Source organism: Variovorax sp. GW821-FHT09D07, from assembly GCF_059416345.1.
Genome location: NZ_JBWKOY010000010.1, coordinates 1 through 56,931, shown reverse-complemented (window position 1 = coordinate 56,931; position 56,931 = coordinate 1). Strand labels below are relative to the sequence as shown.

Annotated in this window: 51 protein-coding genes (1 of these 51 only partly in view); 27 read left to right on the top strand and 24 right to left on the bottom strand. The window is 68.6% G+C overall.

Annotation, left to right across the window (positions count from 1 at the left end; all coding sequences use genetic code 11):
• Both AC07OX_RS27125 and AC07OX_RS27120 read right to left on the bottom strand, forming a co-directional pair.
• Window positions 1-736, bottom strand: partial view of an ABC transporter permease gene (locus AC07OX_RS27125; protein ID WP_495262653.1) — the 5' portion only. Its footprint begins 1,538 nt before the window's first position; only the first 736 of its 2,274 coding nucleotides appear in the window; its start codon is at window positions 734-736; its stop codon lies beyond the left edge, outside the window.
• Window positions 737-1,747, bottom strand: a complete 1,011-nt coding sequence (locus AC07OX_RS27120; protein WP_062472650.1) for an ABC transporter substrate-binding protein — start codon at window positions 1,745-1,747, stop codon at window positions 737-739.
• Window positions 1,748-1,890: 143 nt separating this feature from the next.
• Between AC07OX_RS27120 and zwf the strand changes: the two genes are divergently transcribed.
• Window positions 1,891-3,363, top strand: a complete 1,473-nt coding sequence (gene zwf, locus AC07OX_RS27115) for a glucose-6-phosphate dehydrogenase (protein ID WP_062472648.1) — start codon at window positions 1,891-1,893, stop codon at window positions 3,361-3,363.
• A 25-nt stretch (window positions 3,364-3,388) separates the two neighbouring features.
• Here the strand turns inward: zwf and ygiD are convergent, their stop codons facing one another.
• The 9 genes from ygiD to AC07OX_RS27070 all read right to left on the bottom strand — a co-directional run bounded on the left by ygiD (window position 3,389) and on the right by AC07OX_RS27070 (window position 14,795).
• On the bottom strand, window positions 3,389-4,294 hold the full coding sequence (gene ygiD / locus AC07OX_RS27110) for a 4,5-DOPA-extradiol-dioxygenase (RefSeq protein ID WP_495262654.1): 906 nt from the start codon (window positions 4,292-4,294) through the stop codon (window positions 3,389-3,391).
• A 101-nt stretch (window positions 4,295-4,395) separates the two neighbouring features.
• Window positions 4,396-6,357, bottom strand: coding sequence for a glycosyltransferase family 2 protein (locus AC07OX_RS27105; protein ID WP_495262655.1), 1,962 nt, complete (start codon window positions 6,355-6,357; stop codon window positions 4,396-4,398).
• Window positions 6,354-7,394 (bottom strand): ABC transporter ATP-binding protein, encoded by a 1,041-nt coding sequence (locus AC07OX_RS27100; protein ID WP_492734037.1) that lies wholly within the window; start codon window positions 7,392-7,394, stop codon window positions 6,354-6,356. Before AC07OX_RS27100 ends, AC07OX_RS27105 begins: the two co-directional genes overlap by 4 nt.
• Window positions 7,391-8,461, bottom strand: a complete 1,071-nt coding sequence (locus AC07OX_RS27095; protein ID WP_495262656.1) for an ABC transporter ATP-binding protein — start codon at window positions 8,459-8,461, stop codon at window positions 7,391-7,393. The genes AC07OX_RS27100 and AC07OX_RS27095 overlap by 4 nt, the downstream gene beginning before the upstream one ends.
• A gap of 20 nt (window positions 8,462-8,481) precedes the next feature.
• On the bottom strand, window positions 8,482-9,393 hold the full coding sequence (locus tag AC07OX_RS27090) for an ABC transporter permease (RefSeq protein WP_447741303.1): 912 nt from the start codon (window positions 9,391-9,393) through the stop codon (window positions 8,482-8,484).
• A 104-nt stretch (window positions 9,394-9,497) separates the two neighbouring features.
• Complete coding sequence (locus AC07OX_RS27085) at window positions 9,498-11,078, bottom strand: ABC transporter substrate-binding protein (RefSeq protein WP_495262657.1); 1,581 nt, start codon at window positions 11,076-11,078, stop codon at window positions 9,498-9,500.
• A gap of 31 nt (window positions 11,079-11,109) precedes the next feature.
• Entirely contained in the window at window positions 11,110-12,384 is a 1,275-nt protein-coding gene (locus tag AC07OX_RS27080; protein WP_070060001.1) for a M20 aminoacylase family protein, read from the bottom strand.
• A 1-nt stretch (window position 12,385) separates the two neighbouring features.
• The gene (locus AC07OX_RS27075) at window positions 12,386-13,366 is read right to left on the bottom strand and encodes an ABC transporter permease (RefSeq protein WP_056573001.1); all 981 of its coding nucleotides are present in this window, start codon (window positions 13,364-13,366) and stop codon (window positions 12,386-12,388) included.
• 184 nt (window positions 13,367-13,550) lie between these two features.
• A complete protein-coding gene (locus AC07OX_RS27070) occupies window positions 13,551-14,795 on the bottom strand; it encodes a porin (protein WP_495262658.1) in 1,245 nt (414 codons plus the stop codon).
• Between the two features lie 282 nt (window positions 14,796-15,077).
• On the opposite strand from AC07OX_RS27070, the gene coq7 reads away from it, so the two are divergent.
• Complete coding sequence (coq7, locus tag AC07OX_RS27065) at window positions 15,078-15,707, top strand: 2-polyprenyl-3-methyl-6-methoxy-1,4-benzoquinone monooxygenase (RefSeq protein ID WP_495262659.1); 630 nt, start codon at window positions 15,078-15,080, stop codon at window positions 15,705-15,707.
• A 27-nt stretch (window positions 15,708-15,734) separates the two neighbouring features.
• Here the strand turns inward: coq7 and AC07OX_RS27060 are convergent, their stop codons facing one another.
• On the bottom strand, window positions 15,735-16,184 hold the full coding sequence (locus tag AC07OX_RS27060) for an OsmC family protein (RefSeq protein WP_062472691.1): 450 nt from the start codon (window positions 16,182-16,184) through the stop codon (window positions 15,735-15,737).
• 272 nt (window positions 16,185-16,456) lie between these two features.
• Between AC07OX_RS27060 and AC07OX_RS27055 the strand changes: the two genes are divergently transcribed.
• Complete coding sequence (locus AC07OX_RS27055; RefSeq protein ID WP_495262683.1) at window positions 16,457-17,737, top strand: porin; 1,281 nt, start codon at window positions 16,457-16,459, stop codon at window positions 17,735-17,737.
• A gap of 94 nt (window positions 17,738-17,831) precedes the next feature.
• Here AC07OX_RS27055 and AC07OX_RS27050 read toward each other — a convergent pair whose 3' ends face one another.
• Window positions 17,832-18,962 (bottom strand): site-specific integrase, encoded by a 1,131-nt coding sequence (locus AC07OX_RS27050; protein ID WP_495262660.1) that lies wholly within the window; start codon window positions 18,960-18,962, stop codon window positions 17,832-17,834.
• A gap of 73 nt (window positions 18,963-19,035) precedes the next feature.
• On the opposite strand from AC07OX_RS27050, the gene ilvA reads away from it, so the two are divergent.
• Window positions 19,036-20,601: a threonine ammonia-lyase, biosynthetic gene (gene ilvA, locus AC07OX_RS27045; RefSeq protein WP_495262661.1), complete on the top strand. Its 1,566-nt coding sequence runs from the start codon at window positions 19,036-19,038 to the stop codon at window positions 20,599-20,601.
• Window positions 20,602-20,641: 40 nt separating this feature from the next.
• On the opposite strand, the gene AC07OX_RS27040 is transcribed toward ilvA, so the two are convergent.
• A complete protein-coding gene (locus AC07OX_RS27040) occupies window positions 20,642-21,274 on the bottom strand; it encodes a type II secretion system protein N (protein ID WP_495262662.1) in 633 nt (210 codons plus the stop codon).
• Between the two features lie 50 nt (window positions 21,275-21,324).
• On the opposite strand from AC07OX_RS27040, the gene gspG reads away from it, so the two are divergent.
• From gspG to AC07OX_RS26945, 19 genes are all read left to right on the top strand, one after another.
• Window positions 21,325-21,765: a type II secretion system major pseudopilin GspG gene (gene gspG, locus AC07OX_RS27035; protein ID WP_056573020.1), complete on the top strand. Its 441-nt coding sequence runs from the start codon at window positions 21,325-21,327 to the stop codon at window positions 21,763-21,765.
• On the top strand, window positions 21,740-22,246 hold the full coding sequence (locus AC07OX_RS27030) for a prepilin-type N-terminal cleavage/methylation domain-containing protein (RefSeq protein ID WP_070060010.1): 507 nt from the start codon (window positions 21,740-21,742) through the stop codon (window positions 22,244-22,246). The genes gspG and AC07OX_RS27030 overlap by 26 nt, the downstream gene beginning before the upstream one ends.
• A complete protein-coding gene (gspI, locus tag AC07OX_RS27025) occupies window positions 22,243-22,623 on the top strand; it encodes a type II secretion system minor pseudopilin GspI (RefSeq protein ID WP_307638382.1) in 381 nt (126 codons plus the stop codon). Before AC07OX_RS27030 ends, gspI begins: the two co-directional genes overlap by 4 nt.
• A complete protein-coding gene (locus AC07OX_RS27020) occupies window positions 22,623-23,312 on the top strand; it encodes a PulJ/GspJ family protein (RefSeq protein WP_495262663.1) in 690 nt (229 codons plus the stop codon). Before gspI ends, AC07OX_RS27020 begins: the two co-directional genes overlap by 1 nt.
• A complete protein-coding gene (gene gspK / locus AC07OX_RS27015) occupies window positions 23,309-24,355 on the top strand; it encodes a type II secretion system minor pseudopilin GspK (RefSeq protein WP_495262664.1) in 1,047 nt (348 codons plus the stop codon). Before AC07OX_RS27020 ends, gspK begins: the two co-directional genes overlap by 4 nt.
• A 131-nt stretch (window positions 24,356-24,486) precedes the next feature.
• Window positions 24,487-25,698 carry a type II secretion system protein GspL gene (gspL, locus tag AC07OX_RS27010; RefSeq protein ID WP_489059095.1) on the top strand — a complete coding sequence of 404 codons (1,212 nt, stop codon included), beginning with the start codon at window positions 24,487-24,489 and terminating at the stop codon, window positions 25,696-25,698.
• Window positions 25,695-26,246, top strand: a complete 552-nt coding sequence (locus AC07OX_RS27005) for a type II secretion system protein M (protein ID WP_095948277.1) — start codon at window positions 25,695-25,697, stop codon at window positions 26,244-26,246. Before gspL ends, AC07OX_RS27005 begins: the two co-directional genes overlap by 4 nt.
• Window positions 26,247-26,269: 23 nt before the next feature.
• On the top strand, window positions 26,270-27,073 hold the full coding sequence (gene gspN, locus AC07OX_RS27000) for a type II secretion system protein N (protein ID WP_159278470.1): 804 nt from the start codon (window positions 26,270-26,272) through the stop codon (window positions 27,071-27,073).
• A gap of 7 nt (window positions 27,074-27,080) precedes the next feature.
• Window positions 27,081-29,414 carry a type II secretion system secretin GspD gene (gene gspD / locus AC07OX_RS26995; RefSeq protein ID WP_495262665.1) on the top strand — a complete coding sequence of 778 codons (2,334 nt, stop codon included), beginning with the start codon at window positions 27,081-27,083 and terminating at the stop codon, window positions 29,412-29,414.
• Window positions 29,415-29,441: 27 nt separating this feature from the next.
• Window positions 29,442-30,833: a GspE/PulE family protein gene (locus AC07OX_RS26990; protein WP_062472610.1), complete on the top strand. Its 1,392-nt coding sequence runs from the start codon at window positions 29,442-29,444 to the stop codon at window positions 30,831-30,833.
• Window positions 30,834-30,842: 9 nt separating this feature from the next.
• Window positions 30,843-32,087: a type II secretion system inner membrane protein GspF gene (gspF, locus tag AC07OX_RS26985; protein WP_095948273.1), complete on the top strand. Its 1,245-nt coding sequence runs from the start codon at window positions 30,843-30,845 to the stop codon at window positions 32,085-32,087.
• A gap of 22 nt (window positions 32,088-32,109) precedes the next feature.
• The gene (locus AC07OX_RS26980) at window positions 32,110-33,009 is read left to right on the top strand and encodes a 5'-nucleotidase (RefSeq protein ID WP_070060017.1); all 900 of its coding nucleotides are present in this window, start codon (window positions 32,110-32,112) and stop codon (window positions 33,007-33,009) included.
• 467 nt (window positions 33,010-33,476) lie between these two features.
• On the top strand, window positions 33,477-35,534 hold the full coding sequence (locus AC07OX_RS26975) for a LamG-like jellyroll fold domain-containing protein (protein WP_495262666.1): 2,058 nt from the start codon (window positions 33,477-33,479) through the stop codon (window positions 35,532-35,534).
• A gap of 51 nt (window positions 35,535-35,585) precedes the next feature.
• Entirely contained in the window at window positions 35,586-35,762 is a 177-nt protein-coding gene (locus AC07OX_RS26970) for a hypothetical protein (RefSeq protein WP_185993741.1), read from the top strand.
• 32 nt (window positions 35,763-35,794) lie between these two features.
• Entirely contained in the window at window positions 35,795-38,014 is a 2,220-nt protein-coding gene (locus AC07OX_RS26965; RefSeq protein ID WP_495262684.1) for a phosphocholine-specific phospholipase C, read from the top strand.
• A gap of 15 nt (window positions 38,015-38,029) precedes the next feature.
• Window positions 38,030-40,276: a phosphocholine-specific phospholipase C gene (locus tag AC07OX_RS26960; RefSeq protein ID WP_495262667.1), complete on the top strand. Its 2,247-nt coding sequence runs from the start codon at window positions 38,030-38,032 to the stop codon at window positions 40,274-40,276.
• 48 nt (window positions 40,277-40,324) lie between these two features.
• Window positions 40,325-41,227, top strand: coding sequence for a LysR substrate-binding domain-containing protein (locus AC07OX_RS26955; protein WP_095948271.1), 903 nt, complete (start codon window positions 40,325-40,327; stop codon window positions 41,225-41,227).
• 118 nt (window positions 41,228-41,345) lie between these two features.
• Complete coding sequence (locus AC07OX_RS26950; protein WP_492742353.1) at window positions 41,346-42,761, top strand: nucleobase:cation symporter-2 family protein; 1,416 nt, start codon at window positions 41,346-41,348, stop codon at window positions 42,759-42,761.
• Window positions 42,758-44,194 carry an 8-oxoguanine deaminase gene (locus tag AC07OX_RS26945; protein WP_495262668.1) on the top strand — a complete coding sequence of 479 codons (1,437 nt, stop codon included), beginning with the start codon at window positions 42,758-42,760 and terminating at the stop codon, window positions 44,192-44,194. Before AC07OX_RS26950 ends, AC07OX_RS26945 begins: the two co-directional genes overlap by 4 nt.
• A 21-nt stretch (window positions 44,195-44,215) precedes the next feature.
• Here AC07OX_RS26945 and AC07OX_RS26940 read toward each other — a convergent pair whose 3' ends face one another.
• From AC07OX_RS26940 to AC07OX_RS26930, 3 genes are read right to left on the bottom strand one after another with little or no spacing between them, the layout of a single operon-like run.
• Window positions 44,216-45,514: a c-type cytochrome gene (locus AC07OX_RS26940; RefSeq protein WP_495262669.1), complete on the bottom strand. Its 1,299-nt coding sequence runs from the start codon at window positions 45,512-45,514 to the stop codon at window positions 44,216-44,218.
• Window positions 45,515-45,521: 7 nt separating this feature from the next.
• Entirely contained in the window at window positions 45,522-46,247 is a 726-nt protein-coding gene (locus AC07OX_RS26935) for a c-type cytochrome (protein ID WP_495262670.1), read from the bottom strand.
• On the bottom strand, window positions 46,247-46,435 hold the full coding sequence (locus AC07OX_RS26930) for a DUF2970 domain-containing protein (protein WP_056573062.1): 189 nt from the start codon (window positions 46,433-46,435) through the stop codon (window positions 46,247-46,249). The genes AC07OX_RS26935 and AC07OX_RS26930 overlap by 1 nt, the downstream gene beginning before the upstream one ends.
• A 110-nt stretch (window positions 46,436-46,545) precedes the next feature.
• Here AC07OX_RS26930 and AC07OX_RS26925 point away from each other — a divergent pair, with 110 nt between their 5' ends.
• Window positions 46,546-47,964, top strand: coding sequence for an aminotransferase-like domain-containing protein (locus tag AC07OX_RS26925; RefSeq protein WP_495262671.1), 1,419 nt, complete (start codon window positions 46,546-46,548; stop codon window positions 47,962-47,964).
• Window positions 47,965-48,011: 47 nt separating this feature from the next.
• Here AC07OX_RS26925 and AC07OX_RS26920 read toward each other — a convergent pair whose 3' ends face one another.
• Window positions 48,012-49,535 carry a tripartite tricarboxylate transporter permease gene (locus tag AC07OX_RS26920; RefSeq protein ID WP_495262672.1) on the bottom strand — a complete coding sequence of 508 codons (1,524 nt, stop codon included), beginning with the start codon at window positions 49,533-49,535 and terminating at the stop codon, window positions 48,012-48,014.
• A gap of 10 nt (window positions 49,536-49,545) precedes the next feature.
• The gene (locus AC07OX_RS26915; protein ID WP_354345540.1) at window positions 49,546-49,968 is read right to left on the bottom strand and encodes a tripartite tricarboxylate transporter TctB family protein; all 423 of its coding nucleotides are present in this window, start codon (window positions 49,966-49,968) and stop codon (window positions 49,546-49,548) included.
• A gap of 224 nt (window positions 49,969-50,192) precedes the next feature.
• Between AC07OX_RS26915 and AC07OX_RS26910 the strand changes: the two genes are divergently transcribed.
• Entirely contained in the window at window positions 50,193-50,579 is a 387-nt protein-coding gene (locus tag AC07OX_RS26910; protein ID WP_495262673.1) for an energy transducer TonB, read from the top strand.
• 46 nt (window positions 50,580-50,625) lie between these two features.
• Window positions 50,626-50,991, top strand: a complete 366-nt coding sequence (locus AC07OX_RS26905) for an Imm1 family immunity protein (RefSeq protein ID WP_495262674.1) — start codon at window positions 50,626-50,628, stop codon at window positions 50,989-50,991.
• Window positions 50,992-51,012: 21 nt separating this feature from the next.
• Here AC07OX_RS26905 and AC07OX_RS26900 read toward each other — a convergent pair whose 3' ends face one another.
• On the bottom strand, window positions 51,013-52,284 hold the full coding sequence (locus AC07OX_RS26900) for an MFS transporter (protein ID WP_495262675.1): 1,272 nt from the start codon (window positions 52,282-52,284) through the stop codon (window positions 51,013-51,015).
• A 98-nt stretch (window positions 52,285-52,382) separates the two neighbouring features.
• On the opposite strand from AC07OX_RS26900, the gene AC07OX_RS26895 reads away from it, so the two are divergent.
• Complete coding sequence (locus tag AC07OX_RS26895) at window positions 52,383-52,835, top strand: GNAT family N-acetyltransferase (protein WP_495262676.1); 453 nt, start codon at window positions 52,383-52,385, stop codon at window positions 52,833-52,835.
• Between the two features lie 40 nt (window positions 52,836-52,875).
• Here AC07OX_RS26895 and AC07OX_RS26890 read toward each other — a convergent pair whose 3' ends face one another.
• The 4 genes from AC07OX_RS26890 to AC07OX_RS26875 form a co-directional block, all read right to left on the bottom strand.
• On the bottom strand, window positions 52,876-53,025 hold the full coding sequence (locus AC07OX_RS26890) for a hypothetical protein (protein WP_489059126.1): 150 nt from the start codon (window positions 53,023-53,025) through the stop codon (window positions 52,876-52,878).
• Between the two features lie 81 nt (window positions 53,026-53,106).
• Entirely contained in the window at window positions 53,107-53,940 is an 834-nt protein-coding gene (gene phnX / locus AC07OX_RS26885; protein ID WP_495262677.1) for a phosphonoacetaldehyde hydrolase, read from the bottom strand.
• 40 nt (window positions 53,941-53,980) lie between these two features.
• Entirely contained in the window at window positions 53,981-55,114 is a 1,134-nt protein-coding gene (locus tag AC07OX_RS26880; protein ID WP_495262678.1) for a TIGR03364 family FAD-dependent oxidoreductase, read from the bottom strand.
• Complete coding sequence (locus AC07OX_RS26875) at window positions 55,114-56,823, bottom strand: putative 2-aminoethylphosphonate ABC transporter permease subunit (RefSeq protein WP_495262679.1); 1,710 nt, start codon at window positions 56,821-56,823, stop codon at window positions 55,114-55,116. The genes AC07OX_RS26880 and AC07OX_RS26875 overlap by 1 nt, the downstream gene beginning before the upstream one ends.
• Between the last annotated feature and the right edge of the window lie 108 nt (window positions 56,824-56,931).

The window sequence follows — 56,931 nt, the reverse complement described above, 5'->3', positions numbered from 1 at the left end:
GCACCAGCGTGTTCCACGCCACGCCGCAGCGCACGCCGCCCGCCAGGCAACCCAGGCCCCAGATGCGCTCGGTGAACACGCGCGCCGCGAAGGCCGTGATCGACCACTGCCCGTCTTCGTTGAAGAAGGCGCCCGACAGCGCCCGGCTCACCGGGTAGGCGATGAACAGCGCCATCAGCACGCCGCAGCCGACCACCGAGGCAGAGACGAACAGGTCGCCCTTGAACAGGCCGAGCCGCGCCATGCCGAAGGCCGCCAGCAGCACCAGCGCCGTGAGCGCCACGAAGCCGCCCGCGCCGATGCCGAACTGGTTGACGGCCAACTCGCCGAACTGGGTGTTGAGCGCCGCGACGCTCCAACCCCGCGCGCCGATGGTGAAGCCCGCCACGGCCAGGCCGATGGCGCCGATCGCACCACCCGCCAGCAGCCAGCGCCCCTGCGCCTTGCCGGCCGGCAAGGCCGCGCCGACAGCGCACAGCAGCAGCCCGGCCAGCCCGATGAAGAGCCAGCTGCGCCCCTGCGTGGCCGCCTGCATCAGGCCGTTGGCGCCTTCGGCCTGCCCGAAGACCTGCGGAACGGCTTCGTACCAGGTCGCATCCTGGATCGCATACCAGGGCAGCACGAGATAGGCCGCCAGGCCCAGCGCGACCCAGGCCCAGATCCATCGCCGCGCGCGCCGGGCGGCGGCCAGGGACGCCGGGTTGGCCGGCGCGCCTTCGTTGGAACGCGCCTGCACTTAGCGCGGCAGCGAGTTGACGTCTTTTTCCCAGCGCGCGATCAGGCGGCGACGCTCGGCGCTGGCGCCGTACTTGGCGTAGTCGTAGTTGATGAACTTGATCTTCTTGAAATCAGGAATGCGCGGGTCGAGCTTGGCGCTCGCGTTGCTGGGCAGCTGGAACTGCTTGTTGGCGGCGCCCAGCTCCTGCGCGGCGGGCGTGAGCGCCCATTCGTAGAACTTCTTGGCCGCATCGAGGTTGCGCGCGCCCTTGATGACGCTCATGGAGCCGATCTCGGCGCCGGTGCCGTCGCTGGGCGTGATGGTTTCGACCGGGAAGCCCTGCATCTTCTCGCCCGGGCCGTCGTGCACGAAGCTGATGGAGATCGCGGTTTCGCCGCGCGCCACCGCCTTGATCGGGCCGGTGCCCGAGCGGGTGTACTGGCCGACGTTCTTGTGCAGCGCCTTGAGGTAGTCGAAGGCCTTGTCCTCGCCCATGAGCTGCACCAGCGTGGCGATCATGGTGTAGGCCGTGCCGCTCGATGCGGGGTTGGCCACCTGGATGTCGCCCTTGTACTCGGGCTTGAGCAGGTCGGCCCAGGTCTTGGGCACGGGCAGCTTCTTCTTGGCGAGCAGCTCGGGGTTGTAGCCGAAGCCCAGCGGGCCCGAGTAGATGCCCACGGTCTTGTAGCCCGACTGCTTGGCCTGCTGCTGGGCCCAGGGATGCAGCTGCGTGAGCGTGGGCGACTTGTACTCGAGCGTGAGCCCCTGCTCGGCCGCCTGCAGGTGCGGGTCGCCCGTGCCGCCGAACCAGACGTCGGTCTTGGGGTTGTCCTTCTCGGCGATGAGCTGGGCCAGCGCCTCGCCCGAGCCCTTGAGCGCCATGTTGATGCGCACGCCCGTGGTGCGGGCGTAGACGGTGGAGATCACGTTGCACCACTCGGCCTGCACCGAGCAGATGACGTTGACGGTCTGCGCCGACGCGGCGGCCGACAGACCCAGCAGCGCAGCTGCCGTGAAAAGCTTCTTCATTGGTATTCCCCTGCCTCGGCAATAAAAAAAGGCCTCGCGGCCATGGGACAGCGTAGCTTTAGTACAGGTGTGCCGAATCGGTACAAGTACCATCGCGACTGGCACGTTGCCTGCTCGGCATTCAGACAAAGGAAAGTTTTCTCATGAGCTTCGATCTCGTTCTGTTCGGCGGTACTGGCGACCTTGCGTGGCGCAAGCTGATGCCCGCGCTGTTCCAGGCCTTCAGGCACGGCAGCCTGCCGCAGGACGGGCGCATCGTCGGCGTGGCGCGCGACGACCTGTCGGACGACCAGTACCGCGAGCTGATCCAGTCGCGCTTCAGCGCCGTCGAAGGCGCCAAGCGCCCCTCCCCCGAGGAGTTCAAGAAGTTCGCGTCCATGCTGCACTACCTGCGCATGGACCTGTCCAAGCCCGCCGACTACGCCAGCCTGGCCGACCTGCTCAAGCAGCGCGACGCCAAGACGGTCGTGATGTACGTGGCCACGGCGCCCGCGCTCTTCACGCAGGTGGTCGAGCAGATCGCCGCCGCCGGGCTCAACGGCCCGCGCACCCGCGTCGTGCTCGAAAAGCCGCTGGGTCACGACCTGGCCTCCAACCGCGCCATCAACGCCGCGGTGGGCAAGGTGCTCGAGGAGAAGCAGGTCTTTCGCATCGACCACTACCTGGGCAAGCCTTCGGTGCAGAACCTGTTCGCGATGCGCTTCGGCAATGCCCTGTTCGAGCCCATCTGGCGCCGCGAGCACATCGCCAACATCCAGATCACCATGGCCGAGGACCTGGGCGTGGAAAAGCGCGGCGCCTTCTACGACCAGACCGGCGCGCTGCGCGACATGGTGCAGAACCACGCGCTGCAGCTGCTGTGCGCCGTGGCCATGGAGCCGCCCATCAACGCGCACGCCGACGCCATCCGCGACGAAAAGCTCAAGGTGCTGCGCGCCCTCAAGCCCTGGACGCCCGAGAGCCTGGGCCTGCACGCGGTGCGCGGCCAGTACACGGCCGGCACGGCCTACGGCGAGCGGGTGCAGGGCTACCGCGACGAGCCGGGCGTGAACCCCGACAGCCGCACCGAGACCTTCGTGGCGCTGCGCACCGAAATCGCCAACTGGCGCTGGGCCGGCGTGCCCTTCTACATCCGCACCGGCAAGCGCCTGGCCTCGCGCGACGCGCGCATCGAGGTCAACTTCCGACCCACGCCGCACGCCATCTACCGCGCGCCGGCGGGCAACGTGAACAAGCTGGTGATCAACCTGCAGCCCAAGGACGGCCTGGAGCTGCACATGCTCGCGCAGGCGCAGGACAACCGCCAGCGCGGCGGCAACGGCCACGCCAGCGCCGCCCAACTGGCGCCGGTGCAACTCGACCTGGACTTCGACAAGCGCTTCGGCGCCGAGCGCGTGGGCGCCTACGAACGCCTGCTGCTCGACGTGATCGACGGCCGCCTCAACCTCTTCGTGCGCAGCGACGAGCAGGAAGAAGCCTGGCGCTGGGTCGAGCCGCTCATCGACTCCTGGGAGTCCGACGGCGGTCCGCGCCCTTATGCGGCCGGCACCTGGGGCCCCAGCGCCTCGAGCGCCATGATCGCGCGCGACGGCTTCGCCTGGGGCGAGGAGCAGTAAGGCCGCCGCCGCATGCGCCGCGCCTTCAGCCGAACTGGAGGCAGCGCATGCTGAGCGTGCCCGACTGGAAGCCTTCGTAGACCGTCTTCGCACGCTCGCCCGGCGCCGCAGCGCCCAGGGCATACAGGAAGGGAAAGTAGTGGTCCGGCGTGGCCACGGCGGTCGACGCCCCTTCGAGCTTCTCGTAGCCAATGAGCGCGCGGTCGTCCCGGCCGGCCAGCGCGGCCTTCACCGCCTCGTCGAACGACTGCGCCCACGGGCGGCTGGCCTTGAGCCCATCGGGCGTGCCGCGGTCGGTGGCGCGCAGGTTGTGCACCACGTTGCCGCTGCCCATCACGAGCACGCCCTGGTCGCGCAAGGCCGCCAGGTCGCGCCCCACCGCATGGTGGAACGCCGCCGGCTTGTCGTAGTCGATGCTGAGCTGGAAGACCGGCACGTCGGCCTTCGGGTACAGGTGCTTCAGCACGGTCCAGGTGCCGTGGTCCAGCCCCCACTGCTCGGTGGCGATCACGGGCGCCTGCTTGACGGCGCCGATCGTTTCGCGCGCCAGTGCGGGATGGCCGGCCGCGGGGTACTCGATGTCGAACAGCGCCTGCGGAAAGCCGCCGAAGTCGTGGATCGTCTTGGGCCGCGTCTGCACCGTGACCCCGGTCGCGCCCTGGCTGAGCCAGTGCGCCGACACGCTGAGGATCGCCGTGGGGCGCGGCAATTCGCGGCCCCAGGCGGCGAGGCGGCGGGTGAAGGCGTTGTCCGCCAGCGCGTTCATCGGCGACCCGTGGCCGATGAAGATGACGGGCATGCGGCGCGCAGGTTGAGCGCCGGCCGCGTGTGCGATCTCGGTCATCGACGCGAGCGCGGCGGTCGCGCCCAGCGCCGAGCCCATGAGAAAGCCGCGGCGGCCGAGCAGGCGGGTCATCGGGGTGGAGGTCATCGTGTCGGGGGGTGTGGATTCGGGGCCAACCTAAGACTGTGCAACAGAGTGAGGGCTTGGAAAGTGCGTTTACGCACACCGCCCGTCGCAAGCACCATGGTTCACGGCACGAATGCACGCAGGCGCTCGCCCAGCGGCGCCAGGAAATCGCGCAGCAAGGGCTCGCGCATCAGCGTGTCGAGGTAGCCCGGCGCCAGTCGCCCGTTCTCCGCATACACCGCCAGCACGCGCAGGCTTTCACCACGCAGCACGGTGGTCGCGTGGACGTCACCCTTCCGCTCGCTAGCGCTCGCCATGTCGCGCAGCAGTGCCGTGGCATCGTCGGCATCGGGTGCCCATTGCTGGCCGTAGAGCCGGGCCAGCCGTTGCGTCTCGGCGGACGGCACGTCGGGGAAGACCAGGGGCAGCAGACGCTCTCGCACACGGGTAAGCGCCGTCACATCGGTTTCCGCGAGTCCCTTGGCGTGGCGGGTCATCAGATGGCTCAGGCTCATGCCGAGGTTGGCCAGCTGCGCACCGCCGCGCACCAGTTCCAGCAACAGGCCCAGCCATGCGAACCGGCCGAGCGTGGCATCGAAGCCCAGCCCGCGTTGCTGGATGCGCGGCAGCGACAGCATCAGGCCGCCCATCAACAGGGGTTGTTCGTGCGGCAGATGCGCCAACAGCGCGGCCAGGATCTGGTCGTGCATCTCCGGCAGGCGCTGCGTCGGCGGTTCCGCGTCGCCATCGCGGGTGTACCAGGCACCGACCGCGCCGATCTCCGGCGACGCGCGCAGGAACGCGGACTGCACCTGCAGGCGCTCGGGCGCACAGCGCACGGTCGGTGCCCACAGCGCCAGCGTGTCGCCGCGCGCCTGCATCAACCCCCACTGCGCAGCCGCTGCCCAGCCCATCGGGACGGGCGCCTGCAACAGCTGCAACCCCGCCAGCCGCGGGTCGGCGGCCATGCGCGCGCGAACCACGTCGACGGTGGCATCGGTGGAGCCGTCGTCCACCAGGATGATCTGGTGCGGTGCGAGGCTTTGCTCGGCGATCGATGCGAGGGCCTCCGCGACATCGGCTTCGTCGTCTCGCGTCACCATCAGGACGGCCACCTGCGAGGCAGGCTCAGCCGTATTCCGTGCCTGCTGCCCCACCCATCGCTGCCGGGCCGCCGCAAGGTAGCGCTGCATCGCCCCCGCCAGCACCTCATGCTGGGGCGGCAAGGATTGCAACGCCCGCGGCCCGGCGATTTCCAGCGCGCGCCGCCGCGGCGCATCGGCCACCAGCGCGCGCACGCGGTCGACCAGCTCGTCCTTCGTGCACCCTTCGACCGTGTCGCGCAGCACGGGCGGAATCTCGGAATGCGGATACAGCTCCGACACCACGGCCTTGCGGTGCCGCAGCAGGATCGACAGGCGCGGCAGCTCCACGGTGCTGGAGTGGTCGGCCTTGCGCATGTTCAGCCCGACCTTGGCGCGCGGCAGCAAGGCGTCGCGCTGCGACGGCGTCCAGGCGGTGCCGAAGGGGTAGGCCACGCGCAGTCCGGCGGCCGTCAGTGCTTCCAGCACCTGCAGCCGCCGGGGCGTCGTCTCGCCGAAGAAGATGACGTCGATGTCCTGCTGCGCGTCGTCCAGCACTTCGGACGCCGGCAGCAGCGGCGTGGCCATCGGCTCGAAGCCCGGGCCCACGTAATCCGACCGATGGATGCCCAGCGCCGGGTGGTGCACCATGTTCTCGAGGCTGTACTCCCACACGTGGGCGCGCTGCAGCAGCCGTTGGTAGCCGGGCATCTCCGCGAGCAACGCGGGCAGGGCCGGCTCGAAGTTGACGACGATCGCGTTCGGCGGCAGCTCGTCGTCCGAGGGCAGGCTCAGGCCCATCGCGAAAAAGAAGAGGTTGATGTCCTCGTTGTCGACACCCGGCCCCGGCGCAATGCTTGTGGTGTAGCCGAGGCGTTCGCAGGCGAGGCGAAAGCCCTCCATCACCTCCCGCACGTTCTCGTTGCCCAGCGAGCAGAAGCGCAGGTGCGGCCGGTACGGAAAGTCCGCCGGCCAGCCCTGCGGGCTGCCGCCTTCACTCACACACGGCCTTCCTCCACCGCATGGCAGGCCACCTGCACGCCCTTCAGGCTCAGCAGCTGGGGCCGCTCCGTCGAGCAGCGCGCATTCGCATGCGGGCAGCGCGGATGAAAGGCACAACCGGTCGGCGGATTCAGCGGATTCGGCACTTCGCCTTGCACCGGCGTGCGCGCACGGCCGGTGTGCTTCATCTGCGGGATCGCGTCGAGCAGCATGCGGGTGTACGGATGCTGCGGCTCGGCGAAGAGTTTCTGCTTGTCGGCCACCTCGACCAGCCGGCCCAGGTACATCACGCCGACCTGATCGGCCACGTGGCGCACCACCGCAAGGTTGTGCGAGATGAACAGGTACGTCAGGCCCTGCTCGCGCTGCAGGTCCTTCATGATGTTGAGCACCTGCGCCTGCACGCTCACGTCGAGCGCCGAGGTGGGCTCGTCGCACACGAGGAACTCGGGCTGCGTGGCGAGCGCGCGCGCGATGGAGATGCGCTGGCGCTGGCCGCCCGAGAACTGGTGCGGGTACTTGCTCATGTCCAGCGGCGAGAGACCGACCGACTGCAGCAGCTCGCCCACGCGCTGGCGCAATGCGTCCTTGTCGCTCAGGATGCCGTGCTCGCGCAGCGGCTCGCCGATGATGTCCTCGACGATCCAGCGCGGGTTGAGGCTCGCGTAGGGGTCCTGGAAGATCATCTGGATGCGGCGGCGCAGCTGACGGCCTTCGGGCGTCTTGAACGCGGCATGCGCGTCCTGCCCGTCGAACTGGAGGCCGCCGCGCGTGGGCGCATACAGGCCCACCAGCAGGCGCGCCACGGTGCTCTTGCCGCAGCCCGATTCGCCGACCAGCGCGAGCGTCTTGCCACGCTCGATGGAAAAGCTCACGCCGTCGACCGCGTGCAGCAGCACGCGCGGCTTGCGTTCGAGCACGCGGTTGAGCCAGGGCGGCGACACGTCGAAGGTGCGCGCGAGGTCGTGCGCGACCACAAGCGGCTCGCCGGTCTTTGTCGCCGCAGCGTCCTTGCGGGGTTCGATCACGGCGCTCATCGGGTCACCTCCGCCAGGGGTTCGGCCGCCTCGGGCGTGGCGCGCTCGCCGGCCGCCAGGGCATCGTGGTGCTGCGCGGCGATCTCGGCCTGGCCCGCATGCGGGTCGGCGGCATCGTGCAGCCAGCAGGAGGCGCGCGTGGCGCCCGCGTGCATCAGCTCGGGCCGTTCGGTCAGGCAACGTGCGAAGGTGCGCGGGCAGCGCGGGTTGTAGGCGCAGCCGGTGGGGATGGCATTGAGCCGCGGCATGGCGCCGTCGATCTGGTTGAGCCGTTCGCGGTCGCTCGTCATGTCGGGGATCGACGCCATCAGGCCCGAGGTGTAGGGATGCGCGGGCTGGTGGATCACCTCGTGCACCGGGCCGATCTCGGCGATGCGGCCCGCATACATCACGGCCACGCGGTCGCAGGTCTCGGCGATCACGCCCATGTCGTGCGTGATGAGCATCACTGCCGCGCCACGTTCCTTGCAGACCTGCTTGAGCAGCTGGATGATCTGCGCCTGGATCGACACGTCGAGCGCGGTGGTCGGCTCGTCGGCCACGATGAGCTTGGGCTCGGCCGCGAGCGCCAGGGCAATCACCACGCGCTGGCGCATGCCGCCCGAGAACTGGTGCGGGAAGTGGTCGATGCGCTGTTCGGCGGCGGGAATGCCGGTGTCCTGCAGCAGGCCGATGGCGCGCTTGCGCGCTTCCGACTCGGTCACCGGCAGGTGGGTGCGGATGGTCTCGATGAGCTGGCGGCCCACGGTGTACAGCGGGTTCAGCGAGGTCAGCGGATCTTGAAAGATCGCGCCGATCTTGCGGCCGCGGATGGGCCGCATCGCATCGAAACCGAGGTTGTCGATGCGCTGGCCTTCGAGCAGGATCTCGCCGCTGGCCACGCGGCCCGGCGGCTCGAGCAGGCCGATGATGGCCGCGCCGGTGAGCGACTTGCCCGCACCCGATTCGCCCACCACGCCGAGGATTTCACCGGGCGCGATGTCGAAGGAAATGCGGTCGAGCGCGCGCAGCGTGCCGCGGCGGTTCGGAAATTCGACGACGAGGTCTTTGACCTGGAGCAGCGTCATGAGGCGTTCTCCTTTTCTGTTCAGCGCAAGCGCGGATTGAGCGCGTCGCGCAGCCAGTCGCCGAGCAGGTTCACGCTGAGTGCGATCAGCACCAGCATCAGGCCCGGGAACACCGTGATCCACCATTCGCCCGAGAACAGGTACTGGTTGCCGATGCTGATGAGCGTGCCCAGCGAGGGCGAGGTCGGCGGCACGCCGACACCCAGGAACGAGAGCGTGGCCTCGGTGATGATCGCGGTCGCGACCTGGATGGTGGCCAGCACCATCACCGGCCCCATCACGTTGGGCAGCACGTGGCGCAGCATGATGCGCAGCGGCGCCACGCCGGTGACGCGCGCGGCCTGCACGTACTCCTTGTTGCGCTCCACCAGCGTGGAGCCGCGCACGGTGCGCGCGTACTGCACCCAGCCCGTGAGCGAGATCGAGATGATCAGCACGCCGAAGGCCAGCGATTCGTGCGCGCCCGGGAAGAGCGCGCGGCCGACGCCGGCGATGAGCAGCGCGACGAGGATGGGCGGGAACGACAGCATCACGTCGCACACGCGCATGAGGAAGGAGTCGAGCCAGCCGCCGAAGAAGCCGGCCAGCAGGCCGAGCACCACGCCGACCACGACCGACAGCACCACCGACACCACGCCGACGATCAGCGAGATGCGGGCGCCGTAGATCACGGCCGACAGAATGTCGCGGCCCTGGTCGTCGGTGCCGAGGATGTATTTGGTGGAGCCGTCGGCGCTCCAGGCCGGCGGCAGGCGGGCATCGCCGAGTTCGAGGGTGGCGAGGTCGAAGGGGTTGTGCGGCGACACCCATCCGGCGAACACCGAACAGAAGACGCACACCAGCGCAATGACGGCGGCGGCAATCGCCACCGGCGAGGTTCGGAAGCTGTAGCCGACATCGCTGTCGAGCCAGCGGGCAAGGGTTCTTTTCATCGCCGGGCCGCGTGGGGGTTATTTTTCATCGTGAGGCAAAAAAGAATGGGCCCGCAAGAAGCGGGCCCATGGTCGGGCCGCTCAGGCAGCGGCCCACGGTCGACTTACTTGATGCTCATCCACTTGAAGTACATGAAGTTGTCGGCCAGTTGCACCAGCTCGACCTTCTTGCTCACACCCCAGGCCAGCGACTGCTGATGCAGCGGCAGGTGGCCGATGTCGTCGGAATGGACCTTGAAGGCTTCCTTGATCATCTCGTTGCGCTTGGCCTTGTCCGACTCGGACTGGATCTTCTTGGTCAGCTCGTCGAGCTTGGGGTTGCAGTAGGCGCCCAGGTTGAACTGACCCGTGCCCTTGTCGTCGGGACACGAGGTGAGCGAGCTCAGCGCGTTGTGCGAGTCGTAGGTGGTCGGGGTCCAGCCCAGCATGTAGAAGCTGGTGTCGCGGCGCAGGATCTTCGGGAAGTAGGTGCCCTTGGTCTCGGCCACGAGGTTGATCTTGACGCCGATCTTCGCGAGGTTGGCGGCCACGCTCTGGCAGATCTGGCCGTCGTTGACGTAGCGGTCGTTCGGGCAGTTCATCGAGACTTCGAAGCCGTTGGGGTAGCCGGCTTCGGTCAGCAGCTTCTTGGCGGCGTCGACGTCGAAGGGTAAGCGCTTGTCCTGGTCGGCGGTCCAGCCATTGATGCCCGGGCCGACGAGCAGCGCGGTGGGCTTGGAGGCGCCGCGCATCACGGTGCGCTGGATGCCGGCGATGTCGATGGCCTGGTAGAAGGCCTGGCGCACGCGCTTGTCCTTGAACGGGTTCTTGCCCTTCACGTTCGAGTACTGCAGCTCGTCGCGCTTCTGGTCCATGCCCAGGAAGATGGTGCGCATCTCGGGGCCGGTGATGACGCGGGCGTTGGGCGCGGCGTTGATGCGCGCGATGTCCTGCACGGGCACGGGCTCCATCACGTCGACTTCGCCGGAGACCAGCGCGGCCACGCGGGTCGCGGGGTTGGCGATGGGCGTGAACACGATCTCCTGCGCGTTGCCGTCGATCTTGCCCCAGTAGGTGCCGTTGCGCGTGAACACGGTGCGCACGTTGGGCTGACGTTCACGCACGCGGAACGGGCCGGTGCCGTTGGCCTTGAACGAGGCGGTGTTCTCGATGCCCTTGCGGCGGTCGACGGGCTTGGTGGCCTGGTTTTCCTCGCACCACTTCTTGCTCATGATCATGGTGAGCGAGATCACGTCGGGCAGGATCGGGAACGGGCCGTTGGTTTCGATTTCGACGGCGAGGTCGCCGACCTTGCGCACGGCCTTGATCTCGCTGAGCGTGGCCTTCATGTCGGAGCCGTCGCCCTGCGCACGCGCGAAGCTGAACACCACGTCGTCGGCGCTGAACGGCGTGCCGTCATGGAACACCACGCCCTTGCGCAGTTCGAAGCGCCACACGTTCGGCGAGGTCTGCTTCCAGCTGGTGGCGAGCAGCGGTGCCAGGCTCAGGTCCTTGTTGCGGCCCACGAGAGTTTCATAGACGTTGGCGGTGACGCTCAGCTGCAGCGACTCGTTGAGCGAGTGCGGGTCGAGCGACAGGGCATCGCCCTGGTTCGCGATGCGGATGGTCTGCGCGCTGGCGACCATGCTGACGGCGCTCAGAGCGCACAGGACAGCGACCGCAGCCGCTTGCTTCTTGAAACTCATGGGAACACTCCTCGGGTTGAAATCGAACACATCACGGCGCCGCGGTGGCGGCGGCTTTCCCTGGCTGCAGGCTGCGGGTAGCAGCCAGCGGCATGCCCTGCTCGATCAGGCCCGCATGCAAAGCGGCGCCCAGCGGCAGGATCTCGTCGTTGAAGTCGTAACGGCTGTTGTGCAGGAAGGCGCCGCTGCGGGCGTCCTGGCCGATGCGCAGATAGGCACCGGCCTTCTTCTGCAGCATGAAGGAAAAATCTTCGGCGCCCATGCTGGGCTCCAGGTTGCGATCGACGTTCTTCGCACCGACCAGCGCCTGCGCCACGTCGGCCGCGAACATCGCTTCGGGCGCGGTGTTGATCGTGGCCGGGTAGATGCGTTCGTACTTGATCGTCGCGGTCGCGCCAAAGCCGGTGGCAATGGCCGTGCACAGCTCGCTCAGTCGCTGCTCGACCTGCGCCTGCACGCGTGCGCTGAAGGTGCGCACGGTGCCGACCAGCGTGGCCTCGCCCGGGATCACACTCATCGCGCCGAGGTCGCCGGCCTGCACGGCGCAGATGCTGACGACGGCCGCGTCGATGGGGCGCACGCTGCGCGACACGATGGTCTGCGCGGCGGTGATGATGTGCGCAGCCACCACGACGGGATCGATGGTCTGGTAGGCATGCGCGCCGTGGCCGCCCTTGCCCTTGATCTCGATCGTCACGCGATCGGCCGCGGCCATCATCGCGCCGCGGTTGATGCCGACGGTGCCGGCCGGCATCGCGGGCCAGTTGTGCATCGCATAGACAGCGTTCACCGGGAAGCGGTCGAACAGGCCGTCTTCAATCATCACGCGCGCACCGGCCAAGCCTTCTTCGCCGGGCTGGAAGATCAGCACGGCGGTGCCGTCGAAGTCGCGCGTCTCGGCCAGATAGCGCGCGGCGCCGACCAGCATGGCGGTGTGGCCGTCGTGGCCGCAGCCGTGCATGAGGCCATCGTTGGCGGAGCGCCAGCCGAAGTCGTTGTCCTCGCGCATGGGCAGCGCGTCCATGTCGGCACGCAGGCCGATCATGCGGCCGCTGGCGGTCGACTTGCCGCGGATGACGCCGACGACACCGGTCTTGCCGATGCCCTCGTGGATCTCGTCCACGCCGCAGGCGCGCAGCGCTTCGCGCACGCGGCCCGCCGTGTAGACCTCTTCGAAGCCGAGCTCGGGGTGGGCGTGCAGGTCGCGACGAAAGGCCGTGATCTCGGGGTAGAAGCTGGCGATGTGCGCGAAGGCCCGGCCGGAGGCCTGCAGGCGCGGCGTTGCGGCAGCGGTTGCGACACTCACCTCAATGGCCTCCCGCCTTGCCCACGCGCAGCCGGGGATCGACCACGAAGTACAACAGGTCGACCACGAGGTTGATCACCACGAAGATCAGTGCGATCAGGCACAGATAGGCGGCCATCACAGGGATGTCCGCGAAGGTCACGGCCTGGATGAAGAGCAGCCCCATGCCGGGCCACTGGAACACCGACTCCGTGATGATCGCAAAGGCGATCAGGCCGCCGAGCTGCAGGCCGGTGATGGTCATGACCGGCACCAGCGTGTTCTTGAGCGCGTGGCCGAAGTGGATGGCGCGGTTCGACAGGCCCCGTGCGCGCGCGAACTTGATGTAGTCGGTGCGCAGCACCTCGAGCATCTCGGCGCGCACCAGCCGCATGATCAGCGTGAGCTGGAAGATCGCCAGCGTCACCGCCGGCAGGATGATGTGGTGCCAGCCGTCGGCCTTGAACAGGCCGCTGGTCCACCAGCCGAACTGCACCGTGTCACCGCGCCCGAAGCTCGGGAACCAGCCCAGCGTCACGGCGAAGACCAGGATCAGCAGGATGCCGATGAGGAAAGTGGGCAGCGACACGCCGAGCAGCGAGACGGTCATGAACACCTGGCTCATGAAGGTGCCACGGCGCAGGGCGGTGTACACGCCCATCGGAATGCCGACGAACAGCGCCAGGGCCGCGGCCACGAGTGCGAGTTCGAGCGTGGCCGGGAAGCGCTCGCCGATCAGGCGCGACACCTTGGCGCCCTGGCGCAGGCTCAGCCCGAATTCGCCTTGCGCGGCGTTGACGAGGAAATGCCAGAACTGCACGAAGAAGGGTCGGTCGAGCCCCAATGCGGCGCGCATTTCACGGATCTGGTCGGGCTTGGCATCCTGTCCCAGCAGGAACACGACCGGGTCGCCGACATATTGAAAGAGGAGGAAGGCAATGAACGCAACCGCGATCATCACGATCACGGCCTGGATCAGGCGGCGCAGTACAAAGGCAGTCATTCAGCAACAAGAGTGATCGCGGCATGCTAGCAGTGCAAGCAGCGTGCCCGCACGGGGGTTCCCCGGGGGTGGAGGCGCAATTTTTACGAGTGAGAACAGGCGCGCGCCAAAAGAAAAAGCCACCCGGCTTGCGCCGGGTGGCTTTCAGTCTTTCGATTCGAAGCTGGCTTGCGCCAGCATCAAATTAGAAAGCGTGACGGATACCGAAGTCGTAGCCGGTCGAGGTCTTCGGGGTGAAGCCACCCGTGGTCACGAAAGCCGGGCCGCCAACGGTCAGAGCTGCACCGTTCTTGTTGCTCACGCGAGCAACGGTAGCGTACAGAGCCGTGCGCTTCGACAGGTTGTGCACGTAGCCGATAGCCAGCTTGTTGGCCTTCGGGTCAGCAACTGCGGGCTGGAACAGCACTGCGGGCTGGTTGTAGTCGTACTTGACGCTCGAGTACGAAGCGCGGATCAGGCCAGCACCGACCGGCACGGTCACGCCGAGCAGGTAACCGGTCAGGTCGATGTCAGGACGGCCACCGGCGAACGGGGTGACTTCGTAGTCAACCTTGTTCTTGGCGCGCGACAGTTCACCGAACAGCTTCACGGGACCGAAGTCGTACGAAGCGCCCAGGTTCAGCGTGTTGACCTTGGTGGTCGTGCCGACGTAGAACTGGTCACCAACGGTGCTGCTGCCGTAAGCCAGAGCAACGTCCAGGGGGCCGTTGGCGTAGCCGAAGCGGCCGCCGACGTAACGACCTTGACGCTGGCTGTTAGCCACATCAGGCGTTGCCAGGCCAGGGCTGTACTTGGTCTTCTCAGCGAAGCCGTACTGCACTTGACCGTAGAAACCACCCAGGTTCGGCGGCAGGAAGTAGCCGATGGTGTTGCTGGCGCGAACGTAGTTGCTCGTGCCGACGTTGGTGAACGCGCCGGTCGAAGCTGCAGGGGTACCGAAGCCACCGAAGCCATTGTTGGCCGTCGAGATCAGGTTGGTGCCAACGCCGTTGGTGCCGAACGGATCGAACACGGTGTCGTTCCAGAACGTCGGGGTGTAGTCACGACCCAGGCGGATTTCACCGAAACCACCCGACAGGCTCACGGTCGAGCGACGTGCGAACGTAGCAACACCTTGCTGGCCGTCGTCGTTGGTGATCGGAGCTTCGAGCCAGAAGCTGGCTGCCAGGCCACCACCGAGGTCTTCCGTACCACGGAAGCCCAGACGGCTGGAGTTGTAGCCCGAGTTAGCCAGTTCGCGACGGCTTGCCTTGACGCTGCCCTTGTTCAGGTAGAACGGGTTCAGGAAGGTGGCACCGTTCAGGTCACGCGAGGTGGACGAGTAGCCGCTGATCGACGCGTCGACCACACCAAACAGCGTGACGGACGACTGAGCCGAGGCAACACCGGCAACAGCCAGGGCAGCCAGAGCAACTAGAGATTTTTTCATTGCAAGTTTCTCCAAGGTTAAACATAGGGCTCCGGTGCGAAGGGCTCACCGTGACTGGCACTTTTGTGCTCCCACCGGACCCCGGGCCAACCTCCTTTTGGGAAGTTGATGCTATTGCACCAGAGCCGCTGCGGCAGGGCAAAACAAATCGCCCTAAATCTTGGAAGCCCCGCGTGTTTCGTTGCAGTCGTGCAACAAAGGACTTAGACGGGTGGTTTTGCCACGATATGAAACGAAATGTGCTGTCCTTGCATCGCCGGACAGGTGCGTTCAAATAGACCCATGACCGCCCTGCTCGACCCCGCCCTCACAGCCGCCGATGCGGCTTTGCGCACGCTTTTTGCCCGATCTCACGCCACCCGGTCGCTTCCGCCCGCGATCCAGCCGCAAGGTGAATTGAGCGAATCGGAGCGCCGCGAGGCCGGTGCGCTGATGCGCGTGAACCATGTCGGCGAAGTCTGTGCCCAGGCGCTGTACACCGCCCAGGCCGCCGTGGCGCGGGACCCGGCGTTGCGCGCGCACTTCCTGGAAGCCGCGCATGAAGAAACCGATCACCTGGCCTGGACCCGGCAGCGGCTGGACGACCTGGGCGCCCGCCCGTCCCTCCTGAATCCACTCTGGTATGCAGGCGCCTTCGGTCTTGGCCTGATTGCCGGACGCCTGGGTGACCCCCTGAGCCTCGGCTTTGTTGCCGAAACCGAACGGCAGGTGGAGGCACACCTCGAAAGCCACCTGGACCGGCTACCGCCGACCGATCACGCGTCCCGCGCCGTGGTCGAGCAGATGAAGATCGACGAAGCCCGCCATGCCACGCAGGCCGTCGACGCGGGCGCCGCGGAACTGCCGGCCCCGGCCAAGGCCCTGATGCGCCTAGCATCGCGGGTCATGACGACCGTCGCGCACCGGATCTGAGGCTCCGGCGCACCGCCATCCGGCGTTTCAGGTCTCGATCAGATCGAAGCTGGTCGTGATTTCCGCCGTCTTCGCCAACATGATGCTGGCGGAGCAGTAGGTTTCGTGGCTGAGCGCGATCGCCCGCTCCACGGCGGTGGCCGGAATACCCTTGCCCGCCACGGTGAAGTGCATGTGGATCTTCGTGAAGACCTTGGGATCCTTCTCGGCGCGCTCGCTGGTCAGTTTGACGCTGCAGCGCTCGACGCGATGGCGCCCCCTCTTCAATATGAGCACCACGTCGTAGGCGGTGCAACCGCCCGTGCCCGCGAGCACGGTTTCCATCGGCCGTGCCGCCAGGTTCTGGCCGCCGTTCTCGGGCTTGGCCGCGTCCGGGGCGCCGTCCATCATCAGGACATGGCCGCTGCCGGTCTCGGCCACGAAGCCCATGGCCGATCGAGTGCCTGCGTCACCGGTCCAACTTACTGTGCATTCCATGGTGTTCAGCTCCAATTGGGATGAATTCGTGCGGAAAAATGCGCACCAAACATCAACTTGTGTGTGGGAAAAGCATCGCCTGCTTGTTGCATCGCAACAAAGGGTGGGTATACTCTATTTCATTGCTGCGCACTTCATGGTGCGCACCCAGTTGTCTCCTCCACCCTTCCAATTGGTGGATTTAGCCCCGAGTCGCAAGACTCGGGGCTTTTTTCTTTGTGCGCCCCGATGGCCGCGCCACTCTAGCCCTCCACTGCGAAAGGGCAGCTGCTCTGGCTGCCCTGGCTGTTGCCGGTGTTGCCTCGGCTCAGTCGTCCGTCACGCTGTTTGGTGTGGTCGACGCGTCGATCAGCGGCTACTCGTCCACCTCGCGTGACCTGGGCAATGGCGTCACGTACGACAGGCTCGGCTTCCCCATCTACAACCCGTTCTACCTGAACCGCGGCAGCATCAAGGCAAGCCGCCGTGAACTGGCCCACTCGGGCTACAACTCCAGCCGTCTGGGCTTCCGTGGCACGGAAGACCTCGGTGGTGGCCTGGCCGCCAGCTTCTGGCTCGAGGCCCCGATCAGCAACGACGACGGCCAGACGGGCGTCTCGACATTCACGCGCCGTTCGACCGTGAGCCTGTCGGGCGGGTTCGGTGAAGTCCGCCTCGGCCGCGACTACACCCCGACGTTCTGGAACGACACCGTGTTCGATCCGTTCGGCACCAACGGCGTGGGCACCAACCTGGTCTCGACGGCCAACGGCTCGTTCGGCGGTTTCACCGGCTATGCCGACGGCAAGAAGCTTCCCGATGCCCTCAAGAACGTTCCGCAGCTCCCCGATGCCGGTGGCAGCAACTACGTTCGCGCCGGCAACAGCATCGGCTACTTCCTGCCGCCGAACCTGGGTGGTTTCTACGGCCAGGTGATGTACGGCTTCCACGAGAAGACCAAGTACAGCCCCGGCACCGCAACGCCCCTCACGGAAAACGCATCGCGCACCGGTCGCTATGTCGGTGGCCGCTTCGGCTACGCCAACGGCCCCCTGGATGTTGCGCTGGCTTATGGCAGCGGCACCGTTGGTGACCAGTTCTACGTCGGCACGACCACCAAGGTCAACACGCTGAACCTGGGCGCTTCGTACGACTTCGGTCCCGTGAAGCTGTTCGGTGAACTGTCGCGCGCCAAGAACAAGGTTGACTACGAAGTCGAACCGTACCTCGGCGGCCGTCCGGACATCGACCTGACCGGCTACCTGCTCGGCGTGACCGTGCCGGTCGGTGCTGGCCTGATCCGCGCTTCGTACTCGAGCGTCAAGTACGACGAGAACCTGGTTGCCCGCAACCCCTGGGAAGTGCTGCCCGCAGACAAGAAGGCCAACAAGCTGGCGATCGGCTACGTGCACAACCTGTCGAAGCGCACGGCCCTGTACGCCACCGTTGCTCGCGTGAGCAACAAGAACGGCGCATCGCTGACCGTCGGCGGCCCGGGCTTCCAAGGCACCGGGAACGGCTTCACGCCGAAGACCTCGACGGGCTACGACTTCGGCATCCGTCACGCCTTCTGATCGTTCGCTGTCGATTCACATGCTGGCCCACGCCAGTTTGAATCTGCAAACGCTCAAGCCGCCCGGTTCAAGCCGGGCGGCTTTTTGTCCTTCCTCAATTCATCCGGCCACGCCTGCTCTGCAGCAGCCCCACATTCATTTCTCCGCTCAGCACCGATGCGTAGAAACGCTCGACCATGTTGACACTCGTTCGTGCATTGCGCGCCAGCGTCAGCATGTCGATCCCCTGCCCATACAGGAGCCGCAACGTGATGGCCGTATGGCGCAAGCAATACAGCGTCCTCGACTGACCCAGCGGTCCTTTCTCGAGACCGGTCTTTTCGAGCACCCAGTGAAAGAAGAAATTGAGAACCGCCAGCGCGTGCTCGCGGTTCTTCAGGTGCGGCATGAAGATGTAGTCTTCCGCCCCGCCGAAACCATGGGTCTCGCGGTACGCGACCAGGCATTCATAGACACGAACGGCAGGTCGCAGGCTCACGATGGGCTGGCTGTGCCGCTTGGTCTCCGGCAGGTTCATCCGCAGGTAGACATGCTTGCCTCGCACCACCTCGATGTGCTTGTGCTTCATGAGCTTGATGTCGCTGGGACGCACGAAGGTGTTGACCATCCAGCGGATCAGCCACGGCAGCTCGTCGGGCATGACGAGCAACTCACGAGCAATCCAGAAACGTTCGCCGGCCGTCAGCCGATCCAGCACCGGGTGCGAATGGCCGCGCAAGCTGCGCGCCGCCGCGATCAGCGCACGGTACTCCGCCACGCTGAAGCTGCCGCGCGGCTGGCTGCGCACCTTGACCTTCGGGAACACGGGGGCCTCGCGCAATGCACCAACGTGCACGCCATGCATGACCACCTTGCGGAGCAACACGAGGTACTGCGCGATCGTCGTGCTCGTAAAGCCTTGTTCCCCGAGGTGATCGATCAGGCGCTGCACGTCCGCGGTCGTGAACACAGCCACCGGCACATCGCCCAGCAACGGAACGATGTGCGCACGCAATCTGTTACCCATGACCTGCCATGTGGGCCGTCCGATTTCGCCGCGTTGCACGCGCGCGGCCTCGGCCTGCATCAGTCCTCTCGAAAGGTCACTGACAGAAACTGATAACAAATTCTGCCCAACTGTTAGTGAATTAGCGGGCGTATGAATCGCGGGATAGGTGCGCGCAAAAAAACCGGAATCATTTGCAGCAGGAGCCTTGCGGAATAGGTTTATGACATTTGTGTCCATGCCATTCCCCGCATGCAATACCGATGCCTCTTATGATTGATGGTTAGCAAATGAAAACTCCCTGGAAAAGATCTTGCGCAATGCACCCGTTACTGCGGCGTTAACGCCCGCCGACTATCTCAGAAAAATCCTCAATGCGCGGGTCTACGACGTGGCCGTCGAGTCCGCTCTGGAGAAGGCACGCGCGCTCAGCGAGCGGCTCGGCAATACCGTGTTGCTCAAGCGCGAGGACCAGCAACCCGTATTCAGTTTCAAACTGCGCGGCGCCTATAACAAGATGGCGCACCTGAGCAAAGCGCAATTGGCGAGCGGCGTGATTTGCGCATCGGCCGGCAATCACGCGCAAGGCGTTGCGCTCGGCGCGCGCAAGCTCGGCACGCGCGCCGTGATCGTGATGCCCGTGACCACACCGCAATTGAAGATCGATGCGGTGCGTGGCTTCGGCGGCGAGATCGTGCTGCATGGCGACAGCTATTCCGACGCCTACCTGCATGCGCTCGAATTGCAGACGCAGCAGAACCTGACCTTCGTCCATCCCTTCGACGACCCCGACGTCATCGCGGGCCAGGGCACCATCGCGATGGAAATCCTGCGCCAGCACCAGGGCCCGCTCGACGCGGTGTTCGTGGCGATCGGCGGCGGTGGTCTCATCTCCGGCGTGGCCAACTACATCAAGGCTGTGCGGCCCGAGATCAAGGTGATCGGCGTCCAGATGAACGACTCCGACGCGATGATGCAATCGGTCGCCGCGCACCAGCGCGTGAGCCTGCCCGACGTCGGCCTGTTCTCCGATGGCACGGCCGTCAAGCTGGTCGGCGAGGAAACCTTCCGCATCGCGCAGAACCTGGTCGACGGCTACATCTCGGTCGACACCGATGCGGTGTGCGCCGCCATCAAGGACGTGTTCGTCGACACGCGCAGCATCGTCGAGCCGGCCGGTGCGCTGGCCGTGGCGGCCATCAAGCAGTACACCGCCGAGCACGGCCGCAAGGGCGAGACCTACGCGGCGATTTTGTGCGGCGCCAACATGAACTTCGACCGGCTGCGCTTCGTGGCCGAGCGGGCCGAGGTCGGCGAGGAGCGCGAGGCGCTGTTCGCCGTGACCATCCCCGAAGAGCGCGGCAGCTTCCGTCGCTTCTGCGAACTCATCAGCCAGCTGCCGGCCGGTGGCGCGCCGCGCAACGTGACCGAGTTCAACTACCGCATCAGCGATGCCGCCAAGGCCCACGTGTTCGTCGGCCTCACGACCTCGGCGCGCGGCGAGTCGGCCACCATCGCGAAGGTCTTCATCGAACACGGCTTCGACGCACTCGACCTCACGCACGACGAACTCGCCAAGGAGCATCTGCGCCACCTGGTGGGCGGCCGCACGGGGCTGGCGCACGACGAGCGCCTGCTGCGCTTCGTGTTCCCCGAACGTCCGGGTGCGCTGCTCAAGTTCCTGAGCCTGATGCGGCCGAACTGGAACATCAGCCTGTTCCACTACCGCAACCAGGGCGCCGACTACGGGCGCATCCTCGTGGGCCTGCAGGTGCCGGCCGAAGAGTCGGCGGCCTTCGACAGCTTCCTCGAAACGCTGGGCTATCCCTGCGTCGAGGAAACGGCCAACCCGGCCTACCGCCTGTTCCTCCAGGCCTGAAGAAAAGAAGAAGAAAAGAGAAAGAAAAAGACCGCTGCGCTTACTGCGCAGGGGTCTGCGCCTGCGGCGGTGGCTCCATCGCGGCGCCCGCCGTGGCGGGAAGTTGCTGTTGCTGCTGCGGCGGCATCACCATCGTCGGCATCGTGGCCGGCAACGGCCCGGCTGGCGCAGGTGACTGCACCGACGACAGACCGGCAGGCGGCGTCGGAAGCCCCATGCTCAGCGGCGCACGCACCGGCAGCTGCAGCGTGAACGCCGCCGGCCCGTCGCGCTGGGCACCGAGCGTCGCCGCGCGCACGCCCACCGACTGCAGCACATAGCTCTCGCCGACCTTCGAGCCGACACGAAACGGCCGCGGCGGCTTGCCGTCGATCGAGATCAGCGCCGCGCCCTGGTTCGACGGGTCCGCCACCACGCCGGACAGCGCGAAGCGGCTCGCGGCCTCCGGCGCCACGGGCGCGTTCGACGTCACCGTGACCACGCCCAGCAACCGGGCCACCGCCTCGGCATCGGCCGCGACCGGTGCGCGCGGCATCGTGGCCGCAGCGGCCACGGCGTCGGCCGGCGAGGCCAGCCGCAGCGCCCAGAACACCGCGGCGCCCGCGGCCAACGCCCAAAGCCCCGTCGTTGCAAGTGGGGCATGCCAGCGGGCTGCGGAGTAAGGACTTGTCATGGCCGCGGATTATCATGCAGCGCGCTTACCGCCTCATGTCCCCGCAAGCTATGAACAAACTCCTTCGTTCCGTCTCCCGCACCGCACAACGCGGCTTCACGCTGATCGAACTCATGGTGGTGCTTGTCATCATCGGCGTGCTCGCTGCGCTGATCGTGCCGAACGTGATCGAGCGCGCCGACGACGCCCGCGTCACCGCCGCCCGCACCGACATCAACAACCTGATGCAGGCGCTCAAGCTCTACCGCCTCGACAACCAGCGCTACCCGACCGCCGAGCAGGGCCTGCAGTCGCTGCTGACCCGCCCCACCGCGGGCCCGGCCGCGCCCAACTGGAAGCCCTACGTCGAGAAGCTGCCCAACGACCCCTGGGGCCATCCGTACCAGTACATGAACCCCGGCATCAAGGGCGAAATCGACGTGCTCTCCTTCGGCGCCGACGGACAGAGCGGCGGCGAGGGCAAGAATGCCGACATCGGCAGCTGGCAGTAAGCGCATCGCCCCCGGCCGCGTGGTGCTGCCACCGCCTCGCGCAGCGCGTGGCTTCACGCTGCTGGAGCTGATCGTGGTGATCGCGATCATCGCCATCGCGACCGCCAGCGTGAGTTTCGCGATGCGCGACACCAACGCCGCCGCGCTCGACCGCGAGGCCGACCGCCTCGCCGCCCTGCTCGAATCGGCCCGTGCCCAGTCGCGCGCCAGTGGCGTCATGGTGCGCTGGCGCCTCGTCGAAGGCGGCGGCTTCGTCTTCGACGGCCTGCCCGCCGACGCCCTGCCCACCGGCTGGACCCACGCAGGCATCACGGCCCAGCCCATGCTGGGCGGCGACACGCCGGTGGCGGCGCTGCAGCTCGGGCCCGACCCCATCATTCCGGCGCAACAGGTCATGCTGCACAGCGACGGCCCGCCCGCGCGCGTGCTGCGCGTCGCCACCGACGGGCTGCGGCCCTTCACCGTGTTCGCCGTGCCATGAGACAACGGCTGCGGCGCGCCGGCTCCAGCCACGGCTTCACGCTGGTCGAGGTGCTGATCGCGCTGGGCATCGTCGCGCTCGCGCTGGCGGCCGGCTCGCAGGCCACGATGTCGCTCACGCGCAATGCGCAGCGCCAGTCCGACCTCGTGCTGGCCGGCCTGTGCGCCGAAAACGAACTCGCCAAGGCGCGCCTGTCGCGGCAGATGCCGGCCGTCGGCGACTCGGGCTCCATCTGCCTGCAGGCCGGCCTCACCTTCCTCGTGACGACCACGACGGTGCCCACGCTCAATCCGAATTTCCGGCGCGTCGACGTGCAGGTGCGCGACGAAGGCAGCGCACCGCTGCTGCGCGTGTCGACCGTGGTGGGGCGCGTCTGATGGCGCACATCCGCAAGCCTTCGCGCGCACGCGGCTTCACGCTGATCGAGCTGCTGGTCGCCATCGCAGTCATGGCGCTGCTCGCCCTCGTGAGCTGGCGCGGCCTGGACAGCATGTCGCGCGCCACCACGCAGAACCAGCTGCGCGCCGACGCGGTGCTCACGCTGCAGGCCACGCTCGCGCAGTGGAGCGCCGACCTGGACGCCATCACCCTGCTCGCGCAGACCCGCCCGATCGACTGGGATGGCCGCGTGCTGCGCATGACGCGCCGCGGCAGCGACACCAGCACGCCGACCGTGCAGGTCGTCGCCTGGACGCTGCGCCCCGGCGCCGACGGCACGCGCTGGCGGCGCTGGCAGTCGGCGCCCTTCGCCACGCGCGGCGAATGGGTGCAGGCCTGGAACCTCGCGGCCGCGTGGGCGCAGGACGGCGCCGCGCCCACCGGCGGCGCCACCGATGTGGCGCTGATGCCGGTCAACAGCTGGCAGCTCGCGTACTTCCGCAACAACGCCTGGGTGCCGGCGGAGCCGCTGCCCGTCGCGGCGGCGAACCCGTCCAACCCGGCCGGCGCACTCGTCGCCATGCCCGACGGCGTGCGGCTGGTGCTGACCCTGCCGCCCGGCGACGGGCTCTCGGGCACGCTCACACGCGACTGGGTGCGCCCGACGCTCGGGGGGCCGCGCTCATGACCGCGCCACGGCCGTACCGCGTGGCCAGCACGCGCCGCCAGCGCGGCGCCGCGCTGCTCGCCGCGATGCTGACCGTGATGCTGGTCGCCACCTTTTCCGCCGCCGCGCTCTGGCAGCAATGGCGCTCGGCCGAGGTCGAAGGCGCCGAGCGCGCGCGCGTGCAGGCGGCCTGGGTGCTGATCGGCGCGCTCGACTGGTCGCGCCTGATCCTCGGCGAAGACGGCCGCGCCGGCGGCCCCGACCACCTCGGCGAACCGTGGGCCGTGCCGCTCGAAGAGGCCCGCCTCACCAGCTTCCTGTCGGCTGAGAAGAACGTGGCCAGCGACAACCTCGAAGGCCTGCCCGACGCGTTCCTGTCGGGCCGCATCGTCGACGCGCAGTCCAAGCTCAACGTGCTGTCGCTGGTGGACGCCGGCAAGCCGGTGCCAGCCAGCGTCGCCACCTTCACGCGCCTCTTCAACCTGCTCGGCCTGCCGGCCGGCGAGCTGACCCAGATGACCGCGCGGCTCGCGAGCGCGCTGCACACCGGCAGCACCGACGCCGCCTCAGGCGGTAGCGGCGGTGGCAGCAGCAGCGGCAGCAGCGATGCCAGCGCCGACACCGGCGCCGCCCCGCTGATGCCGCAGGAGGTCGCGCAACTGGTGTGGCTCGGCCTCTCGCCCGCCACCGCCGCCGCGCTCGAGCCCTACGTGACGATCCTGCCGGAGCGCACCACGCTCAACCTCAACACGGCCAGCGCCGAAGCCATCAGCGCGAGCGTCGAATCGCTGGGCATCGCCAGCGCGCGCCAGTTGGTGGAGCGACGCACGCGCTCCTTCTTCAAGAACATCGAGGAAGCCAACGCCGGCCTGCCCAGCGGCGGCTCGCGCTTCAACGCAGCCCAGCACGGCGTGGGCACCCAGTATTTCGAGGTGTACGGCCGGCTGCGGCTGGACCGCACCTGGGTCGAGGAGCATTCGCTGCTCTTTCGCAAGGGCCTGGCCGTGACCACCGTCTGGCGCACCCGTGGCGCGGGCGCCACCATGCCCCCGGCAAAACCCTGACGCCGCTTTCCTTTTCTCTGATCAAAACACCGTCAAACGCACGTAGTCTCTGCAAGATATGCTATTCAAACAATAGCAACAACTTGTAAGACACCCTCCTACAATCACCGGCTTTTCCGACACCCCCCGACATGACCCCGCTGCTGCTCCTTGCCCCCCTCCCTCCGGCCGATGCCGCGGGCGAGTACGACTGGGCCCAGGCCGGTGAGGACGGCATCGCCCTGCGCGACCAGGGCCGCGCGCTGCTGACGCTGCTGCCGTCGGGCCCCGAAGTCACGCTCGGCATCCCGTCCTCGGCGCTGTCGTGGCACCGCGTCACGCTGCCCAAGGGCAGCATGGGCAGCACCTCGAAGCTGCGCGCCGTGCTCGACGGCCTGCTCGAAGAGCACCTGCTCGACGACCCGGAAGCCCTGCACTTCGCGCTCGCACCCGATGCCAAGGCCGGCGAGCCGGTGTGGGTCGCGGCCTGCAACCGCATCTGGCTGCGCAGCGTCGTGCAGGGGCTCGAAGCCGCCGGCCGGCGCGTGGTGCGCATCGTTCCCGAATTCACGCCGCAGCCGGCCGACGCGCCGCCGCTGCTGCAGGTCACGGGCGAGCCCGAGGCACCGCAGCTCACGGTCTGCGACGGCGACGGCGTGGTCTCGCTGCCGCTGGCCGGCGCGGGCCTGGCCCTGTCGAACGGTCTGCCGCTGGACACCGCCGTCATCACCACCGAACCCGCCGTTGCCGAGGCCGCCGAGCACCTGCTGCAGCGCCGCGTGCCGATCGTGCAGGCGCCGCAGCGCTGGCTGCACGCCACGCGCACGCCCTGGGAGCTCGCGCAGTTCGACCTCGCCGTGACGGGCCGCGCGCGCGCCGGCAAGAAGTTCGCCTCGGTGCTTCAAACGCTGCGCTTCGCGCCCGAATGGCGCGCCGCGCGCTGGGGCATCGTGGTGCTGCTGCTGACGCAACTCATCGGCCTGAACGCCTGGGCCTGGAAAGAGCGCAACGCGCTCGAGTCCAAGCGCCAGGCCACGCGCGCCATCCTGACGCAGACCTTCCCCTCGGTGAAGATCGTGGTCGACGCGCCGCTGCAGATGGGCCGCGAGGTCGCCGCGCTGCAGCAGGCCGTGGGCGACGTGGCGCCGAGCGATTTCGAACCCATGGTCGGCGCCATCGCCACCGCCCTGCCGCCCGGCCGCTCCCCGAGCGCCATCGACTTCAGCGCCGGCCAGCTGCGTCTGCGCGGCCTCGGGCTGCAGCCACAGGAGGTCACGCAGATCACCGCCGTGCTGTCGCCGCGCGGCTACCAGGTGCGCACCGAAGGCGATCTGCTGCTGGTGCAGGCCGAGGCCAACCGATGAACTTCAGCGAACAACTCAAGGCCCGCTGGGCCGTCCTCGGGATGCGCGAGCGCCGCCTCGTCATCGGCGCCGTCGCGCTGGTGGCACTGGCCTTGCTCTGGTGGATCGCGCTCGCCCCCGCGCTGCGCACGCTGGCCGCGGCACCGGCCGAACACGCACGGCTCGACGCCCAGCTCCAGCAGATGGCCACCTTGCAGAACCGCGCGAAGGCGCTGCAGTCGCAACCGCGCCTGGCGCGCGACGACGCCCTGCGCGCGCTCGAAAGCTCGGTGCGCGACGGCCTGGGCGTCACGAACGCGCAGCTCATGACGGCCGGCGGCGACGGCGCCGCCACCGTCACGCTGCGCGGCGCGCCCGCCCAGAACCTGGCGCAATGGCTCGCACAGGCGCGCGGCAACGCCCACGCCGTGCCGCGCGAAGTGCACCTGACGCGCGCGCCCGTCGCACCGCCGCCGCCGGGCGCCAAGCCTGCGCCCGCCACGCCCGACCAACCTCCGCAACCCCGCTGGGACGGCACGCTCGTGATGGCGCTGCCCGCCCCGCGCTGAAGCAGCCCCACGCACCGCACGGCATGGCGAGACGTCCCCCGGTCCCCGACCTCCAGCCGCGCCGCGGCAGCTGGCGCTGGGCCGTGCTCGGCGCCGCGACCGGCATGCTGGTGGCGGTCGTGCTGTTCGCACCGGCGCGCTGGCTCGCCTCGGCGCTCTCGGGCTGGACGCAAGGCCGCCTGCTGCTGGTCAACCCGCGCGGCACGGTCTGGAACGGCACCGCCGCCGTCGTGTTCGCCAGCGGCGCCGGCGGCACGCAGGCCGTCTCGCTGCCCGGCCTCTTGAACTGGCGCATGTGGCCGAACTGGCGCGGCCTCTCGGCACGCCTCGATCTGTCCTGCTGCGCGGCGCAGCCCCTCGGCCTGCAGGCCAGCCCGCGCGCCAACGGCCTGCAGCTCGCATGGCAGGACGCCCGCTCGCGCTGGCCCGCCACGCTGCTCACCGGCCTGGGCGCGCCCTGGAACACGCTCAAGCTCGAAGGCGCCCTCGACCTCAACACCCGCGCCTTCGCCATGCAGTGGGACGGCCCCGCCTTGCGCATCGAAGGCCAGGCCACGCTCGACGCCACCGATGTGTCATCCGCCCTGTCGACCTTGCGGCCGATGGGCAGCTACCGCCTGTCGCTCGAAGGCGGTACGCGCCCCACGCTGCTGCTGAGCACGCGCGAAGGCAGCCTCGAACTGAACGGCAGCGGCGACTGGAGCGGCACCGCGTTGCGCTTCAATGGCGAAGCCAGCGCGGCACCGGGCCGCGAAGACGCACTTTCCAATTTGTTGAACATCATCGGGCGGCGCGACGGTGCGCGCTCGATCATCACCCTGGGTTGATCCGACCATGAAGAAGCCTCTGTCCTCGTCCGGCGCCCGCCCCGGCCTCGTCGCGCTCGCGGTACGCCTGCTGATCGCGGCGTCGTTCGTGCCGGTGCTGCCGCCCGCCTACGCGCAGACCGGCGACGCCCCGCGGCGCGGCGAACCGATCACGCTGAACTTTGCCGCCGCCGACATCGAGGCCGTGGCCCGCACCATGGCCGTGGTCACCGGGCGCGACGTGGTGGTCGACCCGCGCGTCAAGGGCACCATGAACCTGGTCACCGACCGCCCGCTGGCGCCGGCCGCTGCGTTCAACCAGTTTGCCGCTGCTCTGCGCCTGCAGGGCTTCGCGGTGGTGGAAGCCGACGGCCTGTACAAGGTGGTGCCCGAGGCCGACGCCAAGCTGCAGACCAGCACCGTCAACACCTCCATCGGCGGCGCCAGCGCGGCCGCGGGCAACCAGATCGTCACGCAGATCTTTCGCCTGAACTACGAGTCGGCCAACAGCCTGCTGCCGGTGCTGCGCCCGCTGATCCCGCCGAACAACACCATCAACGTGAACCCGGGCAACAACTCGCTCGTGATCACCGACTACGCCGACAACATGCGCCGGCTGGCGCGCATCATCGCGTCGCTCGACGTGCCCAACGCGTCCGACATCGAAGTCATCCAGCTCAAGCATTCGGTGGCCACCGACATGGTGCCGCTGGTCACGCGGCTGGTTGAAGGCGGTGGAGCGGGGGCGCCGGGCGCGGCCGCACCGGGCGGTGCCGACGCCTCGTTCCGCACCACGCTGATGGCCGACCCGCGCAGCAACTCGCTGATTCTTCGCGCCGCCAACCCCGCGCGCGCGCAACTCGTGCGCACGCTGGTCGAGAAGCTCGACCGTGCGCCAGCCGAAAGCAGCAACGGCGCGGCCGGCAACATCTACGTGGTCTACCTGAAGAACGCCGACGCGGTGCGCCTGGCGGCCACGCTGCGCGCCGCGATGGCCGCGAGCCAGCAGCAGTCGCAGGTGCCGGGCGCGCCCGGCGCCGCGGGCAGCGCCGGTTCGTCGGTGCCGCCGGCCAGCATGCCGATGACGCAGGCCAGCTTCGGCGGCAACAACACCCAGGGCGGCGGTTCGGCCGCCGCCAACGCGCCGCTGAACAACGCCAACCAGCCGTCCACCGGCGGCCAGATCCAGGCCGACCCGAGCACCAACTCGCTCATCATCACCGCGCCCGAGCCGCAGTACCGCCAGATGCGCGCCGTGATCGACAAGCTCGACGGCCGCCGCGCGCAGGTGATGATCGAGGCGCTCATCGTCGAGGTCAGCGCCAAGAAGGCCGCCAACTTCGGCGTGCAGTGGCAAAGCGCGCTGGGCAACAACGCCGTCATCGGCACCAACTCCAGCCTGGCCAGCGCCAACATCCTGGCGCTGACGCAGGCCCTGGCCACGCGCGACGTCGCCAACGTGCGGCCTTCCACCGGCCTGAACCTGGGCATCGCCGGCAAGATCGGCGGCCAGTACATCCTGGGCGCCATCGCCAACTTCTTCAACAGCGACGGCGACGCCAACGTGCTGTCCACGCCCAACCTGCTGACGCTGGACAACGAAGAAGCCAAGATCGTCATCGGCCAGAACGTGCCCTTCGTGACCGGCCAGTACGCCAGCACCTCGGGCTCGGTCGGCATCAACCCGTTCACCACGGTGGAGCGCAAGGACGTGGGCCTCACGCTGCGCGTGCGCCCGACCATCAACGAGAACGGCACCGTGAAGATGACCATCTTCCAGGAGACCTCCACGGTCGACCAGAACACGGCCAAGGACCCCAACGGCCCGACCACCAACAAGCGCTCCATCGAGTCGAGCGTGCTGGTGGAAGACGGCGGCCTCGTGATGCTCGGCGGCCTGCTGTCGGACAACTACGGCAACACCGTCGAGAAGGTGCCCGTGGCCGGCGACATCCCCGTGCTCGGCAACCTGTTCAAGAACGAGGTGCGCACGCGCGACAAGAGCAACCTCATGATGTTCCTGCGCCCCGCCGTGATGCGCGACGGCGCCTCCACCGAAGCCTTCGCCTACGACCGCTACGACGAGATCCGCGGCATGCAGCAGCGCACGCAGCCCAACACCGACAACATCATGCTGCGCGGTGTCGACTCGGCGCCCGTGCTGCCCGAAGCGCCGCTGGTGCGCATCAACCGCCTCAACAGCAGCGACAGCGGCAAGAAGACCAGCGAAACCCGCATGGAAGGCACGCAGCTCATCCCGCCGCCGCGCCCCGCCACCGACAACCGCCGGCTCGCGCCCAGCCCGCTGCGCGGCGCGCTGCCGCCCACCGCCGACCCGACCAGCTCGCGCGAGCTGCCCTGAGCCCCGTTTCGCACACGCCATCCCCCCATGCGCTATCCCCTGCCCTACGCGTTCGCACGCAGCCAGCAACTGCTGCTCGAAGCCACGGACGACGGCCGCCACACGCTGTGGATGTCTTCCCACCCGGCACGCAGCGCGGTCGGTGAAGTGACCCGCAAGTACGGCGTGCAGGCCTTCGAGGTGCTCGACGACGGCCCGCTCGCGCAGCGCATCAGCGCCGCCTACGCGCAGGGCGAGTCGAGCGCCGCCGCGGTGGTCAGCGAAGTGCAGAACGACGCCGACCTCTCGCGCATGATGCAGGAGCTGCCCGCGGTCGAAGACCTGCTGGCCAGCGCCGGCGACGCGCCCATCATCCGCATGCTGAACGCGCTGCTCACGCAGGCCGCGCGCGACGGCGCCAGCGACATCCACATCGAGCCCTACGAGCGCACGTCGTCGGTGCGCTTTCGCATCGACGGCACGCTGCGCGAGGTGGTGCAACCCAACCGCGCACTGCACGCCGCGCTGATCTCGCGCCTGAAGATCATGGCCGACCTCGACATCTCCGAGAAGCGGCTGCCGCAGGACGGGCGCATCAGCCTGCGCATCGGCACGCGCGCGGTCGACGTGCGGGTGTCGACGCTGCCCAGCGCGCACGGCGAACGCGCCGTGCTGCGCCTTCTGGACAAGAGCGAATCGAAGCTCACGCTCGAATCGGTCGGCATGCAGGGCGATTCGCTGGCGCGCTTCGAAAAGCTCATTGCGCAGCCGCACGGCATCATCCTCGTGACCGGCCCCACCGGCTCGGGCAAGACCACCACGCTGTATGCCGCACTGGCCCGGCTCGATGCGAGCCGCAGCAACATCATGACGGTGGAAGACCCCATCGAGTACGAGCTGCCGGGCGTGGGCCAGACGCAGATCAACGCGAAGATCGAACTCACCTTCGCCAAGGCCCTGCGCGCCATCCTGCGGCAGGACCCCGACGTGATCATGATCGGCGAAATCCGCGACTTCGAAACCGCGCAGATCGCCATCCAGGCCTCGCTCACCGGCCACCTCGTGCTGGCCACGCTGCACACCAACGATTCGGTGAGCGCCGTCACGCGCCTGACCGACATGGGCGTGGAGCCCTTCCTCTTGAGCTCGTCGCTGCTCGGCGTGCTGGCGCAGCGCCTCGTGCGCAAGGTCTGCACCGCCTGCGGCGGCGCGGGCTGCGAGGCCTGCGGCCAGACCGGCTACCAGGGCCGCACCGGCATCTTCGAGCTGCTCGTGGCCGACGACGAAGTGCAGGCGCTCATCCACGGCAAGGCCGCCGAGAGCGCGCTGTTCGAAGCCGGCGCGCGCGGCGGCCTGCGCTCCATGCGCGAAGACGGCGAACGGCTGGTGCAGGCCGGCATCACCTCGCGCGCCGAACTCTTGCGCGTCACCCGCGAATAGCGACCCGCGATGCCCGCCTATTCCTTCGAAGCCATCGATGCCAGCGGCCAGTCGCGCGAGGGCGTGCTCGAGGCCGACACCGCGCGCGCCGCACGCGGCCTGCTGCGGGCGCAGGCGCTCATTCCGCTGTCGGTCAAACCGGTCGGCGGTGGCGATGCGGCCGGCGCTGGTGGCAGCGCGGGCAGCACGCTCACGCGCTGGCTCGGAGGCGGCAAGCGTGTCTTCAACTCGACGAACCTTGCCGTGTGGACACGCCAGCTCGCCGGCCTCATCTCGGCCGGCCTGCCGCTGGAACGCGCGCTCACGGCCCTCACCGACGAGGCCGAATCGGAACCGCAGCGCAACCTCGTGGCCTCGCTGCGCGCCGAGGTCAACGCGGGCTCGCCCTTCGCGCGCGCGCTGTCGGCGCACCCGCGCGAGTTCTCGCCCATCTACACCGCCGTGATCGGCGCCGGCGAGCAAAGCGGCAACCTCGGGCTCGTGCTCGAACGCCTCGCCGACGACCTCGAAGAACGCCAGGTGCTGCAGCAGAAGCTGATCGGCGCCGCGCTGTACCCGGCCATCGTCACGCTGGTGGCGATCGTGATCGTGATCTTCCTCGTGAGCTACGTGGTGCCGCAGGTGGCGCAGGTGTTCGCGGGCACCAAGCGCTCGCTGCCCTTTCTCACGACCGTGATGCTGTCGCTGAGCGCGGCCGTTCGCAACTACGGCTGGTGGATGCTGGGTGCCATCGTGATCGCAGCCATCGGCGTGCGTGTCGCGCTGGCACAGGAAGCCTTCCGCCTCAAGTTCGACGCCGCCTGGCTCAAGCTGCCGCTGGTCGGCAAGCTCGCGCGCGGCTACAACGCGGCGCGTTTCGCCAGCACGCTCGCCATGCTGGCCACGGCCGGCGTGCCGATCCTGCGCGCGCTGCAGGCCGCCTCCGAAACGCTGGGCAACCGCGCCATGCGCGCCGACGCGCTCGACGCGCTGGTGCTGGTGCGCGAAGGCGCGCCGCTGGCGTCCGCACTGGCGCAGAAGAAACGCTTTCCGGGGCTGGTGTCGATGTTCGCGCGCCTGGGCGAACAGACCGGCACGCTGCCCGTGATGCTGCAACGCGCCGCCAACCAGCTGGGCGCCGAAGTGCAGCGCCGCGCGATGCACCTGGCCACCATCCTGGAGCCGCTGCTCATCGTCGCCATGGGCGGCGTGGTCATGCTCATCGTGCTGGCCGTCATGCTGCCTATCATCCAGCTCAATCAGTTCGTCAAGTGACGACGGACGGGGAGCCCCTCACATGCCCGTAACGCTCGAAGACAAACTCGTGGTCGCGATCTCCTCGCGGGCCCTCTTCAACCTCGAAGAAGAAAACAAGATCTTCGAGGCCGGCGACAACGAGGGCTACATGAAGCTGCAGCTCGATCGCATCGATGAACCGGCCGCCCCCGGCATCGCGTCGTCGCTGATCCGCAAGCTGCTGCGCTTCAACGAAGACGGCGTGCAGCGCGTCGAGGTGGTCATCCTGTCGCGCAACGACCCGGTGTCGGGCATGCGCATCTTCAAGTCGAGCGCCGCGGCCGACATCAAGCTGCAGCGCGGCGTGTTCACCCAAGGCCGCCCGCCCTTCGGCTACCTGCGCCCGCTGCGCGCGCACCTGTTCCTGTCGGTCAACGCGCAAGACGTGCGCGAGGCACTCGCCGCGGGCTTTCCCGCCGCGCGCGTGCTGGTCGAATCGGTGAAGGCCAGCGATGCGTGGCCGAACGAAGTGCGCATCGCCTTCGACGGCGACGCGGTGCTCTTCAGCGACGAGGCCGAGCGCGTGTTCCAGGCCGAGGGCCTCGACGCCTTCCAGGCGCACGAACTCAGCAAGGCCGACCTGCCCCTGCCCGAAGGCCCGTTCAAGCCGCTGCTGATGGCCTTGCACCGGCTGCAGATGGCGGGCAATGCGCAGATGCGCATCCGCACCGCACTGGTCACGGCGCGCAGTGCACCGGCGCACGAGCGCGCGATCCGCACGCTCATGAAGTGGAACATCCGCGTCGACGAAGCGATGTTCCTCGGCGGCCTGCCCAAGGGCGAATTCCTGCGCGAATTCGAGCCCGACTTCTTCTTCGACGACCAGACCGGTCACGTCGACGCAGCCTCGCGGCATGTGCCTGCGGGGCATGTGTCGAGCGGCATCAGCAACGAGCCCTGACGCCGTTCAGGGCGCGATCCCGCCGACGGGGCACCTTGCTCCGCGAATGTCCCCCGGGCTTCGCCCTCCTCCTTAATTTCGCTGCGCAAGGCACCCCATCGACGTGATCGATGGGCAGTGCAGTCGTTGATCGGCCGCACACCAGCAACGTGCCTCGTGCGCAGGGCACTGGGTGCTCCCCGCAGCGAAATCAAGGAGGAGGGGCGCAGCCCCGGGGGACATTCGCGGAGGGAAGTACCCGGGGCCTGGGCACGCGCCCCAGCCCCCTCTTTCGCGGTCTCCACAAAGCCGCAGACCAGCGCGTTGTCACACGCGTTTCGTCCCACTGTCATCGCTCGTTCACTGCCGAGTAACGGGTTCTCCCTAGTCTTGTCGCCTGTCCGGTGCGCAGTGCCTTCGTGGCACTTTTTTTTCGCGCCGGCCTTTCACCTCCCTCGACAGACAACAAGAACCGAACGGCTTTTCCGATGCGTCCGACTCCTTCTACGCACGCCGCGCCTCTCACGCGCTGGCTGTTGCCCCTTGCGATTTCCGCCGCGCTCGCGGCCTGCGGTGGTGGAGGCGGCGGTGGCGTTGCCTTTCCGCCGATCAGCGGCACCCCGACGCCGCCCCCGAGCAGCACGCCCAACGAAGGCAAGAGCGGCCCGAAGGCGCTGATCGTCGAGATCGACGGCCTCACGCATGCCGTCCTGCGCGACGCCATCGCACAGAAGAAGGTGCCGGCCGCGCTGCAATCGCTGCAACTCGCTCCCGCATGGACCGGCGGCACCGACGGCGCGCTCAGCGAGCAGCCCACCACCGACGGCCCCGGCTGGGCCACGCTGCTGACCGGCACCTGGGTGCCGCGCCACGCGGTGCGCGCCGACACCGCGGACCAACGCATCGACGCCAAGCTCGCGCCCTCGGTCTTCACCTTCGCGAAGCAGAAGAAGGACGCGGGCTACCTCACCGCATCGGTCACCGCCAACGCGCTGTATCCGAACCTGCTGCTCGCGGAAACCGGCACGCTCGACACCGCCGTCGACTGCGCCGGTGCCGACGCCTGCGTGACTGCCAACACCACGCGCCTCATCGGCGCAGGCTACGACCTGCTCGTGGCGCAGTACAGCGCGCCTGCCGCCGCAGCCGCCAACGGCCTGCGCAGCGACAGCTACCAGCGCGCCGTCTCCGACACCGCCACGGCCGTCGGCCAGCTGCTCGCGCGCATCGCGCAACGCACGGCCAACGATGCGAAGGAAGACTGGCTCGTGATCCTCACGACCGGCCACGGCCTCGATGCCTTCGGCGGCGTCACCAGCCTGAAGGACGTCGATAACAAGACCGTCTTCATCGCCAGCAACAAGACCCTGCCCGCGCTGCCCGCCGTGGGCGCCGCCTCGCCGGCAGACGACAGCGCGCTGCGCCAGTCGGCCGCCGCGACCGACATCGCACCCACGGTGCTGCGCCACCTCGGCGCGCTGCCCGCGACTGCGGCCTACAACCTCAACGGCCAGGCCCTGCAGGCCACCACCGCCGTGCAGCAGCTCGCGGCCCGCACCAGCGCCGACCGCAGCAGCATCGAACTCTCGTGGACGCTCGCGGGCGACCTCGGCGGCCCGGTGCAGGTGCTGCGCGACGGCAAGCCCATCGCCACGCTGCCGGCCGGCGCCACGCGCTACACCGACCCCGTCAAGGCCGCGGCCGACGGCCTCTACGCCTTCCAGTACACGGTGGCCGCTGGTGGCGCCAACGTCTCGGTCTCCGCGCAGATCGCCTACGTGAAGGTGGGCCTGGTCAACCTCTTCCCGCTCGACGCACTGCCCGCACTGGACCTCAACGCCACCGCCACGCTCGTGCCCATGGCCGCGGATGCCGACGGCGGTTCGCTCGTGGCCGACGACAACTTCCTGCCGCCCTACCGCGTGCAGGCGCTGCGCGTGGACAGCCGCGTGAAGAACGCGGGCGGCATGGCCGGCTACAAGCTGCTGCAGACGCGCGACGTGACCACGTCGCCCGCCGTGGCCGCCTTCACCTTCGGCTTCTGGCTGCGCACCGACGCCACCTGCAGCCAGGGCGTGAGCAACGGCGCCTCGGTCATCGCCAACAAGAACTACGACACCGGCGACAACGCAGGCCTCGCGCTCGGCCTGTTCAGCAACTGCGAGCTGCGCTTCAACACCGGCACCGGCAGCGGCCGCGGCGAGATCAAGGGCAAGCACTTCCTGAGCGCGGGCCGCTGGGCCTACGTGGCGATGGTCGTCGACAAGGCCGGCAAGAACATGAGCGGCTACGTGTTCGACCCCGTGAAGGGCACGCAGACCGGCAGCGTCGCGCTCTCGAATGCGCTGGTCGCCGCGCTCGGCGGCCTGGGCAAGGGCATCGCGCTGAACGAAGACGCCACCGGCCTGTACTACCAGCGCTGGTCGGCCTCTCCGCGCGGCGCGATGGACTTCAACGACTTCGCGATCTGGAACCGCGCGCTCACCGCCGAAGAGCTCACGGCCATCTACACCTCGGGCCAGCCGCTGTCGGCACTGGCGCCCTGATTACTCCGATCACCCCCGATCTCCACGACATCACAAAGAGAGGATCACCCCATGCTGCTCCAAGCTTCCCTCCCCGCGCGCCTGCTGGCCGCCTTCCTCCTGGCCTGCACGCTGTCCGCCTGCGGCGGCAGCGACAACGGCGGCGGCGGCATTCCGCCCGTCATCACGCCGCAACCGCAGCCCCAACCCGAGCCCGGCGTGAAGCCCGAAATGCGCTGCGCACCGTGACCCGCGACGTCATGACATCCCACGACAAGACCATGAATTCACGCCGCAAATTCCTCACGGGCACCGCCACCACCGGCGCGGCCGCCCTCGCCCTCTCGGCCTTCCCGCCGAGCATCCGCCGCGCACTGGCCATTCCCGCCAACAACAAGACCGGCACCATCAAGGACGTCGAGCACATCGTCATCCTGATGCAGGAGAACCGTTCGTTCGACCACTACTTCGGCACGCTCATGGGCGTGCGCGGTTTCGGCGACCGCTTCACCATTCCGCTGCCGGGCGGTCGCAACGTCTGGCAGCAGGCCGACGAGACGGGCGCGCCCGTGCTGCCCTATCACCTGGACCAGACCAAGGGCAACGCACAGCGCGTCGCCGGCACGCCGCACGACTGGAACGACGGCCAGAACGCCTGGGACGGCGGCCGCGCGTACCAGTGGGTCAGGTACAAGAAGACCGGCACCGCGCCGTACACCCAGGCCATGGGCTACCTCGAGCAGGCCGAACTGCCGTACCAGTTCGCGCTGGCCAACGCCTTCACGCTGTGCGACGGCTACCACTGCAGCATGCACACCGGCACCAACTCGAACCGCATGTTCCACTGGACCGGCACCAACGGCCCCACGGGTGCGAACGTGGCCTCGGTCACCAACGAGTGGGACGACAGCTACACGCCACCCTCGACCACCGGCTACGAGTGGAAGACCTTCCCCGAGCGCCTGCAGGCCGCCGGCGTCAGCTGGATCGTGTATGAAAACATGCGCGACAACTTCGGCGACAACCCGCTGGTCGGCTTCAAGCAGTACCGCCAGGCCAGCGAGGCCTCGGGCAAGCCGATCAAGAACACCGGCCCGGTGCCGGCCTACGACCCGGCCAGCGACGATGCCGGCAACCCGCTGTACAAGGGCATCGCCAACACGATGCCCGGCGCCAACGTGGACGAGTACCTGAACGCCTTCCGCAACGACGTGAAGAACGGCAAGCTGCCGCAGGTGTCGTGGATCATCGCGCCCGCCACCTACTCGGAGCACCCCGGACCGTCGAGCCCGGTGGAAGGCGGCTGGTACATCCAGGAAACGCTCGATGCCCTCACCGCCGTGCCCGAGGTGTGGAGCAAGACCGTGCTGCTCATCAACTTCGACGAGAACGACGGCTACTTCGACCATTACCCCTCGCCCGCCGCGCCCTCGCTCAACCCCGACGGCTCGCCCGCCGGCAAGACGACGCTGCCCGAGGCCGACATCGCCTTCGAGCGCTTCACGCACCCCAAGCCGCCGGGCACCACCCGGCAGCCCGCGCCCGACGGCCGCGTCTACGGCCCCGGCGTGCGCGTGCCGATGTACGTGATCTCGCCCTGGAGCCGCGGCGGCTGGGTCAACTCGCAGGCCTTCGACCACACCTCGGTGATCCGCTTCATCGAGGCCCGCTTCGGCGTGAAGGAGCCGAACATCTCGCCGTTCCGTCGCGCGGTGTGCGGTGACCTGACGAGCGCCTTCAACTTCGCCACGCCCAACAACGAAGTGCTGCCGACGCTGGCCGGCCGCACGAGTCGCACGCAGGCGAACGACAAGCGCGCGGCGCAGGAAGCCCAGGCGCAGGTCCCGATGCCCGCCACGCCGCAGCTGCCGCGCCAGGCCGCCGGCACGCGCCCCTCGCGCGCCCTGCCCTACGAGCTGCACGTGAGCGCGCGCAACGACGCCACCAGCGGCAAGGTGCGGCTGCTGTTCGCCAACACCGGCAAGGCCGCCGCCGTGTTCCATGTGTACGACAAGCTCAACCTGGAACGCCTGCCACGCCGCTACATGGTCGAGGCCGGCAAGACGCTGGACGACACCTGGAACGCGATGCTCGACAACACAGGTTTCTACGACCTGTGGGTGCTCGGCCCCAACGGCTTCCACCGCCATTTCCGCGGCGACCTGAACAGCCTGCGCGCCGGCGATGCGCCCAACCCCGAAGTGCGCGTGTGCTACGACATCGCCAACGGCAATGTCTACCTGCAGATGCTCAACGGCGGTCGCAACGCCTGCAAGTTCACCGTGCGCCCCAAGGCCTACCGCACCGACGGCCCGTGGACCGCGACTGTGGCGGGCGGCACCTCGGCCGAGCAGCACTGGGACCTGGCCGCCAGCGGCGCCTGGTACGACTTCGAAGTGACCTGCGACGCCGACACCAGCTACTACCGGCGCTTCGCGGGCCGCGTGGAAACCGGCCGGCATTCGGTGAGCGACCCGGCCATGGGCACGGCCGCCGCCTGAGGCCAGGGTGACACCATGACCTCCCGCCGCAACTTCCTCACCGGCACCGCCACCACCGGTGCCGCTGCGCTCGCGCTCTCGGCCTTTCCGCCGAGCATCCGACGCGCACTGGCCATTCCGGCCAACAACAAGACCGGCACCATCAACGACGTCGAGCACGTCGTGATCTTGATGCAGGAGAACCGTTCGTTCGACCACTACTTCGGCATGCTGCCGGGCGTGCGTGGCTTCGGCGATCGCTTCACGGTTCCGCTGCCCAGGGGCCTGAACGTCTGGCAGCAGAGCAATGCCAGCGGCCAGCTGATCCTGCCCTACCACCTCGACGGCAGCAAAGGCAACGCGCAGCGGCCAGACAATCTTCCACACGACTGGAGCGACTCGCAAGGCGCCTGGGACGGCGGTCGCCTGTCGCAGTGGGCTCGCTACAAGCGCGACCAATCGATGGGCTACCTGCAGGAAGCCGAGATTCCGTTCCAGTACGCGCTTGCCAACGCATTCACCCTGTGCGACGGCTATCACTGCGCCATGCACACCGGCACTGACGCGAACCGCTCCGTCCACATCACCGGCACCAACGGCCCGACTGCGCAGGGCGTGGCCTTCGTCACCAACGAATGGGACTGGTTGGACGCCACCCCCAGCAAGGTCGACACCGGCTACACGTGGAAGACCTATGCCGAACGGCTGGAAGACGCCGGCGTCAGCTGGATCTCGTACCAGAACATGCCCGACGAATGGGGCGACAACATGCTCGGCGCCTTCCGCCAGTTCAGGCGTGCCAACCGGGCGTCCACCTATCCGGTGACCAGCGGGTACTTCGAGAAGCCCTTTTCCGTCACGGGCCAGACGCTTCCCTTCCACGCCTACGACGCAGCCAGCGACAACCCGGGCAACCCGCTCTACAAGGGCATCGCCAACACATTGCCAGGCAAGGAGCCGGACCAATACCTGGACGCGTTCCGGCGCGACATCAAGGCAGGCCGCCTGCCACAGGTGAGCTGGGTCAACGCACCTTCTGCCTATTGCGAGCATCCGGACCCGTCGAGCCCGGTGCAGGGCGCGTGGTTCATTCAGGAAATCCTCGATGCGCTCACCGCCGTGCCGGAGGTCTGGAGCAAGACCGTGCTGCTCGTCAACTTCGACGAGAACGACGGCTACTTCGACCACGTGCCCTCGCCGTCGGCGCCCTCGCTCAACCCCGACAAGACACCGGCCGGCAAGACGACGCTCACCGATGCCGACCTGAAGGCCGAGTACTTCACGCAGCCGGCGCCGGACGGCAGCCTCAAACAGCCCACGCCGGACGGACGCGTATTCGGCCCTGGCCCGCGTGTGCCGATGTACGTGATTTCTCCGTGGAGCCGAGGCGGCTGGGTGAACTCGCAGGCCTTCGACCACACCTCGGTGCTGCAATTCCTGGAAGCGCGTTTCGGCGTGAAGGAGCCGCACATCTCTCCGTTCCGTCGTGCGGTGTGCGGCGACCTGACCAGCGCGTTCAACTTCGCGACGCCCAACAGCGAGGCAGTCCCTGCGCTCGCCGGCCACAAGTCCCGCGGGGAAGCCGACAAGCTGCGTGTCGAACAGGAAAAGTTGGACCATGTTCCGGTTCCGCAAAACCCTCAGTTGCCGCGCCAGCCCATCGGCACGCGCCCTTCGCGTGCCCTGCCCTACGAGCTGCACACGAGCGCCAAGGCCGACGCCCTCACCGGCCAGGTGCAGCTGATCTTCTCGAACACCGGCAAGGCTGCCGCGGTGTTCCATGTCTACGACAAGCTCCACCTGGATGACCGTCTGCCGCGCCGCTACGTGGTGGAAGCCGGCAAGCAGCTCGACGACAGTTGGGCAGCAGCCACCGACGACGCCGGCCAATACGACCTCTGGGTGCTCGGCCCCAACGGCTACCACCGCCACTTCAAGGGCGACCTCAACCGCCTGCGCGCCGGCGGCGTGGCCGCGCCCGAGGTGCGTGTCTGCTACGACATCGCCAACGGCAACGTCTACCTGCAGATGCGCAACGACGGCAAGGCCCCTTGCAAGTTCACGGTGCGCGCCAAGGCCTACCGCGACGACGGCCCGTGGAGCGCGACGGTGAACGGCGGCGCGCAGTCCGAACAGCACTGGGAACTGGCCGCCAGCGGCCAGTGGTACGACTTCGCCGTCACCTGCGACAGCGACCCGGCCTTCTACCGCCGCTTCGCCGGCCGCGTGGAAACCGGCAAGCACACGGTCAGCGATCCGGCGATGGGCTTGCCCGACCTCTGAAGACGTAGGCATGATCCCCCCGCGCCCGCCAGCGGCGCGGGGGAATTCATGCACGCCAAGGTCATCCGGTACTTCGTCGAAGTGGTTCGCGCGGGCTCGATCCGCAAAGCGGCCGAGCAGTTGCACGTGGTGCCCACGGCCGTCAACCGCCAGATCCTCAACCTCGAGGAAGAACTGGGCGCGCCGCTGTTCGAGCGCATCCACAACACGCTCAAGCTCACGCCCGTGGGCGAGATCGTGCTGGCGCACGCGCGCGGCACGCTGCGCGAGTTCGACCTCGTGCGCCAGCGCATCGAGGACGTGCGCGGCCTGCGCCAGGGCGAGGTCACGCTGGCCACCACGGCCGGCCTGGCCGACGCCTTCCTGCCCGCCGTGGTGCAGCGCTTTCGCGCCGCGCACCCGGGCATCCAGCTGAAGCTGCTGGGCCTGCCCATCGCGGCCGTGCTGCGCAGCGTGGCCGAAGGCGATGCCGACCTGGCGCTGGCCTACGACGTGCCCGGCACGGCCGGCTTTCGCACGCTGTTCAGCAGCGAATGGCCGATCGGCGCGGTGGTGCCGCCGGGCCATCCGCTCACGGCGCATGCGACCGCGCTGCTGGCCGAGTGCGTGGGCTACCCGCTGATCCTGCCCGCGCCTTCGCTCTCGATCCGCCCGATCCTCGATGCCGCGTTCGAGCGCTCGGCCATCCGCGTGTCGCCGGTGGTCGAGACCACCTCCACCGCGCTGATGCGCCGGCTGGTGCGCGACGGCGGCGGCATCACGCTGCTCAACCGCCTGGACGTGGACGAGGAGCGCAACGACGGCAGCCTGGTCTTCGTGCCGCTGCGCGACACCACGCTGCGCGCCCAGACGCTCACGCTCGAGACCCGCGCCGCGCAGGCGCCGAGCGCCGCGGCGGAGCTGTTCGCGAACCATGTCGTGGCCTGCCTGGACGACCTGCTGGCGCCCTGACATGCACCCTGGATGACCGTCCACTTTTTGTGCACAGGGCGCGTCATTTATTGACTTTGCATGTGCAAAGACATCGCTCCTAGACTGCCGCGCCGGTTCATCGGCAGGAAAGGTTCCCATGTTCTCGAACGATAAAAAGACCCCCGCAGGAGACGGCGAAGGGGTCGACCAGAAGCTTCCGCTCGCCCGCTGCGGCGCATTGAGCCTGCAGCACGTGCTCGTGATGTACGCGGGCACGGTGGCCGTGCCGCTCATCGTGGGCGGCGCGCTCGGCCTCTCGAAGGCCGACATCGCGTTCCTCATCAACGCCGACCTGTTCGCCGCCGGCATCGCCACGCTGGTGCAGGCCATCGGCTTCTGGCGCTTCGGCATCCGCATGCCGGTGATGATGGGCGTGACCTTCGCGGCCGTCGGGCCGATGATCGCCATCGGCATGGACCCCTCGCTCGGCCTGCCCGCGATCTACGGCGCGACCATCGTGGCGGGCGTGTTCGGCATGCTCGTCGCGCCGCTCATGGGGCGCGTGCTGGGCGTGTTTCCGCCGCTCGTCACGGGCACGGTCATCACGCTGATCGGCGTGTCGCTCATGGGCGTGGCCATCAACTGGGCCGCCGGCGGCCAGCCCACCGCGACCCGCATGGTCGACGGCGTGGCGCACGCCGTGGCCAACCCGGCCTACGGCGAGCCGGTGAACCTGGCGATTGCCGCGGCCGTGCTGGCGGTGATCATCGCGATCACGCGCTTCGGCCGGGGCCTCATCGCCAACATCGCGGTGCTGCTGGGCATCGTGTTCGGCGTGGGCCTGTCGCTGGCGCTCGGGCGCATGCACTTCGACGGGCTCGAAGAAGCGAGCTGGATGGCTGTGACCACGCCTTTCCACTTCGGCCTGCCGCGCTTCGAGCTCACGGCCATCGCCTCGATGTGCATCGTGATGCTCATCACGCTGGTCGAATCGACCGGCATGTTCCTCGCGCTGGGCGAGATCACCGGCCGCAAGGTGACGACCGACGCACTCACACGCGGGCTGCGCGCCGACGGGCTGGGCACGGTCATCGGCGGCGTGTTCAACACCTTTCCGTACACCTCGTTCTCGCAGAACGTGGGGCTGGTCACGGTGACGGGCGTGCGCTCGCGCTACGTGGCGGCGGGCGGTGGCCTGATGCTGATCGCGCTGGCGCTGTTTCCGAAGATCGCGCACATCGTGGCCTCGGTGCCGCAGTTCGTGCTCGGCGGCGCGGGCATCGTGATGTTCGGCATGGTGGCGGCCACGGGCGTGCGCATCCTGGGCGCAATCGACTATGCGCACAACCGCCACGCGCTGTATGTGATCGCCATTTCCATCGGGCTCGGATTGATCCCCACGCTGTCGCCCAACTTCTTCCAGCACTTCCCCGCCTGGACCCATCCGCTGACGCACAGCGGCATCGTGCTGGGCACGCTGGCCGCGGTGCTGCTCAATCTTTTCTACAACGGCGTGCTGTCGAAGGAACGCTCCTTCGCGATGGCGGCGCGCACTTCGCACGGTACCGAATGACCTTCCAGAACCCTTCGTCCCCTTCACCGCAGCGCCCGCCGCTGCTGATCGTCCGCCACGCCGACGTGCTGGTCACCATGGACGCCGCGCGGCGCGAGATCGCCGACGGCGCCGTGGTGATGAACGGCCCCGCCGTCGCCTGGGTGGGCGCCACGGCCGAGCTCCCGGCGCCGTACCTCGACGCGCTGCGCAGCGGCCAGGCCGAGGCCATCGACACGCACGGCCATGTCGTGATGCCCGGGCTGGTGAACACGCACCACCACATGTACCAGAGCCTCACGCGCGCCGTGCCCGAGGCACAGGACGCCGAGCTCTTCGGCTGGCTCACCCACCTGTACCTGCTGTGGGCGCGGCTCACGCCCGAGATGATCCGCGTGTCGACGCAGACCGCGATGGCCGAGCTGATGCGCTCGGGCTGCACCACCACCAGCGACCACCTCTACCTGTTTCCGAACGGCTCGCGGCTCGACGACTCGATCGAGGCCGCCGACGCCATGGGCATGCGCTTTCACGCCGCGCGCGGCAGCATGAGCGTGGGCCGCAGCGCCGGCGGCCTGCCGCCCGACGAGGTGGTGGAGAAAGAAGCGGCGATCCTGCGCGACAGCGAGCGCCTCATCGACCGCTGGCACAACCCCGCGCGCCACTCGATGCGCCGCATCGTGCTGGCGCCCTGCTCGCCGTTCTCGGTGTCGCGCGACCTGATGCGGCTGTCGGCCGAACTGGCACGCGAACGCGGCGTGTCGCTGCACACGCACCTGGCCGAGAACGACAACGACGTGGCGTACTCGCGCGAGAAGTTCGGCATGACGCCGGCCGAGTACGCCGAAGACCTGGGCTGGGTGGGCCGCGACGTGTGGCACGCGCACTGCGTGAAGCTCGACGACGCCGGCATCGCGCTCTTCGGGCGCACCGGCACCGGCGTGGCGCACTGCCCGTGCTCGAACATGCGGCTGGCCTCGGGCATCGCGCCCATCGGCGCGATGCGGCGCGCGGGCGTGCCCGTGGGCCTGGGCGTGGACGGCAGCGCGTCGAACGACGGCGCCCACATGCTCGGCGAGGCGCGCCAGGCCATGCTGCTGCAGCGCGTGGGCTACGGCCCCGCCGCCATGACGGCGCGCGAGGCGCTGGAGATCGCCACGGTCGGTGGCGCGCGCGTGCTGGGGCGCGACGACATCGGCGCGCTGGCACCGGGCATGTCGGCCGACCTCGTGGCCTTCGACATGCGCGGCGTCGACCACGCGGGCGCCTGGCACGACCCGGTCGCGGCGCTGGTGTTCTGCACGCCGGTGTCGGCGGCGCTGAGCGTGATCGACGGTGTGGTCCGCATCCGCGACGGGCGCTTCACGGGCTTCGAGCTGGCGCCGCTGCTGGCCACGCACCGCGACCTGGCGCGCACGCTGTACGAGAGTGCGCGGCATCCGCACACCGCCTGAGAAGGCGGTGCACCGTGCGCGTCAGCGGCGCATCGTGTCCAGCTGCGTGACCGGCGCGGCGTTGTTGCCCCACGAGCCGCGGATGTAGGTGAGCACCTCGGCCACCTCGGTGGCGTCGAGCGCGTGTCCGAACGGCGGCATGCCGTAGGGGCGCGGGTTGCCGGCCGTCGCGGGCAGGAAGCCGCCGTGCGCGACCACCTGGATCAGGTTGGTGGGCCGCGCCATCGTCACCGCGCGGTTGCCCGCGAGCGGCGGGTAGGCGCCGGCCGCGCCCTGGCCCTGGTCGCCGTGGCAGTAGGCGCAGCGCTGGTCGTAGATCTTCGCGCCGCGCACCATGGCGCCGGCGTCGCGCCGCACCGGCGCGGCGGGGGCCTTGGTTGCTTCGGGGGCGTCCTTCTTCACGGCCTCGGGCAGGTCCTTCAGATAGATCGCCATCGCGCCCAGGTCGGCGTCGCTCAGGTACTGCGTGCTGCGGAACACGACGTCGGCCATCGGGCCCATCACCGAGCCGCGCGGGGCGGTGCCGCTCTTGAGCAGCGCCACGACATCGGTCGCGGGCCAGTCGGCCACGCCGGCTTCGTGCGGATCGGCCAATGAGGGTGCGTACCAGTTCTCCACCGCGATCAGGCCGCCCGAGAGCCCGAGCTTGGTTTCGGTCGCGCCCAGCGAGTTGCGGCTGCCGTGGCAGGCGATGCAGTGGCCCAGCCCACCCACGAGGTAGGCGCCACGGTTCCATTCGGCCGGTTTGTTCGCGTTCGCCACGAAGGGCTGCGGCTTGAACGAGAGCGCGCGCCAGACCGCGAGCGCGGCCTGCGTGTCGTACGGAAAGCGCAGCCGGTGCGCCTTGTTTTCCGTGGCGGCCGGCGCCACGCTGCGCAGGTAGGCGTACAGGGCGTCGGAGTCTTCGCGCGTGACCTGCGTGAAGTTCGGGTACGGGAAGGCCGGGTACAGCAAGCGCCCGTCCTTGCTGCGGCCGTTGTGCATGGCGCGCCAGAAATGCGCGCTGCTCCAGCCGCCGATGCCGTGCGTCGGGTCGGGTGTGAGGTTGGTCGCGTAGATGGTGCCGAACGGCGTTTCGAGCGGCACGCCGCCCGCATAGGGCTGGCCGCCGCGCGTGGTGTGGCAGCCGGCGCAGTTGCCCGCCAGCGCGAGGTAACGCCCGCGCTCGACGAGCTGCGGCGTGGCCTCGAAGGCTTCGGCGCGTTCGGGCAGCGGGTCTTCGCCACGCAGGTTCAGCGCCAGCACGACGCCGGCCAACACGGCCGCCAGGGTGACCAGGCCCAGCAGGGCCCAGCCGAAATGTCTCAGTCGCGCAGTCATCGGGTTCTCAGGGTTTCGCTGCGGTCGGCATGCCGCCGCAGGTCACGGGGAGCGGTGCGGGCAGCGAGGCCGCCGGGCGGGTGTCGGCCGGCATCGGCTGCACGGCCAGCCAGCTGGCCACGGCGTTGATGTCGGCGGTGGTCATGCGCTGGCCGATCTGCGCCATGCAGTCGGGCGCGGGCGCATGGCGCTCCTTGGTGAGCCAGGCGCCCAGCTGCGACGACACATACAGCCGCGGCAGGCCCAGCAGGCCCGGAATGGCCGGCTGCACGCCCGTGAGCGCCGCGCCGTGGCACTGCACGCAGGCCGGGATCTGGCGCGCGGCATCGCCTTCGAGCGCCAGCTGCCGGCCACGGCGCAGCTGCTCGGGCGAGGCGTCGCTCTGCGGCGAGACCGCCGCGTACGGCAACGACAGGTTCGCGAAGTAGTCGGCCATCTCGCGCAGGTAGTCGTCCGACAGGTGCTGGACCATGTAGGTCATGTCGCTGTTGAAGCGGCGCCCGTCGCGAAAACTCACGAGCTGGTTGAACAGGTAGCCCGCCGGCTTGCCCGCCAGGCGCGGGAAGAAGCCGGCGTTGGTGGTGGCGCCCTCGCGGCCGTGGCAGGCGATGCAGGCGGCCACGCGCTGCTCGATGGTGTCGGGCACGGTGGTGGTGGCAGCCTGCGCCGCAACCGGGGCAAGCGGCAACAGCAGCGCCAGGGCCAGCGCTGCCCGGTGGAGCATGGCCTTCATCACGTGCCTGCCGCGAAATGCGCCAGGGCCAGCAGGCCCGCGATCAGCAGCAGGGCCATGCACAGCCCCACGCCGATCAGCGGCAGGATGCCCAGCTGGGCGGTCCGCTTGTCGGCGTCGGCCCGGCGGCCGCCCAGCCCGATGAAGCTCCAGAGTACGGCGCGCACCGCGCGCATCAGATTGAACATGGGTCCACTGTCGCGCAAACGGGTCAAAAAAAACAGATGCAGATCCAGCTCGATTCACCATATCAGATTAGAGTCCCCGCGAATGACAACGGCCCACCGATGAAGCCCCGATGAAACGCTACGAAGCCCTGGCCTCGGACATCGAGGCCTCGATCCGCAACGGCACCCTCAAGACCGGCGACCGCCTGCCCTCCGTGCGCCACACGGGCAGCAGCCGCGGCGTGAGCGCCTCCACCGTGTTCCAAGCCTACTACCTGCTGGAGGCGCGCGGGCTGGTGCGCGCGCGCGACCGCTCGGGCTACTACGTGGCCGGCGGCGGCCTGCGCGACGCGCCGCCCGAGACCACCCTGACCTCGCGCCCCGCCGAGGGCCCGCGCGCGCTCGAGGTGAGCGACCAGGTGTTCGACATCCTCGAGGCCAGCATGTCGCGGCAGGTCGTGCCCTTCGGCTCGGCCTTTCCGAGCCCGCTGCTGTTTCCGCTGGCGCGGCTGGGCCAGTTCATGGCGGCCAGCGCCAAGTCGCTCGACCCGTGGCGCACCGTGGACGACCTCACGCCCGGCAGCGCGGCGCTGCGCCGGCAGATCGCGCTGCGCTACCTGGCCGACGGCCTGCCGGTGCCGGCCGAGGAGATCGTCGTCACCAACGGCGCGCTCGAGGCGCTCAACCTGTGCCTCTCGGCCGTGACGCGGCCGGGCGACGCGGTGATCGTCGAGTCGCCCACCTTCTATGCCGCGCTGCAGGCGCTCGAACGCATGGGCCTGCGCGCCATCGAGGTGCCGACGCACCCGGGCGAAGGCATCGACCTCGACGCGCTGGCGCAGGCCATCGCCGCGCACAAGCCGACCGCCTGCTGGCTCATGACCACCTTCCAGAACCCGCTGGGCAGCCTGATGCCCGACGCGAAGAAGAAGGCGCTGGTCGAACTGCTCGCGCGGCACGAACTGCCGCTGATCGAGGACGACGTGTACGCCGAGCTGTACTTCGGCGAGCGCCGCCCGCCGCCGGCCAAGGCCTTCGACACGCAGGGGCTGGTGCTGCACTGCTCGTCGTTCTCGAAGAGCCTCGCGCCCGGCTACCGCATCGGCTGGGCCTCGGCCGGGCGCTTCGCGCGCAAGGTGGCGCGCCAGAAGCTCACGACCACGCTCAGCACCTCGGTGCCCGCGCAGCTGGCGCTGGCCGACTACCTCGAGAAAGGCGGCTTCGACAAGCACCTGCGCAAGCTGCGCCAGACGCTGGCGATGCAGCAGGCCAGCTTCACGCAGGCCGTGGGGCATTACTTTCCGGCGGGCACGCGCGCCACGCGGCCGTTGGGCGGGTACTTCCTCTGGGTCGAGCTGCCGGCGCAGGTGGATGCGCTGGAAATCCATCGCCAGGCGCTGGAGCGCGGCATCAGCGTCGCGCCCGGCCCGATCTTCTCGGCCACGCGCGCGTTCTCCAACTGCCTGCGGCTGAACTACGGCCACGCGTGGGACGCGCACAGCGAGCAGGCCCTGCAGACGCTGGGGCGGCTGGTGGCACAAGCGAGCTGAAACGACAACGCCCGCCGAAGGGGCGGGCGTTGTGCGGGCCTGTCGACCTACTCTTGCGGTTCCAGCGCGACCGGCGCCGGCGCGCCGTTCTTCTTGCGCGCCTGCAGCAAGAACGCCACCAGCTGCCACACCACGAAGATCGCGATCAGCCCCAGCAGCGTGCCGCTGATGGGCCGCGACACGAAGGTGCCGAAGCCGCCGCGGCTGAGCAGCATCGCGCGGCGGAAGTTCTCCTCGAGCATCGGCCCGAGGATGAAGCCCAGCATGAGCGGCGCGGCGTCGAGCTCCAGCCGCATGAACATGTAGCCCATGAAGCCGAACGCGGCGGTGATGAACACGTCCTGCAGGTTGTTGTTCACGCTGTAGGTGCCGATGCAGCAGAAGAACAAAATCGACGGGAACAGCACGCTGTACGGGATCTTGAACACCGAGAGCCAGTAGCGCACCAGCGGCACGTTCAGCACCAGCAGGAACACGTTGCCGATCCACATGCTGGCCACCAGGCCCCAGAACAGCTCGGGGTGGCTGGCGATCATGTTCGGGCCCGGCTGGATGCCCTTGATGATGAAGGCCGCCAGCATCAGCGCCATGACCGCGTTCTCGGGAATGCCGATGCTCATGAGCGGAATGAAGCTCGTGCGCGCCGCCGCCTCGTCGGCCGCCGCCTGGCCGGCCACGCCTTCGATGCAGCCGGTGCCGATCTCGTGCTTGTACTTGCTGACCTTCTTGTCCAGCGCGTACGCCGCGAACTGCGCAATGGTCGGGCCGCCGCCGGGCAGGATGCCCAGGATGGAGCCGACCACGCTGCCGCGCAGCGCGCTCGGAATGATCCGCTTGAACTCCGCCCAGGTCGGGATGAGGTTGATCTTGCCGTTGAAGGGCGAGCGCTCCTCGCGCGAGTCGAGGTTCTTCGTGATCTCGGCGATGCCGAAGCAGCCCAGCGCAATGCTCACGATGCCCACGCCGTCGGTCAGGAACGGCATGTCCATCGTGAAGCGCGCCATGCCGCTGTTCACGTCGGTGCCGATGGTGCCCAGCAGCACGCCGATCATGCACATCGCCAGCCCGTTCAGCAGGCTGCCCGTGGTCACGAAGCTCACGCACACGAAGCCCACCAGCATCATCGCGACGTAGTCGGCCGGGCCGAACAGGAAGGCCACCTCGCCCAGCGTCGGCGCCAGGAACGACAGCACCAGGATCGCGACCGTGCCGCCGATGAAGCTGGAGAAACCCGCCGTGAACAACGCCAGGCCCGTCTTGCCCTTGAGCGTCATCGCGTAGCCGTCGATGCAGGCCACGATGCTGCTGGCGTGCGGGATCTTCATGGTGATCGCGCTCACGCTGTCGCCGTACTGCGCACCGTAGTAGATGCCGGCCAGCATGATCAGCGCGCCGGTGGTGGGAATCGAATACGTCAGCGGCAGCAGCAGGCTGATGGTGGCCAGCGGCCCCAGGCCCGGCAGCAGGCCGACCAGCGTGCCCACCGTGCAGCCGATGGCGCAGTACATCAGGTTGTGCAGTGTCAGGGCGTGCGAGAAACCGAACGCCAGGTTGTTCAGGACTTCCGTCATGGTCGTGGCCTCAGAAAAGCGGCAGGTTCAGGCCGAGCAGCTTCTGCAGCGCCAGCGCCATGGCGATCAGGCCCGCCGAGATCTTCACGTTGCGCAGCCACGAGTTGGAACTGCCCGCGAAGGCCGAACAGAACACCATGAAGACGATGCCCGCGATCATGTTCACGTACATCGAGATCAGCGCGAACCCGCACAGGCTCGACAGGATGAGTCCGATGTTCTTGAAGTTCAGGTCCAGCGTCACCGGCGCCACCACGAACGACCGGACCACGGTGGCCACGCCGATCAGCAGCAGCAGGCTGCTCACCATCACGGGGAACAGGCCCGGCCCCGCCCGGCTGAAGTCGCCGATGGGATAGCGCAGCGCGGTCAGGCCGAAGGCCAGCGCGATCGCCATGAGGAACAGACCTCTGACAAGGTTTCTATTTTTCATTCATACGCTCACGGAGTGTTGTGATTCGAATGCGCCCGTGACCGGCAAAACCGGTGCGGGCGTGTCTCCGTCCGGAGGGAGTCGCCGGACGGATCGATGCTCTTTTTGCAAGCTGATCGGAATCTGACGCAGCCGCGAGGGGAACTACGTACCGGGCGCGAAGGCGGTGAGCGCGCCCGGGTCACAATGCGCTGGGCCTCCTTTCGAAGGATTGCGGAACACCGATGAAGACACCACGCCACGCTCCCCGACACGCGCTCCTGGCGGGCGCTGTTGCCGCCTTGCTGACGGCCTGCGCAGCACCACCGCCGTCGGCGCCTGGCGAGTGGTCACCGCAGCCACCCAACCCGAACGCGCCCTACCCGGCCGAATCGCGGATGAACGGGGAGCAAGGCATGGTGCTGCTGCGCGTGCGCACCACGCCGGCCGGCCTGCCCGCGAGCGTCGAGGTGAAAGAGTCGAGCGGCCACGCACGGCTGGACCGATCGGCCGTCGAGACCGTCCGCAAATGGCGATTCAAGCCGATGCCAGATGACGGCACGGTGGTGTGGCGCGAGGTACCGATCCGGTTCTTCATCACGTCGCCGCCGCAGCAGCCGACGATGAATTAGGAACGCCCGTCCGGACGCAAGACACGAGATGCCGCACGTGATTCAGATGACGCTCGACGATCGTTTGCTGGACATTTCGGCGCCGGGCCCATGGGCCCGTGCGCTCGATCTGATCCAGTCGACCTCCCGGTTCGAGTTGTGGGTCTGCGTGCCCGACGGCCCGTCGCTATGCATGCTGCGAAACGGCGAGAACGCCTGGCTGATGTACCTCCGAGAGCCGGGTGACAGCGGCTTCAGGTCGTCGGGCGACACACACCGGCCTGGCCTGGGAGTCTTCACGTTGAGCAACGGACAGGTCGACGAGTACCCGCTCGCGTGGTGCATCGACGTCGCACACTGTCGCCAGGCCCTCGTCGATTTCCGCGACCGCAACGGCGCGCGGCCCGAATCGATCACGTGGTGCGAAAGCTAGGCGGCGCGATCTTTCTCGGCCTCAGGCCGCCACCGCCACCCCACCCCGCCGCATCCGGCGCACCCTGAACAGCAGGAACGCCGCGATGCTCACATTCACCAGGTTCCAGCCGATGCCGTTCAGGAAGGCCGCGTGGTAGCTGCCCGTCAGGTCGAACACCTTGCCCGACATCCAGCCGCCCAGCGCCATGCCGAACAGCGTGAACATCAGCACCGTGCCCACGCGCGCGCCGGCTTCCTTGGGCGGAAAGTGCTCGCGCACGATGATCGCGTACGAGGGCACGATGCCGCCCTGGAACAGGCCGAACAGCGCCGAGATCACATACAGCGGCACCAGCCCGTCGAAGGGCAAAAACAGCAGCAGCGCCACGCACTGCAGCACGCCGCCCAGCATCAGCGTGCGCAGCCCGCCGATGCGGTCGCAGATGGCGCCCGACACCAGCCGGCTCACGATGCCGAAGCCCAGCATCAGCGACAGCATCATCGCGCCCTGCGCCGGGCCGTAGCCCAGGTCGCCGCAGTAGGCCACGATGTGCACCTGCGGCATCGCCATCGCCACGCAGCAGGCCACGCCCGCCACGCACAGCAGGCCCTGCGCCGTGCCCATGCTCAGGCCGAAGGGCCGCGTCATGTCGCGCACCAGGGTGCTGCTGCCCGCCACCTGCGACACCGGCGCCGCCTCGACCAGTGCGGGCGGCCGCGCGCGGAAGAACAGCGCGAGCAGCGCCATCGTCACGCCGCAGAAGATGCCCATGCCGATGTAGGTCTGGCGCCAGCCGACCTGCTCGACGAAGTGCTGCGCGATGGGCGGCCACACGGCGCCCGCGAGGTAGTTGCCGCTGGCGCATACCGCCACCGCGATGCCGCGCCGCTTGACGAACCACAGCGAGGTGTCGGCCACCAGCGGCGCAAAGGCCACCGAGCTGCCGAGGAGGCCGACCAGCAGCGCCTGCGCGATGGTGAAGGACACGATGCCTTGCGACAGGCCCGTGGCGATGTAGCCGGCCGCCAGAAAGACCGAGCCCATCAGCAGTGGCTTCATCACGCCGATGCGGTCGGCCAGCTTGCCCATGAGCACGCCGCCGAAACCGAAGCCCAGCATCAGCAGCGTGTAGGGCATGGAGGCATCGGCGCGCGCCACGCCGAACTCGGCCTGCACCGCGGGCAGCATGACCGACACCACGTACATGCCGCTGCTGCCGACCGTCATGACCAGCAGCGTGAGCGCCAGGCGCACCATGGCGTAGCGCGAGTCGGGCTGGTGGACGATGGTTGTCTCTGGGGTCGTCTTCATTCTTCTTGTCTCCACGCGTGCATCGGGTGGCGCACGTCGTGTGGCATTCTCGCGGAAGGCCGCGCCGCCTGCTGCGCGTGCCCTCGAGCACCCGACGCATGCCCATCACCTACAGACAAGCCATTCCCGAAGACACGCCCGCGTGCCTCGACCTGCGCGGCCGCACGCGAGAGAACGCCTTCTCCGTCGACGAGCTGAAGGCGCTCGGCATCACCCTGGAGAGCTGGCAAGCCGGCATCGCCGACGGCTCCCTGCCCGGCTACGTTGCGCTCGTCGACGGCGAGCTGGCGGGCTATTGCTTCGGCGAGCGCGACACCGGCGAGATCAGCGTGCTGGCGCTGCTGCCTGCGTACGAAGGCCAGGGCATCGGCAAGGCGTTGCTCGCACTGATGGTCGAAGAGTTCAAGGGGTTGGGCTTCCAGCGGCTCTTCCTGGGCTGTTCGCCCGACCCGCAGGTGCGCTCGCACGGGTTCTACCGGCACCTGGGCTGGAAGCCCACGGGCGAATTCGATGCAGCGGGCGATGAAGTGCTGGCGTACGTCCCGTCCTGAGACGTTCGCCGCGGCCGGTGCGCTGAACGCCCCGGCAGCCTCAGCCCACGCACGGCGCGGGCGCCATCACCACCACGACGCTCGACGACAAGAAGGCCTTCGGCATCGGAGTGCCGGGCTTGCGCTTGCCGTCGCAGGCCGCGGTCAGCAGGCCGAGACAGAGCAGAAGAACAAAGGCTGTGCTTCGCATGCGGCGCATGCTAAGCCCGCGAAGTGGCGCGTCAAGTCGGACGGCAGCGCCAGCCACCGTCGGTAAAGCGAGCTTTCTGCTTCAGCGCAAAAGGACTTCCGGGCGCTCGCCGGCCTGCAGGCGGCGTTCGATGTCTTCCAGCACATTCGGCAGGTCGGCCACGCTGTCGATCACGTAGTGCGCGCCGGCGGCTTCCAGCTCGGCGGTGGCACGGGCGCGGCGGGCCTGCTGGCTGTCGGCGTCGAGCGCCTGCCATTCGGCCAGCGTCAGGCCGTTGACGTTGCCGCTGACCGACACGCCGACGGCCCAGGTGCCGGCGTTGAGGCCTTCCTGCAGGCCCACGCCGGTGTCGTCGACCTTGACGACGGCGTGCGGCGGCCACACGCCGAGGTCGGCGAAGCAGCGGTACATCATGAGCGGCGACGGGCGCCCCGCCGCGAGGTCGCCGGCGCACACGAGGTTGTCGGGTTCATAGCCGCCGGCTGCGGCGAGCGGCGTGACGACGTCCATGATCGGGCGGTTGTAGCCGGTGGTCGAACCGATCTTCAGGCCGCGTTCGCGCGCCGCGTTGACGGCCTCGATGGCGCCCGGAATGAAGTCGGTGTGGTCGCGCACGCTGGCCGCGTTCATGGGCGTGAACACCTCGTACAGGCGGTCGACGTCAGCGTCGCTGAAGGCATGGCCGTGCTTCGCTGCCCACTGCGCGGCGATGCGCGGCTGCGTGCCCAGGGCCTTGATGTGGTCCCACTTGGCCATGCCCATCGGGGCACGCGCCTCGTCGATGGTGATGTCGATGCCGGACTGTGCGAACAGCTTCACGAAGGCGCCCGTGGGCGCGCAGGAACCGAAGTCGAGGATGGTGCCGGCCCAGTCGAAGACGACGGCCTGCAGCCTGGCATGGTGATGGGCGTTCATGGCGACGAAAGAAGAAAAGGGATGAAGAAGGCGGTGATGCTCACCACGCGTCGAACACGTCGGCGGCAATGCCGAAGCCCGTGCTCGCGCCGCTGCCGCTGGTGACCAGCACCACGCGCGTGGCGTCGTCGGGCGCGTCGATCACGCAGGGCGTGGTCTTCGACGACGGGTACACGCCGGTCCAGCGCTCGGTGACCTGCGCGATCTCGAGATTCAGCGTGCTGCGCAGGTGCCGCAGGATGAGCTGGTCGACCGCCTCGATGGCGAAGGGTTCGGGTGCGTCGCCGTAGTGGTGCGAGTCGCCGACCACCAGCGAGCCGTCGGCGCTCTGCACGACGATGAGGTGGATGCCGTGGTCGAGCGAGGCGCGCTCTTCCTGCATCAGCCGCACGCGCAGCGCCGCCGCTTCGGGCAAGCTGCTGTAGCCCTCGTAGCGGACCAGGCTCAGGTCGGTCATGACCGCGCCCGGCAGCCGAAAGCCGGCCTCGGGCTGCACGCGCAGCATCTGCAGGCGGCACAGCGTGAGGTCGTGCGCGGCGATGCGGCCGGCGAACAGGCCGTGCAGCTCGGTGTTGGTGCAGACCACCACGCGCTCGCCGCGCAGGGTGCCGCGCGAGGTGCGCACGCGCGGGGTTTCGACCTCGTGCACGGTTTCGCCGAAGCGGAACACCACGCCGTGTGCCTCGGCCAGCCAGCGCGCGAGCAGGCCGACGGCGGTGCGCGATTCGACGCGCAGCTCGTGCGGGCTGAACAGCACCGAGCGCGCCTGCGCAAGGTTGAGGCCGGGCGCGCGCTCCTGCGCGTCGGCGGCGTCGATGAGCGCGCAGGCCTCGGCCATCGGCGTGCGCAGGAAGGCTTCGAGCACGGCATGCGCCTCGGGCCGGTACGCCGCGAGCCAGAGGTGGCGGTGCACGATGTCGATGCCGGCCTGCGGTGCGACGGCCTGCCACACGTTGCGCGAATGCATGGCGCGGCGCCACATGTCGCCCGGCGCCTGGCCGGTGACGGTGATGAAGCCGAAGTTGCGGATCGAGGCGCCCAGGCACGCAGCATCGCGCTCGACCACGCACACGCGCAGGCCGCGCTGCGCGGCGGTGTAGGCGTGGGCCAGGCCGACGATGCCGGCGCCGACCACGATCACGTCGAAGCTGTCGACGGACATGCTGGGGTTCATCAACGTTGTCTCCAGGCTTGCGTGCGCTTCAGCGCCCAGTGCCCGGCCAGCGCGAACAGGCCGCGGCCGACGGCGGCCGTGAGCATGATGAGCGAGGCCATGGCGGCGGCGGGTGCCACGTCGCCGGCGTCGTCCATGTTGAGCACGGCGATGGCGGCCAGCGTGGTCTGCGGCGAGTAGAGGAACACGACGGCCGACACGGTGGTCATCGCGTTGACGAAGAAGTAGCCGGCCACGTTGAGCACGGTGGGCAGCGCCACCGGCAGGTGCACGCGCCACAGCGTGCGCCAGAACGGCACGCCCATCGACTCGGACACCAGCTCGTACTCGCGGTCGAGCTGGCGCAGCGCGGTGAGCGAGGTGAGGTGCGCCACCGAGAAGAAGTGCGCCACGGTGCAGATCACGAGGATCGCCATGCCGCCGTACAGGCCGTGCAGCGGGTTCGAAGCGGAGTTGAAGAAGAAGATGTAGCCCACGCCGAGCACGAGCCCCGGCACGGCGAGCGGCAGGTTGGCCAGCAGGTTCAGCAGCTCGCGCAGCAGGCCGAAGTGGCGCGGCTTCTCCACGAAGTAGGCCGACACGAAGGTGGCGAGCGCACCCGCCACGGCCGCGCACAGCGCCAGGCGCAGCGAGTTGCCGTAGCTGCCCCAGCCGCCGCCGTCCATGTTGCTGAAGTCGTAGTTCTTCAGCGAGGGCGTGAGCTTGTAGGGCCAGTAGCTGGCGAGCGAGGCGAACACGGCCATGCCGATCATCACGACGATGGCGATGGCGGTGAGCGTGCAGAACACGAGCAGTGCGCGGTCGCGCGTCTTCACGGGCTCGGGCTGGTAGGGCGTGGCGCGCGCCGACAGCGCGGCGGCCTGCTTGCGGCGCACGCGCCGCTCGACGAGGAACGACAGCACGGCCGGAATCAGCAGCACGAGGCCGACCACCGCGCCCATCTGGAAGTTCTGCTGGCCGACCACCTGCTTGTAGATGTCGGTCGCGAGCACGCCGGTCTGGCCACCCACGACCTTGGGCACGCCGAAGTCGGTGATGACGAGCACGAACACGACCATCGCGGCCACGATGAGGCCGTAGCGCGACGAGGGCAGCGTGACGGTGCGGAAGATGCGCCAGCGCGAGGCGCCCAGCGTCTGCGCGGCCTCGTACAGGCGCCCGTCCGAGGTGGCCATGGCGGTGGTGAGAATCAGCAGCGCATGCGGCAGCGTCCAGAACACCGAGCCGAGCACGATGCCCAGCGGCCCGTAGATCGACAGGTCGCCCAGCAGCCCCTTGAACAGGCCCTGGTTGCCGAACAGGTAGATCAGGCTGATGGCCGGCAGCAGCGAGGGCGCCAGCAGCGGCATGAGCGCCACGGCGCGCAGCAGGCCCTTGGCGGGCATGCACGAGAGCGTGAGGCCGTAGGCGTACACATAGGCGATGGCGGTGCACAGCACGGCGCTGATCACGGCGAGCAGCACGCTGTTGAAGGCCGACTGCACGAGCGCGGGGCTCTCGAGGTAGCGCGCGAAGTTGGTGAGGCCGACGAATGCGCCGGCGCGGTCGTAGAAGCTCTGGCCGACGAGGGCGCCGACGGGGAGCGCGACGATCACGACGAGCAGCAGCACGACGAGCAGCACGGCGGCGCCGGTGAGCCAGCGTTCGCGGTCGACGTGATTGGCGCGCGGGATGGCGATCGGGGCGAGGGCTTCGGAAGGGGTGCTCATGTTGTTGTTCTTGTGTCGTTGTTCAGGGCGTGTGCACAGGCCACCGGGTACTTCCCTCCGCGAATGTCCCCCGGGCTTCGCCCTCCTCCTTGATTTCGCTGCGGGAAG

Coding starts and splice junctions, on each gene's coding strand:
- AC07OX_RS27120 (WP_062472650.1), bottom strand. CDS start 1,747: ATGAAGAAGCTTTTCACGGCAGCTGCGCTGCTGGGTCTGTCGGCCGCC.
- zwf (WP_062472648.1), top strand. CDS start 1,891: ATGAGCTTCGATCTCGTTCTGTTCGGCGGTACTGGCGACCTTGCGTGG.
- ygiD (WP_495262654.1), bottom strand. CDS start 4,294: ATGACCTCCACCCCGATGACCCGCCTGCTCGGCCGCCGCGGCTTTCTC.
- AC07OX_RS27100 (WP_492734037.1), bottom strand. CDS start 7,394: ATGAGCGCCGTGATCGAACCCCGCAAGGACGCTGCGGCGACAAAGACC.
- AC07OX_RS27095 (WP_495262656.1), bottom strand. CDS start 8,461: ATGACGCTGCTCCAGGTCAAAGACCTCGTCGTCGAATTTCCGAACCGC.
- AC07OX_RS27090 (WP_447741303.1), bottom strand. CDS start 9,393: ATGAAAAGAACCCTTGCCCGCTGGCTCGACAGCGATGTCGGCTACAGC.
- AC07OX_RS27085 (WP_495262657.1), bottom strand. CDS start 11,078: ATGAGTTTCAAGAAGCAAGCGGCTGCGGTCGCTGTCCTGTGCGCTCTG.
- AC07OX_RS27075 (WP_056573001.1), bottom strand. CDS start 13,366: ATGACTGCCTTTGTACTGCGCCGCCTGATCCAGGCCGTGATCGTGATG.
- AC07OX_RS27070 (WP_495262658.1), bottom strand. CDS start 14,795: ATGAAAAAATCTCTAGTTGCTCTGGCTGCCCTGGCTGTTGCCGGTGTT.
- coq7 (WP_495262659.1), top strand. CDS start 15,078: ATGACCGCCCTGCTCGACCCCGCCCTCACAGCCGCCGATGCGGCTTTG.
- AC07OX_RS27060 (WP_062472691.1), bottom strand. CDS start 16,184: ATGGAATGCACAGTAAGTTGGACCGGTGACGCAGGCACTCGATCGGCC.
- AC07OX_RS27050 (WP_495262660.1), bottom strand. CDS start 18,962: ATGGACACAAATGTCATAAACCTATTCCGCAAGGCTCCTGCTGCAAAT.
- AC07OX_RS27040 (WP_495262662.1), bottom strand. CDS start 21,274: ATGACAAGTCCTTACTCCGCAGCCCGCTGGCATGCCCCACTTGCAACG.
- gspG (WP_056573020.1), top strand. CDS start 21,325: ATGAACAAACTCCTTCGTTCCGTCTCCCGCACCGCACAACGCGGCTTC.
- AC07OX_RS27030 (WP_070060010.1), top strand. CDS start 21,740: ATGCCGACATCGGCAGCTGGCAGTAAGCGCATCGCCCCCGGCCGCGTG.
- gspI (WP_307638382.1), top strand. CDS start 22,243: ATGAGACAACGGCTGCGGCGCGCCGGCTCCAGCCACGGCTTCACGCTG.
- AC07OX_RS27020 (WP_495262663.1), top strand. CDS start 22,623: ATGGCGCACATCCGCAAGCCTTCGCGCGCACGCGGCTTCACGCTGATC.
- gspK (WP_495262664.1), top strand. CDS start 23,309: ATGACCGCGCCACGGCCGTACCGCGTGGCCAGCACGCGCCGCCAGCGC.
- gspL (WP_489059095.1), top strand. CDS start 24,487: ATGACCCCGCTGCTGCTCCTTGCCCCCCTCCCTCCGGCCGATGCCGCG.
- AC07OX_RS27005 (WP_095948277.1), top strand. CDS start 25,695: ATGAACTTCAGCGAACAACTCAAGGCCCGCTGGGCCGTCCTCGGGATG.
- gspN (WP_159278470.1), top strand. CDS start 26,270: ATGGCGAGACGTCCCCCGGTCCCCGACCTCCAGCCGCGCCGCGGCAGC.
- gspD (WP_495262665.1), top strand. CDS start 27,081: ATGAAGAAGCCTCTGTCCTCGTCCGGCGCCCGCCCCGGCCTCGTCGCG.
- AC07OX_RS26990 (WP_062472610.1), top strand. CDS start 29,442: ATGCGCTATCCCCTGCCCTACGCGTTCGCACGCAGCCAGCAACTGCTG.
- gspF (WP_095948273.1), top strand. CDS start 30,843: ATGCCCGCCTATTCCTTCGAAGCCATCGATGCCAGCGGCCAGTCGCGC.
- AC07OX_RS26980 (WP_070060017.1), top strand. CDS start 32,110: ATGCCCGTAACGCTCGAAGACAAACTCGTGGTCGCGATCTCCTCGCGG.
- AC07OX_RS26975 (WP_495262666.1), top strand. CDS start 33,477: ATGCGTCCGACTCCTTCTACGCACGCCGCGCCTCTCACGCGCTGGCTG.
- AC07OX_RS26970 (WP_185993741.1), top strand. CDS start 35,586: ATGCTGCTCCAAGCTTCCCTCCCCGCGCGCCTGCTGGCCGCCTTCCTC.
- AC07OX_RS26965 (WP_495262684.1), top strand. CDS start 35,795: ATGAATTCACGCCGCAAATTCCTCACGGGCACCGCCACCACCGGCGCG.
- AC07OX_RS26960 (WP_495262667.1), top strand. CDS start 38,030: ATGACCTCCCGCCGCAACTTCCTCACCGGCACCGCCACCACCGGTGCC.
- AC07OX_RS26955 (WP_095948271.1), top strand. CDS start 40,325: ATGCACGCCAAGGTCATCCGGTACTTCGTCGAAGTGGTTCGCGCGGGC.
- AC07OX_RS26950 (WP_492742353.1), top strand. CDS start 41,346: ATGTTCTCGAACGATAAAAAGACCCCCGCAGGAGACGGCGAAGGGGTC.
- AC07OX_RS26945 (WP_495262668.1), top strand. CDS start 42,758: ATGACCTTCCAGAACCCTTCGTCCCCTTCACCGCAGCGCCCGCCGCTG.
- AC07OX_RS26940 (WP_495262669.1), bottom strand. CDS start 45,514: ATGACTGCGCGACTGAGACATTTCGGCTGGGCCCTGCTGGGCCTGGTC.
- AC07OX_RS26935 (WP_495262670.1), bottom strand. CDS start 46,247: ATGAAGGCCATGCTCCACCGGGCAGCGCTGGCCCTGGCGCTGCTGTTG.
- AC07OX_RS26930 (WP_056573062.1), bottom strand. CDS start 46,435: ATGTTCAATCTGATGCGCGCGGTGCGCGCCGTACTCTGGAGCTTCATC.
- AC07OX_RS26925 (WP_495262671.1), top strand. CDS start 46,546: ATGAAACGCTACGAAGCCCTGGCCTCGGACATCGAGGCCTCGATCCGC.
- AC07OX_RS26920 (WP_495262672.1), bottom strand. CDS start 49,535: ATGACGGAAGTCCTGAACAACCTGGCGTTCGGTTTCTCGCACGCCCTG.
- AC07OX_RS26915 (WP_354345540.1), bottom strand. CDS start 49,968: ATGAAAAATAGAAACCTTGTCAGAGGTCTGTTCCTCATGGCGATCGCG.
- AC07OX_RS26910 (WP_495262673.1), top strand. CDS start 50,193: ATGAAGACACCACGCCACGCTCCCCGACACGCGCTCCTGGCGGGCGCT.
- AC07OX_RS26905 (WP_495262674.1), top strand. CDS start 50,626: ATGACGCTCGACGATCGTTTGCTGGACATTTCGGCGCCGGGCCCATGG.
- AC07OX_RS26900 (WP_495262675.1), bottom strand. CDS start 52,284: ATGAAGACGACCCCAGAGACAACCATCGTCCACCAGCCCGACTCGCGC.
- AC07OX_RS26895 (WP_495262676.1), top strand. CDS start 52,383: ATGCCCATCACCTACAGACAAGCCATTCCCGAAGACACGCCCGCGTGC.
- AC07OX_RS26890 (WP_489059126.1), bottom strand. CDS start 53,025: ATGCGAAGCACAGCCTTTGTTCTTCTGCTCTGTCTCGGCCTGCTGACC.
- phnX (WP_495262677.1), bottom strand. CDS start 53,940: ATGAACGCCCATCACCATGCCAGGCTGCAGGCCGTCGTCTTCGACTGG.
- AC07OX_RS26880 (WP_495262678.1), bottom strand. CDS start 55,114: ATGAACCCCAGCATGTCCGTCGACAGCTTCGACGTGATCGTGGTCGGC.
- AC07OX_RS26875 (WP_495262679.1), bottom strand. CDS start 56,823: ATGAGCACCCCTTCCGAAGCCCTCGCCCCGATCGCCATCCCGCGCGCC.